This window comes from Herbaspirillum sp. NPDC101396, from assembly GCF_044767365.1.
Lineage (GTDB): Bacteria > Pseudomonadota > Gammaproteobacteria > Burkholderiales > Burkholderiaceae_D > Herbaspirillum.
Map to the genome: position 1 here is coordinate 567229 of NZ_JBIWNT010000004.1, position 56473 is coordinate 623701.

Below are 56473 nucleotides of genomic sequence, written 5' to 3' on the forward strand. Positions count from 1 at the left end.
TCATGACCATGCTGACCAAGAACACCTTTCTTGAAGAAATCCGCAAGCAATACGTGCTGACCGCGCGCGCCAAGGGACTCTCCGAAAACAAGGTGCTGTACAAGCACGTGTTCCGCAATGCGCTGATTCCGCTGGTGACCGGTTTTCCGGCCGCCTTCATCGGCGCCTTCTTCGCCGGCAGCCTGCTGATCGAAACACTGTTCTCACTCGACGGGCTCGGTCTGCTGTCATATGAGTCGGTGATCCGGCGCGACTATCCGGTCGTCATGGGCACGCTGTACTTGTTCACGCTGATTGGCCTGGTGGTGAAGCTGCTCGGCGATCTCTGCTATGTCTGGGCCGATCCGCGCGTCCAGTTTGAAAGCCTGGCCAAATGAGCGTGACCATCGTGACTGCTTCTCCTGCTTCCTCTCCTTCGGTTTCCCCGGGCCGCCGCATCTGGCTGCGCTTCCGCCAGAACCGCAACGGCTACGTGAGCCTGATCCTGTTCCTGATCCTGTTCGTCATCAGCCTCGGCGCGGAACTGGTCTCCAATGACAAGCCGCTGGTGGCGAGCTACCACGGCAAGATCCTGTTCCCGATCGTGCATGATTATTCGGAGAAGGCCTTCGGCGGCGACTTCGAATCGCCGGCCGACTACCTCGATCCCTTCATCCAGGACCAGTTCAGGAAGGACGGCAACTGGTCGATCTATCCGCCCAACCACTATCGCTTCGACACGCTCAACTATTTCGCCAAACAACCCAATCCGGCGCCGCCGTCTGCCGAGAACTGGCTGGGCACCGACGACCGCGGCCGCGACGTGTTTGCGCGCTTGCTGTACGGCTTCCGTATTTCCATCCTGTTCGGCTTGGCGCTGACGATCACCGGCGTGGTGCTCGGGTTGCTGGCGGGCGCGGTGCAAGGTTACTTTGCCGGCCGCATCGATCTGTTCATGCAGCGCATTCTCGAGATATGGGGCTCCATGCCCGAGCTGTATCTGCTGATCATTTTTTCCTCGATCTTCGAGCCCAGCATCGGCTTGTTGCTGGTGCTGCTGTCGCTGTTCGGCTGGATGGGTTTGTCGGACTACGTGCGCGCCGATTTCCTGCGCAACCGCAATCTTGAATACGTGCAGGCGGGGCGCGCGCTCGGCCTGTCGAACCTGCAGATCATCTGGCGCCATGTGCTGCCCAACAGCCTGACGCCGGTCGTCACCTTTTTGCCGTTCCGCATGAGCGCGTCGATCCTGGCGCTGACCAGCCTCGACTTCCTCGGCCTCGGCGTGCCGCCTTCTACGCCTAGCCTCGGTGAGCTGCTGGCGCAGGGCAAGAACAACCTCGACGCCTGGTGGATTGCCTTGTCGACCTTCATCGTGCTGACCGTGACTTTGCTGCTGCTGACCAATATCGGCGACGCCTTGCGCAATGCCCTCGACGTGCGGAGGAAAGCATGAGCCTGCTCGATATTCAGAATCTCTCGGTGCGCTTCGGCGACGCCACCGTGGTCGACGACGTCAGCTTCAGCATCCAACCCGGCGAGAAGTTCGCGCTGGTCGGCGAGTCCGGTTCCGGCAAGACCGTCAGTGCCTTGTCGGTGCTGCGCCTGAACCAGGATGCGCGCTACGATGGCCGGATCTTGTTCAACGGCGCAGACATCCTGCAAAAGAGCGAGGCCGCCATGCGCGGTGTACGAGGCATGGATGCAGCGATGATTTTTCAGGAGCCGATGACGGCCCTGAATCCCTTGTTCACCATCGGCAACCAGATCGCTGAAGTACTGATGCTGCACGAGGGGTTGAACGCCAGGGCCGCTGCACAGCGCACCGTGGCCTTGCTGGAAAAGACCGGTATTCCGGAGCCAGCGCGACGCGCACTGGCCTATCCGCATCAGTTGTCCGGCGGCCAGCGCCAGCGCGCGATGATTGCGATGGCGCTGGCTTGCCATCCCAAGCTGCTGATCGCCGACGAGCCGACCACCGCGCTGGACGTGACCATCCAGGTGCAGATCCTGGAATTGCTCAATCAATTGCAGCGCGACGAGAACATGGCCGTGCTGCTGATCTCTCACGATCTCAACCTGGTGCGCCACTTCGCCGATCGCGTTGGCGTGATGGAAAAAGGAAAGCTGGTCGAGACCGCCGCCACCGCTGACTTGTTCGCAGCGCCGCAGCAAGCCTACACGCGCAAACTGCTGGCCAGTCAGCCGCAGCGCAATGTCGACGACGTCGCGCCGGATGCGCCGGTGCTGCTGACCGGCGTGAACGTGCGCTGCACGTTCACGATCAAACAAGGCTGGCTGCACAAGAAAAAATTCGCAGCCGTCGACGATGTCAGCCTGACGCTACGCAAGGGCGAAACGCTCGGCATCGTGGGCGAGTCGGGTTCCGGCAAGTCGACCCTGGGCATGGCCCTGCTGCGGCTGTCGACGGCCACGGTCGAGGGCGATATCCGCTTCGACGGTCAACAGGTCAGCGCCATGAGTTCGGCTGCGGTGCGGCCTTTGCGCGCGCGCATGCAGGTGGTGTTCCAGGATCCGTTCGCCTCGCTGTCACCGCGCCGCACGGTTGCGCAGATCGTCGGCGAAGGACTGGCCTTGCATCAGCCGCAACTGAGCGCCGCGCAGCAGCGCACCGAGGTAGTCGCGGCGCTGCATGAAGTCGGCCTGTCGGAAGACATGCTGCAACGCTATCCGCATGAATTCTCCGGCGGCCAGCGCCAGCGCATCGCGATTGCGCGTGCGGTGGTGTTGAAGCCCGATCTGCTGTTGCTGGATGAACCGACCTCGGCGCTCGACGTCACCGTGCAGCAGCAGGTCTTGCAACTGCTGGCGCAGTTGCAGCGCAAGTACGGCCTGGCATATTTGTTCATCAGTCACGACCTCGCCGTCATCCGTGCCATGGCGCATCAGGTGCTGGTGATGAAAGACGGCAAGGTGGTGGAAGGCGGCGCGGTTGCCGACGTCCTGCAGCAGCCCTCGCATGCTTACACCCAGCGACTGCTGGCGGCGGCGACTTATGCGGCTGACAACGTAGCAGGGACGTGAGGAGTCTGCCTTTAATTGAGATTGCTTCGCCGGGTCTGACTCAGAACGTCACACCGGCAATCAGGATGATGTTGGCGTAAGGCGTGAATTCACCGGTGCGGATCACCGCACGCGCCTGCTGTGTGCGGTGCTTGAATTCCTCATGCGGCAGGGTCTGCTTGCCGGCCAGTCCGAGCAGCCCGATCTGCTGCGCCAACTGAGGACTGCGCTCGGCCAGCTCATCGGCCAGCACATGATGTTCTACTTGCATTTCGGCCAGTACGGTTTGCAGCGTGTCCATGAAGCCGGGGATGCCGCGCGTCAGCGCCAGGTCGATCACCGGCACGCCGGCCGGCACCGGCAAGCCGGCATCGCCGATCACGATGCTGTCGCCGTGGCCGAGCGAGGCGATCAGCTGCGACAGCGCGATGTTGAGCAGCGGCGTTTTCTTCATGTCGGATCTCCTTTGTTCAGTCCGCAACTTCCCGGCGGGAAGGAATGGAGGTTTGTGCGCCCACGCGCGCCACGCTGATGGCTGCCGCACGCTGGCCCAGCGCGATGGCATCGGCTTCGCTGCGGCCTTCCGCCAGCGCGGCGACGAAGCCGCCGATGAAGGTGTCGCCGGCGGCGGTGGTGTCGACCGCCTTGACGGCTTGGGCGCTGAAATGTTCGGAGCCGGATTCCAACGCCGCGTAGACGCCTTTTTCTCCCAGCGTGACCAGCACGTTGGTCGAACCCGCCGCGCGCAACTTGCCGATCACGGCGGCAATCTGTTCGTCATTGTCAATACCGCTGGCAGGCATGCCGGCCAGCATCGCGGCTTCGATTTCATTGGGCACCAGGTAATCGACTTGTCCCAGCAATTCAGTCGGCAAGGCTTGCGCCGGGGCCGGATTGAGCACCACGGTCTTGCCCAGCGCATGCGCCAATTTGATGGCGTGGATCACGGTCGGCAGCGGCGACTCCAGCTGCAGCACCACGATGCGCGCCTGTTCAATCAGGCCGCGCGCAGCGTCGATGTGGGCCGGGCTGAGTTCGGCATTGGCGCCGGAAGCCAGCACGATGCTGTTCTGGCCGTTGTCATCCACCAGGATGGAGGCGATGCCGGACGCCGTGCCGGCAATCGTCGCCACGTGGCTGTCGTCGATGCCGTCTTTGCGCAGCGCGGCGCGCAGCTCGGTACCGAAGGCGTCGTCGCCCAGGCAGGCCACCATCGCGACTTTGACGTCGTCGGCGCTCAGGCGCGCACAGGCCACGGCCTGGTTGGCGCCTTTGCCGCCGGGGATGGTGCGGAACTGGCCGCCGGTGATGGTTTCGCCGGGTAGCGGCATGCGCGGCACGCGCAAGACCAGATCCATGTTGATGCTGCCGATGATGACTATCATGTGTTTCCGACGATTGATGATTGAATGGAATTGTTGAACGGATGCCATCCCGCGCTCATGTGGGCGAGCGCACGGTAGAACCGCGCACATGCAATTGCGGCGTGATGGTCTTGCGTTGTACCGGGCGCGTCGGATCGGCGATGCGTTCGAGCAGGCATTGCGCTGTCAACTGGCCCAGCGTGCGCGTGTTCTGCGAGACGCTGGTCAGCGGCGGATGCACGAACTGGGCCAGGTCGATATCGTCGAAGCCGATCACGGACAAGTGGTCCGGCACGTCGATGCCGCGCTCGGCGGCGGCGCGCAGCGCGCCGATGGCCATCAGGTCGTTGCAGCAAAAGATGGCGTCCGGCGGCTGTGATGTCGACAACAGTGCTCGCGCCGCGGCATAACCGCCGGCGCTGGTGAAGTCCGCATAGGCCAGCAGGTCGGGTGCAATCACGACACCTGCGGCTTGCAGTTTGCGGCGCAGGCCGGCAATCCGTTCTGCGGAAATGTCCAGGCTTTCCGGGCCGCCGATGCAGGCGATGCGACGGCGTCCCAGCGTAAGCAGATGTTCCGCAGCGAGCGCGCCGCCGGCCGCATTGTCGACCGCTACCAGGTCGATCGCCATGTCTTTCGGCGCGCGGTCGAGCAGCACGGTCGGCACCTTCATCTTGCGCAGCAGCTCGCCGTCGGTCTGCGCCAGCGTTGCCACGATCAGGCCGTCGCAACGCTTGGTCAGCAACACGTTCAGATAGTCGCGCTGCTTGGCAGGATCGTCGTCGGAATTGCACAGGATCACGCTATAACCCGCCTCGTAGCAGCTGTCTTCAATGCCGCGCGCCACTTCCGAAAAGTACGGATTGGTGTTGTTCGGGATGATCAGGCCGATACTTCCGGTTGCGTTGCTGCGCAGCGAGCGGGCAAGTGCGCTGGGCACATAGGCCAGCGCCTCGACCGCCACCAGCACGCGGTCGCGCGCTTCGGAGCTGACCGGGCGGGTCTTGTTCAGCACGTGTGACACGGTGGTGTAGGAGACCCCCGCGTGGCGCGCTACGTCCTTGATGGTTGCCATGTTTTTCTTGTCGCTGAATGAATGTTGTTGGGTGCAGCTTGGTGGTTTTTCAGTGCGTGTTGCGTTCGCCGCGACGGCGATAAGTGTCCAGCACCACGGCGGCGACGATCACCAGGCCGGTAATGATGCGCTTCATCGGCTCGGACACGCCGATCTGCGCCAGCCCGGCTTCCAGCACCGAGATGATCAGCACGCCGATGAAGGTGCTGATGACCGAGCCGCGTCCGCCCATCAGGCTGGTGCCGCCGATCACGACCGCCGCGATCACCTGCAGCTCCATGCCGACGCCGCCGTTGGGGTCGGCCGCCTCCAGGCGCGACACCTGGAACAGCGCACCGACACCGGCCAGCAAGCCCATCAGCGCGAACACCAGGATCTTGCTCGGACGCGGATTGATTCCGGCCAGACGCACCGCCTCTTCATTGGTGCCGATGCCGATCCAGTGGCGTCCCAGCACGGTGCGTGTCAGCACCAGGTGACCGATGACGACGACGGCGATCGATGCGATGAAGGCCGGTGACAGGCCGAGGAAAATCGGCGAGCTGATGCCGTCGACCGCGCTGCCGATGTATTCAGTGCGCGAATTGGTGACCTGGTAGGCCATGCCGCGCGCCATTTCCAGAACGCCCAGCGAGACGATGAAGGAGGGGATGCGCCAGCCCACCGAGATCAGTCCGGTCAGCATCCCGCACAGGCTCGCTACCAGGATGCCGAGCAGGCCCGCGGCAAACAGCGGCCAACCCCAGCGGACCATCGCCATCGACAGGATCGATGCCGCCAGTGCCATCACAGAGCCCACCGACAGATCGATGCCGCCGACGATCAGCACGAAGGTCATGCCGACCGCCATCACTACCAGCGTCGGGATGTCGTTGGAGAGGGTGCTGAAGGTCCCCAGCGTGAGGAAGTTTTCGCTCAGGAAGGAGAACAGCACGCACATCGCGAGCAGGGCGCCGATCAGGCCCAGGTAGTTCTTGACGGCGGACAGGCCGTAGACGGAGAAGGTGCGATTGGGATGGCTCATGATCTTGGCTTGTTGTGTTTGTATATTGGTGACGTCATGGTCAGGCGGTCTGTTCGGCCGCTGCGGCTGCGGTCGTGGACGGCGAATTCATGTAGCCGCTGAACGCCGCGGCGAGGATCGCTTCCTGGCTCCACTGGCCGCGCTCGAAGGTATCGACCAGCTTGCCCGCGCTCATCACGGCGATGCGGTCGCAGATCAGCATCAGTTCGCGCAAGTCGCTGGACACGATCAGCAGGCCCTTGCCCTGGCGTGACAGGTCGGCCATCAGTTTGTAGATGTCGAATTTTGCGCCGATGTCGATGCCGCGGGTCGGTTCGTCAAACAGCATGATCGGGCAGTCGCGGTAGAGCCAGCGCGCAATGACGACTTTTTGCTGGTTGCCGCCGGACAGTTCGCCCGTTGCCTGCGCGCCGTCGCGCGAGCGGATGCGCAGGCGTTTGATGTAGTCGGCGGCGACGTTGGTTTCGGCGTCGCCGTCAAGCAGGCCCATCTTGCTGACGTCGCCGAGCCTGGCCAGCGTGGTGTTGACGGCGATCGACTGCGGCAGCAGCAGGCCCTGACTTTTACGGTCTTCGGTGATCATGGCGATGCCGGCGGCGATCGCATGTTTCGGCGAGCGGATGTCGGCAGCTTGCGTCTGATCGCCGATAAAGACTTCGCCCTGGTCGGCGCGGTCGGCGCCGAAAATCAGGCGCAGCAGTTCGGTGCGGCCGGAACCGATCAGGCCTGCAATGCCGAGGATTTCCCCAGCGCGCAAATCGAATGAGGCCGGCGCCACGACATCGCCACGACCGAGATTGCGCACGCGCAGCAGCGGGGCGCCGATCTCGCGATGGCCGAGATCGAGTTCCGCTTCGGCGGCGCGCCCGACCATCAGTTGCACCAGCGCGTCGCTGCTGTAGCCGCCGATGGCGTCGTCGCAGACCAGTTTGCCGTCGCGCAGCACAGCGATGCGGTCGGCGACCTGTTTCAATTCTTCCAGGCGGTGCGAGATGTAGATGATCGCCACGCCTTCCGATTGCAGCCGCGCGATCTGCGCAAACAACAATTCCACTTCACGGCTGGTCAGCATCGCGGTGGGTTCGTCCAGCACCAGCAGGCGGCAGCTGCCGATCAGATTGCGTGCGATCTCCACCATTTGCTGATGGCCCACGCCAAGTTCGCCAACCGGCGTCCACGGATCGATGTCGGTCAGGCCGACCGCCGCCATTTGTGCTTGCGCCAGCGCGGCCAGTCTGGTCCGGTCGATCCAGCCAAAGCGTTGCGGCAACTGGTTCAGGAACAGGTTTTCGGCGATGCTCAGCGTCGGGATCAGGTTCAGTTCCTGCATCACCATGCGGATGCCGAGCTGTTCGGCCTCGGTGCGCGAGCGCGGCTGATAGGGCTGGCCGTCGAGGAGCATGGCGCCCGTGGTCGACTGTACGAGGCCGCACACGATTTTCGACAGCGTGCTTTTGCCGGCACCGTTTTCGCCGGTCAGCGCCAGGATCTGGCCGGGACGGATTTCCAGCGCGACATCGCTGAGCACAGGCTCGACGTAGGTCTTGCCGATGCCGCTGAGCGAGAGCAAAGCCGGGGATGATGGATTGGACATGCAGTCTCCACCGTGAAGGTGTGGTTCAGAAATTCGGTGTTGCGGGAAGGGCGGAACGCACGCGCGTTCCGCCCGATGCTTCATTTTGTGCGCTACAGCTTAGTTGCTGCTTACTTGCTGCTTACTTGCTGTCCTTGGTCACCAGCTCGACCTTGGTCTCAACCGCGCCGCTCAGGCTGCTTTGCTTCTTCTTGTCGGTCAGCGCCTTCAACACAGTTTCGATGCCGAACACGGCTTGCTGCGAAGCGAACTGGTCGGCGGTCGCCAACACGCGGCCATCCTTGAGCATCGGCTTGATGGCGTTGATGTTGTCATAGCCGACCACCAGCACCTTGCCGGCCTTGCCTGCTGCCTTGACCGCGGCAACCGCGCCCAGCGCCATGTTGTCGTTGCCGGCCAGGATCGCCTTGATGTCAGGATTGGCGTTCAGCATCGAGGCGGCGACCTTGTTGCCAGGATCGATTTCCCATTGGCCCGATTGTACCGATACTACCTTGGCGCCGGCCGCGCCCATGGCGTCCTGGAAGCCCAGCGTGCGTTGCTGCGCATTGAAGGTGGTTGAGACGCCTTCGATGATCGCAACCTTGTCACCGCTCTTGATCTGCTTGGCCAGGAAGTCGCCGACCAGCTTGGCGCCCTTGCGGTTGTCAGGACCGACGAATGGTACGGTGATGCCCTTTTCCTTCAGCGCGGCGTCGTCGAACTTGTTGTCGATGTTGACCACGATGATGCCGGCGTCGATAGCCTTCTTGATGACCGGCACCAGCGCCTTGGAGTCAGCCGGTGCGATCACCAGGCCGCTGACCTTGGAGACGATCATCTGTTCGACAATCTTGATCTGGTTGGCGGTGTCCTGCTCGTCCTTGATGCCGTTGGCGATCAGGTCGTATTGCGCTGCGTGGGCCTTTTGGTGTTCCTTGGCGCCGTTTTCCATGGTCAGGAAGAATTCATTGGCCAGCGACTTCATCACCAGGGCGACCTTGGGCTTGGCGGCAGTTTGCGCCTGGACCAAACCAGGCAGTGCAGGCAGGGCGCAGGCCAGGACGGCAGCGGCAATCAGCTTGAGGCGGATACGTTTATTCATGATGTCTCCAGGTTCCAGATATTCGGGGTGAGCAGCAATTCGTGTGGATCGGCATGCTGTTATTGGTGAGTTCTGCGTGCTGTGTACTGATATGCGCAAACGTTTGCGCGACTGAATCATAGCACCGGATTTCGGGAAAATGAAGGCCATCGGCACGATCATTCATGCGGCGGCGCGGCAGAGGCGGCGGGGTTTTACTTGAATATTTCCGAGGGAGAATATCGAATTGATTGAAGCTTGCAGGATAAACCTGGGGGAAAGCTGTCGTTTTGCAGTGCGGTAGAAAGCGGCGGAAATAAAAAGGCCGGGAACGCATCCCGGCCTTTTGACGATTCCTGAGTGCCTGTATCAGCGGCGGCGGTTGCCGCTTTCCGATGCCAGCGTGATCGGTGCCGCGCCCTTGCGCGCCGGCGCCGGTGCCGCGCGGGTGTTCTTGGCGACGACGGCAGGCGCCTTGCGAATCGGCTTGGCCGGCGAATGGATTACCTGGCGCACGCGCACCGGGGCCGCAGAAGGCGTCTGGTAAGGCACTTGCAGCTGCAGGCTCTGGCCGTTGGCCAGCGTGTCGTGGTGCAGGCTGTTCCACTGCTTGATCTGGACTACGCTGACGCGGTAGCGGCCGGCGATCGAGGCCAGCGTGTCGCGCTTGCCGGCCTTCACGTAGATACGTTTGAAGTCGGGTACGTCCGGCGCCACGGCCAGGCGGGCGCTGTCGGCCATCTCAGGCGTGATGTCGGCTTCCATCGAGGTTTCGGTCTTCGGCACCAGGATCATGGAGCCGGCTTTGAGGACCATCTTCGGCGGAATCTGGTTGACGCTGCGAATCACGTCCGGCGTGGTGCCGAAGCGGCTGGCGATGGTTTCGATGCGTTCACGCGCGCTCGACACGGTGTGTGCGGTCCACGAGCTCAGCGCTTGCGTGAACTTCGACATGTTGGTCTTGAACTTCTCGGCATTGCTTTCCGGCAGCAGGATCTTGGTGTCGTCGCCGCCGATGATGACCGGGCGGTTGAACTGCGGATTGAGCGCCTTGAATTCATCGAGCGACAATTCGGCCAGTTGCGCAGCCACCTTCACGTCGATGTTGCGGGTCTTGCCGATGGTGACGAAGTAGGGCTGGTTGTCGACCTTGGGCAGGTCGATGCCGAATTCTCCCGGCACGGCGATGATGTTCTTGACGGCTTGCAGCTTTGGCACGTAGTTGCGCGTCTCATTGGGCATCTGCGCCGACAGGGTGTTGAAGTCGATCGGCAGGCCGGCGGCCAGGTTACGGTTGACGGCGCGCTGCACCGAGCCTTCACCCCAGTTATAAGCGGCTAGCGCCAGCTGCCAGTCGCCGAACATGCCATACAGTTTCTGCAGGTAAGTCAGCGCCGCATCGGTCGAGGCCAGCACGTCGCGGCGCTCGTCGGTGAACAGGTTCTGTTTCAGGTTGTAGTCGCGTCCGGTCGACGGGATGAACTGCCACATGCCGGCCGCTTTGGCGGTCGACAAGGCTTGCGGGTTGAAGGCGGACTCGATGAACGGCAGCAGCGCCAGTTCGGTCGGCATGCCGCGCTTTTCGAGTTCCTGCACGACGTGGAACAGGTAGCGCGACGCGCGCACGGTGGTGCGCTGGATATAGTCGGGACGCGAGCTGTACCACTGGGTCTGGTTGTCGACCAGCGGGTTTTCGAGATTCGGGATGCCGAAGCCCTTGCGGATGCGGGCCCAGATATCGATGTCTTCCATGCCTGGCAATGCGGAAGCCGGATCATTCGGATTGATGGCGTTGAAAGGTGCGGGGTAGATCGAGATGTCGTTGGCGTGGGCCAGGAGGGGAGTACCGAGAGAGAAAAGCGTTGCGATCGCCAGTTTCCTGAATGTTAGCTGCATGGGTACCTGATCCTGTGCCTGAGGCTGAAGTAGCGATTAAATTCGCATGGGTAAATTCACCGGTCGTCTCGGATGCACGGCACCTCCTGCGAGGAAGTATGTGTCCGAACGAAAGCAATAATGCATCTGGCGGTTCTGTCATTAAAAAACAACAAAAGCGCCTGTTTATCTAAAAACGGCTTGCAAGCCGGTGGATTTGGAGTCTAGACGGAGTGTACGTAAGCCCCTTTTCACTCGTCAAGTAAAAATTCACTTATGTTACAAAGCTTAAGCCCTTGATTCGCTTGGTATTTGTCCGAAAAAAGGCCTATACACCCTCTATTTGTAGGTATTCTTCCATTCGCGCAGCGCGCCGAATGTTTCTGCCGGATCAACTAGTTTCCCTGAGGCAGGCAAACGGCCGGCTTGTTGCAAGCGGGCGATGACGGCGCTTTCCTTGTAACGCAGGAAAGGATTGGTGGCGATTTCGAGCGCGATGGTGGTGGGCACGGTCGGCTCGTTGCGGGCGCGTTTGGCCTGTTCCACATTGATGCGCGCGGCCAGCGCCGCATTGCCCGGTTCGATTTCACGCGCGAAGCGCAGGTTGGACAAGGTATATTCGTGGGCGCAGTAGACTTTGGTGTCGGCCGGCAGGGCGGTCAGCTTGCCGAGCGAGGCCACCATCTGCTGCGGCGTGCCTTCGAACAGGCGGCCGCAGCCGCCGGCAAACAGCGTGTCGCCGCAGAACAGCCAGCCCTGGCGTGCGGCGTAGTAGGCAATGTGGCCCTTGGTGTGGCCGGGTACGTCGATTACCTTGAGGTCAAGGCCGAGCGCGGCCAGGTGCACCAGATCGTCTTCCCACAAGGGCTGGGTAATCGTCGGAATCGCTTCGCCGGCGGGGCCGTAGACCGGAACTTGTCCATGTTGCAACAAGGTTGGAACGCCGCCGACATGGTCAGCATGATGATGAGTCAGTAGAATAGCGGCCAGCGTCAGGCCATGTGCCTCGAGCGCTGCCAGGACCGGAGCGGCATCGCCGGGATCGACGACCGCCGCATTGACGCCGTCATGAATCAACCACAGGTAATTATCGTCAAATGCAGGAACAGTCAGGATACTCAAGGATGTGGATGAATCGGACGATGCTGCTGGCGGGATGGCTGACATGGCTGGATGGGTGCGCGTGATGGCGGAAGTCGATACGGATTCGGGAAAAGCCATTATAGCCCTCGACGACTGGCTGCATACGCCGATGGGCAACTACGTCCGCGCCTGGGAGCAGAAGCACCTGGACGCACTCACGGCCGACATCTTCGGATTCAACGCCGTGCAGATCGGCATGCCGCAGATCAACGCGCTGCAGGCTAATCGCATGCCTTACCGCTGGCTCACCGACAATTGCCTGCCGATCGAAGCGTCGGCCGGCTTGCAAGAGGGCCGCGAAATTCCGCTGGTGGTCGCACATGATTTTTCCGAACTGCCGTTCGCCACGCAAAGCCTCGACCTGGTGGTGCTGCCGCACGTGCTGGAGTTCAGCGCCGAGCCGCACCAGGTGCTGCGCGAAGTCGAGCGCGTGCTGATCCCCGAAGGCCAGGTCATCATCTGCGGTTTCAATCCGACCAGCCTGTGGGGCGCACGCCAGGCCGCAGGCCGGCTGACCGGCGCGCACTTCCTGCCGCAGGACGGCGAATTCATCCGCCTGCCGCGCCTGAAGGACTGGCTCAAGCTGCTCAACATGGAAGTCAATCGCGGCCATTTCGGCTGCTATGCGCCGCCGTGCGCCACCGACAAATGGCTGGACCGTTTCGACTTCATGGAAAAAGCCGGCGACCGCTGGTGGCCGTATTTCGGCGCGGTCTACATCGTGCAGGCGATCAAGCGCGTCAAGGGCATGCGCCTGATCGGCCCGGCCTGGAGCAAGCAAAAGGTCAAGGTGCCCAAGGGCATGCCCGCGACCAATCGCATCCATAAGGAATAGAATGCCGCCTTCCCGCAAAAAAGCGGGGGCATCCTCAACGATCAACATCAACGAACAAAGTAATCAGGAAATGACAGACGCAAGCATGAACAAAGACGAGTTGGAACGTGTAGAGATTTACGCCGACGGCGCCTGCAAGGGCAATCCCGGCACCGGCGGCTGGGGCGCGCTGCTGATCGCGGGCGGCCGCGAGAAGGAATTGTGCGGCGGCGAACGCAACACCACCAACAACCGCATGGAACTCAAGGCCGTGATCGAAGCGCTCGGCGCACTGACCCGCCGCTGCGACGTCACCGTCTACACCGACAGCCAGTACGTGCAAAAAGGCATCAGCGAATGGATCCACGGCTGGAAGGCGCGCGGCTGGAAAACCGCGGCGCGTGAACCGGTCAAGAACGTCGACCTGTGGCAGGCGCTCGACGCCGCCCAGGCGCAGCACAAGATCGAATGGCGCTGGGTCAAGGGCCACGCCGGCCATCCCGGCAACGAGCGCGCCGACCAGCTCGCCAACCGCGGCGTTGAAACCGTCCTCTGAGCGCAGGCTCAGCACCAGCTAACGGAATCCTCATGCGACAAATCGTCCTCGACACAGAAACCACCGGCCTGAATCCCCGCACCGGCGACCGCATCATTGAAATCGGCTGTGTTGAACTGCTCAACCGCCAGTTGACCGGCAACAACCTGCACTTCTACATCAACCCCGAGCGCGACTCCGAAGAAGGCGCGCTGGCGGTGCACGGACTGACCACCGAGTTCCTCAGCGACAAGCCCAAGTTCGCAGCCATCGTCGACGAGTTCCGCGACTACGTGCGCGACGCGGAGATCATCATCCACAATGCGCCCTTCGACGTCGGCTTCCTCGACGCCGAGTTCAAGCTGCTCGGCCTGCCGCCGTTCAAGGAGCACGTCGACAACATCATCGACTCGCTGCAAATGGCCAAGGAGCAGCATCCCGGCCGCCGCAACTCGCTCGACGCGCTGTGCGACCGCTACGGCATCTCCAACGCCCACCGCACCTTGCACGGCGGCCTGCTCGATGCCGCCCTGCTGGCCGAGGTGTACCTGGCCATGACGCGCGGCCAGAACAGCCTGACCATGGACCTGGCCGCCGGCGGCGACGATGAAGACGGCGCCGTCAAGCTCGAACTGGCGCCGCTGGCCGACGTCATCGTGGTCGCCGCCAGCGAAGCCGAACTGGGCCTGCATGAAACCCTCCTGAACACGCTCGACAAGGAAGTGCGCGGCACGTGCGTATGGCGCAAGGAACCCGAGACGGAAGCGCCGCCGGCGTAAATTGTTTGAGGGAAATGGCGGGAAACGGGAAGAAATAACAAGCAGCTTGCCCGTGCCGTCAATTTTGTGTCATAATTCGGGCCGCTTCACACCAACCCTTGCGGTCGGTGGCGATAGCAAAATGGAAGGTTAGCTCAGGGGTAGAGCACTGCATTCACACTGCAGGGGTCCGCAGTTCGAAACTGCGACTTTCCACCAGAATTCAAAAAAAGCCAGCGTTCGCGCTGGCTTTTTTCATTTCCGCATCGATTTCGATCACTGCTGTTATATCGGGTTCGAAACATGATTGCGGTCGTATGAGATTTTCTCCTCTATGGCAAAATACCATGGCGATTCAGGGTGCCTAAAAAGGATGGGGAAAATGACGAAATCAAAGACGAGTGCGAATGCAATTGGTAAGGTTGCGCAGCAGATCAAAATCTGGGCTATTCAAGCGATGTTCTCTGACGATGAATTGTTGGATTTGCTGGTCTTGAAGGGTGGGAATGCAATGGCACTAATCCATCAGATTAGTGCTCGGGCGTCTGTTGATCTCGACTTTTCACTGAAGCAGGACTTTGGCGATGATGTCGGCGCTATAGAGCAGCGTATTCAGAAAACTCTTGCTGAAACTTTTCGTGCCAATGGTCTAGAAGTCTTTGATTTTAAAATGATCGAAAAGCCGAAGGCAATTACCGCAGACATGAGAGATTTCTGGGGCGGGTATGCGTTGGAATTTAAACTGGTTTCGAAAGATATCCACGCTGCATCTGTTGCCGATATTGAAGAGTTGCGAAGACGGGCGATCAATTTGGGGCAGGGGCCGAAGTTTCTTATAGATATAAGTAGATTTGAATATGTAGAGGATAAGCAGCTTTTTGATTTTGATGGAACTGTAATTTACGTATATTCCCCGTTAATGATTGTATGTGAAAAATTGCGCGCTATTTGCCAGCAAATGGTGGAATATGGCCCCATTATCAAGCGCGATCGAATAGGGACGGCTCGACCAAAAGACTTTGTAGATATATTTGTGCTTTTGCATGCCTTGGATTTGGACATTCAAGGAGAGGAAATGCAAAAAATATTGATTGCGATGTTTGAAATTAAAAGGGTGCCGTTAAGTTTTCTGGGGGAGATAAAAAATTCTTACGACTTTCATCTCGCCGGTTTTCCAGCTGTTGGCGCAACGGTTTCTCCTGATTTTGATTTAAAAGAATTCGATTTTTACTTTCAGTATGTATTAACCGTAGTCGAAAAATTAAAAACTATTTGGGACAAATAATTGCCAGTTATTTATATAGCGAGTTTCTCTCATGTTGTGCTCTAAATAGAAATCTACTTCCATTGGAAGGCGACGAACTAAATCGAGTTGACTGGTTTTATAGTTCGCGCGTTCTAAGTAGTATCCAATCGCCTGATGATATGGATATGTAAATTTCAATTTTTGCAGCGTTGCAACTAGCTTGTTGACTGATACGCGATCTTTTGCAAGTTCAAAGGCCTTCGCTACTTCGTGAATGCCTCCAGCGTAAAAAGGTTTGACAGTTATATCTATAAGTGTGCGTTCTATGCTGCTAATTGAAACTTGTACTTCTCGGCCATCATCATCGTTAACTCTTTCAGTAACAATTCCAAGCTGATTCGTGTCGGCTCCGTTTAATAAATAAATCTTCTTCCCGAGGTGTTCGATCCAATTTTGAGAAAGTCTAGAGGGAAGTTGAAAGGCGTGATCTATTTCTGTTTGCGTAACTTTCACAGGCTCGCGCTTATAGCTGGTGCTGCGTTCTTCAGTTATGTAAATGGATGTGGGAAATTGCTCGGTTAGCCCGTGCATTCTCATTGCAGTGTAGTGGCTGAGATGAAGCTTTTTCTTTAATGCGAGTAGGATAGTCAGCAATGAAGTATCTCCCCACACGTAACATTTTTCAATTCGTTGGGGAAATGGAAATTCGATTGATTTTAATTTGGAATGTTTTTCAAGAAAACCAATGAATTGCTCTGCTGTAGTGTTTTGAGCAAGGCGCCAAAAACCGCGTTGTTGAGTCAGAATTGCTCGAATTTCCTTCAATTTTAAAACTTGAATGGGGAGCTCATCAAAATAACTAACAATATCTGTTTTGGCGATTTGAATTCGCGATCGGTTCATTTAAGTGTCCGGTGCAAATTGAAAAAATCTATCTGGTAGCATTCATGCTACCAGATATTGCAAATAAATGAAATAAACCTCTGTTTAGCAGCCTTTGTGATGAGGCTTTTTTATTTTAAATGTTTTCTGCTAAGCAGCGTTTACGCTGCTTAGCATAGCACAATATTTCTTTAAACTCAAGAATCCTGTCTAGTAAGCGACCTTATTAAGTTCTACTGTGGCAAAAAGGGCTCTTGTGAAGTTAAGTCAAATTTGGTATGCTACGAGGCATAAATGCCTCGTAGCAGATTTATCTTTTCTTTAAACGCTTGCGCTGCTTTTTTATTGCGTGCTCTGGTCGGGCGTAATCACCGCGGATAATTCTCCGCAATCTTCGCCACAATCTCCTCATCGCTGATTCCTCGCAGACAGCGAGCCGCCACATGTATCCCTTGCGCGGCCGTGCCGTGATGCTGCTTGCCGACACCCTTGGTGACGATCTGTCTGACGGGAACGCCTCTTTCATTGGCGCGGTCGGCGAATTCCTTTTGCGAGACGAAGCTCACTGCTTCGTCGTCGGGATCCGAGAACATGAAAATGCGACGTCGTGCATCCGGCTTGATCTGGTCCAGATGATCGAGCGGATCGTACAGTTGGCGATAGGGCAGGCCGGTAGTGTCCTGGCCATTGCGCACCCAGGATTTGCTTGGCGTGGTTTTCAGGCTGGTCTTCAATGACACCGTGCCGCTTGAGAGCGATACGCAGTCGAGGTCGGTGCGGCCGCTGGTCAGCAGCACGCCGGCCACGCCGCCACCGCCGCTCTGGCCGACGATGCTGATGCGTTCATAGCCCAGCGCCGCTTTGACGGCATCGACGGCGGCGCTCATGGTGGCCGCCTCCTTGGCGGAATGGCGGTAGATGGCGGTATTGCCCGTGCTGCCATACATGCCTGGACGCGCGACATGGATGTAGGCGACGCAGGCGGCGGCAGCCTGGCGATTGGCGAGCGCGATCTGGGCCTTGTAGCTGTTCGCGCCGTAGCCGGGATTGTTGGTGTTGTCGCCAGCGCCGGCCTGCAGGACGATGTCGCCGGAGAAAAAGAGAATTGCCGTCTTCGCGCCGATGGCGTTGTCGCTCGGAAAATAGCGAATGCATTCCGCCGCCGTGGCATTGCTGTCGCTGAACGCGCCCTTGTCGAGCCAGATCGCTTCGACCCACACCGCGTTCGGCGTGGCGTCGCATTGCTCCTTTGATTTCTGCCGCGCGCCCTGGCTGATGTATTTGGCTGGAAACGCCTCGTCGTAATCCGCCGTCACAATTTGCGGCTGGCCGGCTTCGGCGTGAATCCAGCTTGTCGCCAGCATGAGGGCGCCGAGCAAGGTGATGGCGGTCGATCGTGATTGCATGCAAACCTCTTTGTATTTTTATGAAGAGATCAAGGCTGCGCGCTCGCCGGCAACCTCACCGTCACCGTCAATCCCTTGCCGTTCCGGTCCGTCCCGAGGGTAATCGTCCCCTGCGCCGCCTGCACGATCTCCTTCACGATCGCCATGCCCAGGCCGGCACCGTGCTGGTCCGGCGCGGCGTTCCGGTAGAAGCGTTCGAACACGCGTTCGCGTACTTCGGCGGGAATGCCCGGTCCGTTGTCGGCCACGGTGATCACTACTTCCTTGTTGTCTTCCAGCGCCACACCCACCGTCACCTTGCCGTGTTCCGGGGTGTAGCGCAGCGCGTTGTCGATCAGGTTCATCAGCATGCCGGAGAACAAAGCCTGGCTACCCATGGCCCAGGCTTCGTCGACGGCGGTTTCCATGCCGAGGTCGATGTGCTTGCGCTGCGCCAGACTGACCACTTCTTCCAGCACGGTCGCCGCCAGTCCCACCAGCTCGATCGGTTGACGCGGGAACGCAGTGCTGTTCGATGCTTCCGCCTGCGACAGTTGCAACAGCTTGTTGGTCAGGTCGGTCATGTTGCGGCTGCTGTCCTGCAAGGCCTGCAAGACTTGCGGCAGGCGCTGTGGATCGTTGAGCTGGCGGGCAAACTGGATCTGCGAATCGATCAGCGTCAGCGGCGTGCGCAACTGGTGCGCGGCGTCAGCGATGAAACGCTTCTGCACCGCGACCTGGGTATTGAGGCGCTGGATATACTGGTTGATGGCGACCACAATGGGGCGCAGTTCCACCTGCAGCTCGCCGGCGCGCAAGGGCGTGAGCGAGTTGGGTTCGCGCGTGGCGAGTTCGTCCTTGACGCGCAGGATGGGGCGCAGCTCCATCGTCAGGCCGACCACCACCAGCGCGATCGCCAGCAGCAGCATGATGATCTGGCGGTGCAGGGCGGGGCGCCACAATTCATCGAGCAGTTGTGCATGGCCGCGCATGGTCTGGCCCACCGACACCGCGACCATGCGCAGCGTGCCGTTGTCGTACAGCGCGCGTACGTAGCTGACCACGCGTAGCGGCTGGTTGTTGAAATAGGTGGTGGCATAAGCCGGTGCGATCAGCGAAAAGTCGACGTCGACCGGGAAGTCGGGACGCCCGGCCAGCAGCGTGTTGTCGTCCATCAGCACCTGGTAATAGACTTCGTCGTGATCGGGCGAGGCGAACATTTCCAACGCGGCCGGCGGGATGTTGACCACCGGTGCGCCGTCTTCCCACGTGACCTGGCCGGCCATCATGCGCGCCGAGGCCAGCAGCGCGCGGTCCTGCACCAGGTCGGCGCTCGTGACCGCGCTGTCGTGCGTGAAGCTGGCGCTGACGCCGACATAGACGGTAAGCGGAATCAGCAGCCACAGCAGCAGCCGCAGGCGCAGGCTAACGATCATCGCTAACTATCATCTTTTTGTTTCAGCAGATAGCCCAGGCCGCGCAGCGTCATGATGGCGGCTTGCGACGGTTCCAGTTTCTTGCGCAGGCGCGAGATGTAGATTTCGATGGCGTCGGCGCTGGGCTCGTCGGACAAACTGAAGATGCCGTTCACCAGCGCATTCTTGGACACCGTCTTGCCCTGCTTGAGCATGAGGATTTCGAGCACATCGTGTTCACGTGCGGGCAGCGCCAACGTTTTGCCGGCGATGGCGAACTGGCGCGTGTTGCTGTCATAACTGAGATCGCCGCAATGGATTTCGGCGGCCTTGTCGGGTGTCTGGCGGCGGATCAGCACCTTGATGCGGGCAACCAGTTCGCGCACTTCAAAGGGTTTGACGAGGTAGTCGTCGGCGCCTGCGCCCAGGCATTCGACCTTCTCGTCGATGGAGCCGCTGGCGGTCAGGATCATCACCGGCACCGCATTGTGGCGCTCGCGCAGGCGGCGCAGCACGTTCTTGCCGTGCATCTTGGGCAGCATCAGGTCGAGCAGCACGACGTCGTAGTTTTCCGTATGCAGGACGTGATCGGCCATCTCTCCGTCACTGGCGACGTCGACGCTGAATTTGTTCTCCCTGAGGATCTGCGTGAGCCAATGCGCCAACGGCGGGTTGTCTTCGATCAGCAGCAATTTCATGCAAAAGGCCCATATTTTTGTTGCGGTGCACAGAAGAAACACCGGATTTGGAAAGCTGGATGAAGGTTTCCGGTTCTTAGAATAGCGACCACTATTAGAACTCATTTCACCAATAGGCGTGAGTGCGAGCGTGTCCTGTTTGGGATGGAGTGCAAGGCGCGACTTATGGTCAAGACTGGGCGTCTTGACCATAAGTCGTAACGCAGCAATCCGCCCAAACAGGCCGCTCCCTCCGGGTTCTTCCCAGAAAGGGCGCTGGCTGCGTTGCGCTCCTTGCGCGTGGCACCGCCACGCGACGCGTCGCACGCCTTGCCAGCGCCCTTTCTGGGAAGAACGCATCTCACGCCTATTGGTGAAATGAGTTCACATAAGAACTTGAGCGAACTGCTTGCATCCCTTGCCGGCAGTCTTCCATCTCATTCAGGAGGCATCATAATGCGTCAACGCTTCAAAGTGTGTGCTTATGTCATCGGTACGTTATTTTCCACCGCGCTGATCGGCGCAGCCGTTCTGACAGTCACAGCACCGGCAGCCCAGGCTGCGGACAACAAGATCACCATCATGGTCGGCGGCATCAACAAGCTGATCTACCTGCCGCCCAAGCTGGCGGAAAACCTCGGTTATTTCAAGGATGAAGGCCTCGACGTCGAGCTGCAATCGCAGCAGGCCGGCGTGGATGCCGAAAATGAACTGCTGGCCGGCGCCGTCCAGGCTGTGGTCGGCTATTACGATCATTCCATCGACCTGCAAAGCAAGGGCAAGGAAGTCCTGTCGATTACCCAGCTGCTGATGGTGCCGGGCGGCATGGAGATGGTGCGCAGCGACCTGGCGACGCAAGTGCGCAGCATGGCCGACCTCAAGGGCCGCACGCTGGGCGTGACCGGTCTTGGTTCGTCCTCCAGTTTCCTGGCGCAATACCTGGCCAGCCGCAACGGCCTCAAGACCAGCGACTACTCGATGCTGCCGGTCGGCGCCGGCAATACGCTGATCGCCGCGCTCAAGCAAAAGCGCGTGGACGTGGTGTGGACTACTGAACCGACCACCTCGATGCTGCTGGCCAGCGGCGAAGCCAAGGTGCTGGTCGACATGAACAGCGCCGCCGGCACGCGCGCCGCACTGGGTGGCCTGTATCCGGCTTCGGCCGTGTACGTCCAGGCCGCCTGGCTGAAGACGCACAAGCCTGAAGCAGCCAAGCTGGCGCGCGCGTTTGTCCGTACACTGCAATACATTCAGAGCCACAGCGCGGAAGAAATCGCGGCCAAGATGCCGGCCGATTATTACGGCGGCAACAAGGCGCTGTACGTGCAGGCATTGAAGGCCTCGCTGCCGATGTATTCGCCGGACGGCAAGATGCCGGCCGAAGGTCCGGAAGTGGTGCTCAAGGTGATGGCAGGGTTCAACCCCAACATCAAGGGCAAGAAAATCGACTTGTCCAAGACCTACACCAACGAATTCGTCAATCAGGTGAAATAAGAACTTCACAACTACAACCTTCAGGAGACTCCATGAACAAGAACATCCGTCGCACGCTGATTTCGCTGGCTGTTGCCGGCGCCACCATGATGGCCCTGCCGGGCACGGCATCTGCTGCAGGCAAGATCACCATCATGGTCGGCGGCATCACCAAGATGGTTTACCTGCCGGCCAAGCTGGCCGAGCAACTGGGCTACTTCAAGGAAGAAGGCCTGGACGTCGAGCTGCAATCGCAACCGGCCGGCGTCGATGCGGAGAATGAATTGCTGGCAGGCGCGGTGCAGGCAGTGGTTGGTTTCTACGACCACTCCATCGACCTGCAAAGCAAGGGCAAGGAAATCACCGCGATCGTGATCTTCGGCCAGGTGCCGGGTGAAGTGGAACTGGTCTCGACCAAGGCTTCCGCCACGATCAAGAACATGGGCGACGTGAAGGGCAAGACGCTGGGCGTGACCGGTCTCGGCTCGTCGACCAACTTCCTGACGCAATACCTGGCGTCGCGCTACAACATCAGCTCCAAGGAATACTCGGTGTTGCCGGTCGGGGCCGACAATACCTTCATCGCCGCCATGAAGCAGGGCCGCATCGATGCCGGCATGACCACCGAGCCGACCGTGTCGCAAATGCTCAAGACCGGCGAAGCCAAGATACTGGTCGACATGCGCTCGGTGGAAGGCACAGTGAAGGCGCTGGGCGGCCTGTATCCGGCATCCAGCCTCTACGTGCAGCGCAGCTGGCTGAACGGCCACAAGGATGACGCCGCCAAGCTGGCGCGCGCCTTCGTGAAGACGCTCAGGTTCATCAAGACCCACAGCGCCGCCGAGATTGCCGACAAGATGCCGAAAGACTACTACGGCAACAACAAGCCGCTGTACATCCAGGCGCTGGAAAACTCGTTGCCGATGTATTCGGCCGACGGCAAGATGCCGGTCGGCGGGCCTGAAACCGTGCTGTCGGTGCTGGCCGGTTTCAACCCCAACGTCAAGGGCAAGCACATCGATCTGTCCAAGACGTACACCAACGAGTTCGTGAATCAGGTCAAGTAAGCAAGTACGCAACTAAAACGGCTCGACGGCCTGTCCATTTTCATCAGCCGGGCAGGTCGGTTTTACCCAAGCGCGAATGGCAGACCCCTGACGCGGGCGTTCTCCGGAATGCCCACGGAGGGACGCTTCGCGGTCAGCAATCCAAAAAACAGACGAGAGAGTCTCCATGAATCAAACCGCCACCGCTTCTGCAAAAACGGCCAACAAGCTCGACACGCCGGCCATCGAACTGGACAACGTGTCGTGCCGTTTCATTACCGCCGACGGTAACGTCACCGTCGCCTTGCGTGATTTTTCCATGAGCGTCGCGCGCGGCGAGTTCGTCGCCGTGGTCGGCCCCACCGGCTGCGGCAAGTCGACCACGCTGAGCCTGATCACCGGCCTGCTGAAACCGACCATCGGTGAAGTGCGCGTGATGGGCGAGCCGGTCAACGGCATCGACCCGCGCATCGGTTTCGTGTTCCAGAACGACGCCGTGTTTCCTTGGCGCAGCGTACGCGACAACGTCGCCGCCGGCCCGCTGTTCCGCGGCAAGCCGAAGGACCAGGCCTATGAACTGGCCAATGAATGGATCCGCCGCGTCGGCCTCGACAAGTTCGGCGACCACTATCCGCATCAATTGTCGGGCGGCATGCGCAAGCGCGTGGCGCTGGCGCAGACCTTCATCAACAGCCCGGAAATCCTGCTGATGGACGAGCCGTTCAGCGCGCTCGACATGCAGACCCGCACGCTGATGCAGGACGAGCTGCTGCAATTGTGGTCGGCGCATTCCGGCTCGGTGGTGTTCGTCACCCATGACCTGGAAGAAGCGATCGCGCTGGCCGATAAGGTGTATGTGCTGACCGCGCGTCCGGCGACCTTGAAGAGCACCTACCAGATCGACCTGCCGCGTCCGCGCGTGATGGAAGAAGTGCGCTACGAGCAACGCTTCATCGATATCTCACGCAAGATCTGGTCCGATCTGCGCGAAGAAGTCCAAATCAAATAGACGTTTTCCACAGAAACAGCTTCTGCTCCTTACACCACACCAACGACAAGACAGGTGAGCAACATGACACAAGTAAATACAAGCCGCGCCATGAGCCCGGAAGCGATCGCCGAAGTCGAACGCGAAGCGCAACGCAAGATCAAACAACGCTACTGGCTGGTGATTTCACTGCGCCTGGCGATTCTGGTCATCATCCTCGGCGGCTGGGAATTGTCCGCCACGATGCAATGGATCGATCCTTTCTTCTTCTCGCAGCCGTCGCTGATCGTGATCCAGATCTATGACTGGATCATGGAAGGCACCTCGCAAGGCCCGTTGTGGGTGCAGGTCATGGTCACGCTGGAAGAAACCGTGCTGGGCTTCCTGATCGGTTCCGTCGCGGGCATCATTGCCGGCATCGCGCTCGGCCGCAACAAGCTGATGTCGGACGTGTTCAGCCTGTACATCCAGATCGCCAACTCGATTCCGCGTGTGGTACTGGGTTCCATCTTCGTCATCGCGCTGGGCCTGGGCATGGCGTCCAAGGTGGCGCTGGCGGTGGTGATGGTGTTCTTCGTGGTATTCGGCAACGCCTTCCAGGGCGTGCGTGAAGCCGATCGCTACATGATCGCCAATGCGCAAATCCTCGGCGCCTCGCGTCGTCAGGTGACGATGTCGGTGGTGATTCCATCGGCATTGAGCTGGATCCTGGCGAGCTTGCACGTGAGCTTCGGCTTCGCGCTGGTCGGCGCCGTGGTGGGCGAGTTCCTCGGCTCCAAGCAGGGCATCGGCCTGCTGATCTCGACAGCCCAGGGCGCATTCAACGCCAGCGGCGTGTTTGCGGCGATGATCGTGCTGGCGGTGGTGGCCTTGCTGGCGGATTACCTGCTGACGTCGCTGGAAAAGCGTCTGCTGAAATGGCGTCCGGCGGCATTCTGATCTTGTTGCTGTTATCCGAGGGACGATAGAATCACAGCCTATGTCCCTCACTTCCTCCCGTTCCCAAAAAGCCCTGTTGTGGATCGTCGCATCGGGCTTTTTCATGCAGACGCTGGATACCACTATCGTCAACACCGCCTTGCCTTCCATGGCCGCCAGCCTCGGCGAACCGGTACTGGCGATGCACCCGGTGGTGGTGTCCTATACGCTGGCGATGGCTTCGCTGACGCCGGCATCCGGTTGGCTGGCTGACCGCTTCGGCACACGCCGCGTCTACTTCCTCGCAATTCTGATCTTTGTGCTCGGCTCGCTGCTGTGCGCCAATGCACATTCGCTGTCGCAGTTGCTGCTGGCGCGCGTGGTGCAGGGCGTGGGCGGCTCCATGCTGCTGCCGATCGGCCGCCTCGCGGTGCTGCGCAGCGTGCCGGGAGCGCAATACATTTCAGCACTGGCCTTCATTTCGATTGCCGGGCAGCTCGGGCCGGTGGTCGGGCCGGTGACCGGCGGCTGGCTGTCGCAGACCATCGGCTGGCACTGGATTTTCCTGATCAACGTGCCGGTCGGCGTGGTCGGCATGTTCGCCGTGCATCGTTTCCTGCCCGCCGAAGAAATCGTTTCGCCGCCGCGTTTCGACATGCTCGGCTGCGCCTTGCTGTCGACCTGCATGGTGACGTTTTCGCTGGCGCTGGATGTGCCGATGGACGAGCATCGCGGGTGGTGGAGCGCAGGCTTGTTGGGTATTTCGGTGCTGACGGTGTGGTGGTATGTCGCCCACGCGCGGCGCGACGAGCAGCCGCTGTTCCGACTCGGACTGTTCAATGAACCCAATTTCAGCGTCGGCCTGATCGGTAATCTGATCTGCCGCATCGGCTCGTCGGCGGTGCCGTTCCTGCTGCCGTTGTTGTTGCAGGTCAAGCTCGGATTTTCGCCCTTGCATGCCGGGCTGGTGCTGCTGCCCGCGGCGGTGGCCGGCACCATTGCCAAGCCGTGGATCGCGCCGCTGGTGCGTCGCTACGGCTATGAGAATTTCCTGCTGGTGAATACGATCATGGTCGGCGCCGCGATTGTTTCATTTGCGCTGATCACGCCGGCCTGGCCGATCTGGGTCGGCATCGTGCAACTGGCGGTCTTTGGCGTGTGCAACTCGATGCAGTTCGCGGCGATGAACAGCGTCACGCTCAAGGGACTCAACAGCAAGGATGCCGGCAGCGGCAACAGCCTGTTCTCGATGGTGCAGATGCTGGCGCTGGGTTTGGGCGTGACGATCGCCGGCTCGATGCTGAGCGGGCTCGACGGCGTGGCGTGGGCGAGGGACTGGAGCTTTACGCTGACCTTCGTCTGCGTCGGCATGGTGACCTTGTTGTCGGCGCTGGTTTTTCGCCGGATGGATGCGCGTTACTTCAATTGATTCTGAAGTACCTTATGTATCGCTCCACTGGCGCAAGATATTGTGATAACAGCCGACCAGCGTGCGCCGCGCAACTTCGTCGGCGCCGGTCTGGTTGAGTGTCTGAATGGCATTGTCCATGTCAAACAGCATGCTGCGCTGGCCGTCGTCGCGCACCAGGCTCTGCACCCAGAAAAAACACGCCGTGCGTACGCCGCGCGTCACCGGTGTCACCTGATGCAGGCTGGTGGCGGGGTAGACCAGCACGTCGCCGGCTTCCAGCTTGGCGGAATGCACGCCGTAGGTATCGTGGATCTGCAATTCGCCGCCGTCGTAAGTCGACGGATCGGACAGGAATAGGGTCGCGGAAATATCGGTGCGCAGTTTGCGCCCGGTATGCGGATCGATCCGCACGCTGCCGTCCACATGCGCGCCGAAGGTCATGCCTTCGCTATAACGATTGAACATCGGCGGATAGACCGTATTCGGCAAGGCGGCGCTGATGAAGCGCGGGTTGCGTTCCAAGGCCGACAGGATGATGTGCTGGCATTGCGCAGCGACTTCCGAACGTTCGTCGATCTGCTGGTTGTACTTGACCGGTGCGCCTTGATAGCCGGCGGTCGCACGACCATCCACCCATGCCGGACCGGCCTGTTCCAGCAGCTGACGTACAGCATTGAGTTGTTGCGCGTCGAGCAGCTTGGGAATGGCGATCAGCATGGGTGGATCTCTTTCATTTACTTCAGATTACATACGATAGTTGACGGAGATCATGCCGGTGCGACCAGTGCCTGGCACCGAGCGTCCGCCGTCGGACTGGATCAGCGCATCGTAATACATTTTGTTCGTCAGATTGAAGAGGTTCAGACGAATATCGTATTTCGGTTGCAGATAAGCCAGCGTCGCATCCCAGCGTGTGTAACCGCCGACCTGCACGTTGTTGGTCGGTGTGACGTAGCGTTGCGACATGTAGGTTGCGCCGCCGCCGAGTTGCCAGTGCGGAGCCACGTCATAGGTGCTCCAGGCCGTCAGCGTATGCTTGGGCGTGTTGCTCGGCACCTTGCCGACGGCGGTGTCGCCGGCCGCGCCGCTCATGACCTTGGCGTCCAGGTAGGTGTAGGCGGTGGCGATCTGCCATTGCTTGTTGATGCGGCCGGTGGCGCCGGCGCGGGCGCCCTTGACGCGCACGTTGCCGGACAGTTCGTAGACGCCGGTCGAGACCAGGCTGCGGGCATTCTGCTTGTCGATCTGAAATACCGCCGCATTCAAGGACAGGCTTTCCGCCCAGTCCCACTTGCCGCCCGCTTCGTACGAACGGTTCTTTTCCGGATCGAGATTGGTCTGGCCGACGGTGCCGGTCAACTGTTCCAGCGAAGGATTGAACGAGGTGCCGTAGGACAGGTAATACGACTGCGCTGCGGTCGGTTGCCAGATGGCGCCGGCGCGTACGCTCAGGAAGTTGACGCTCTGATTGGCATAGGCGAGGGCGGTGTTCTTCGCTGCCGCGGGCATGTTGCCGGAGTTGAGCGAGTTGCTGATCTGCGCGACGAACTTGTCATAGCGCAAGCCGCCCACCAGCTTGACTTGCGGGGTCAGTTCCAGTGTGTCGCCGACATAGGTGGCGATGGTGTTGGAGCTGCCGCCCTGATGGTTGCCGATGCTACTGGTGACGCCGGTGCCGGCGGCGCTGTAGGTCGGATTGACCAGCGGAATACAGTCGGCGTAACCCGAAGTCGGCGTCGCTGCGCCGGTCAACGCGACACCGTTACAAGTGCCGTTGCGATAGTAGTTTTGCACGTCGTAACCGTCATGACCCACTTCCAGACCGACCAGCGCATCATGCTTGAAGCCCAGGAACGAGCCTTTGGCAGACAGCTCGGTCTGGTTAAAGATCGAGTAATCGCGAATCGTGCGATCGTGGCTCTGTGCTTGGACGAACAGGCTGGACAGCGGCAATGTGCTGGCGCCGCCGGTCACTGCGGTGTAGCCGCCTGCGCCGACGGTGCCGATGCCTTGCGGTGCAGTTTCCACGGCGTTGGTGCGCACGTAGTTGAATTGAGTCTGGTTGCGCAGCGTCACGTCCGGCGTGATCTTGTGCTTGATGCCGGCGTTCAGCGAGACCACGTCCTGGTCCGTGCGGTCGGAGTTGAGGCCGTAGGCAGTGTCGCGGTCGACATTGACCGGACGGCCGTTCAGCGCCGGCAGACCGTAATCGGGTTGATCGTGGTTGTGCTGGATCAGCGTCGACAGGGTGATTTCCGTCGCGGTGCCGATGCCGGTCACATAGGAGGCGGCCAGGCCGAAGTCCTGCACGTTGGTCTGGTTGCGCGTGGTGGCTGCGCCATCCTGGGCCATCACGGAAACGCGTACGGCGGAAGTATCCGACAGCGGATGATTGTAATCGGCAGTGGTGCGCACCAGGCCGTTGGTGGTCACCGAAGCGGAGACCTCGGTCGATTGCTTCAGGTTGGCCTTCTTGGTGACCTGGTTGATGATGCCGCCGGTTGAACCGCGGCCGAACAGCATGGACGACGGTCCCATCAGGACTTCAATCTCTTCCATCGCGAAGGTATCGCGGAAGTACTGGCCGCGGTCGCGGAAGCCGTCCAGGTAAATATCGGTACGCGCCGAGAAGCCGTTCAGGTTGATGTTGTTGCCGATCTGACCACCTTCTGCACCGCCCAGCGTGATGCCGGCGACATTGCGCAGCGCATCCGACAGCGATGCCGCGCCTTGCGATTGCAGCAGAGCCTTGTTGACCACCACCACCGATTGCGGCACGTCGTGCAGATCGGCCGGCAATTTGGTCAGCGCGGTCGTCCCGGTGTTGAAATCATCACGCTTGCCTTCGACGACGACTTCCTTGAGCGAGGAGGAAGGCGCCGTAGAAGAAGCGGGGGCGGAAGTTTGTTGCGCATGCACGGCAACTGGCGCGGCAAACACGGCGACAAGTGCAGCGGCGATCGGCGTAAGACGGTTCATTTTTGGCGTTTTCTGTCTGGTTGGTTCATATGAAGATTGGCTGGCGATGAAGGCGAAGGCCGTCTGGCTGGCTGAAGGCAGTGTGGAATTGATTTTGATTCTCGTTCCAATTGCGTGTGCGCTAGACTAAAGCGGTGTGCTGTCGACGTGCTGACGATATGCTGACGCAATACTGACTGTGGCTAAAATAAAACGATGATCGCGCTCAAAGTCCCTGTCCGGCGGTGTTGCCGGCGCTACAATACGTTCCTTGCAGCGTGAATTGGTCTGACTTGCGCTGCCCGATGCGTTGTGGATTTCTCCGGCGCAACTCGAATTTCTCATCTGGTCCCGAAATATGAACGTTCTGCTGGTGGAAGACGATCTGGTGCTGGCCGACGGCTTGTCGCGCATGCTCAAGTCGCATGGTCTGAGTGTCAACACGGTCAACAACGGCACCGACGCCGACGCGCTGCTGCAGCGTTATACCGCGACCGTGCTGGTGCTCGACATCGGCTTGCCCGGCCTCGACGGTTTTGAAGTGGTGCGCCGCTTGCGCGCACGCGGCAGCAACATGCCGGTGCTGTTGCTGACGGCGCGCGACACCATTCCCGATCGCGTGCACGGCCTTGAGCTGGGCGCCGACGATTACCTGGTCAAGCCGTTCGCGACGCCGGAGCTGGTGGCGCGCATCAAGGCATTGATTCGCCGCAGCAGCCCGCAGCCGACGCAACTGACCATCGGCGGCCTGTCGCTCGATACCTCCTCCAAGCGCGCGACCATCGACGGCAAGAAAGTCGACTTCTCGGTGCGCGAGTGGACCGTGCTGGAATACCTGATGCAGCAAGCGTCGCGCGTGGTCTCCAAACAGCAGATCATCGACGCCGTGCTGCCGTGGGGCGAAGACGTCACGCTCAACGCGGTGGAAGTCTACGTCTCCCGCATCCGCACCAAGACTGCCGGCTCAGGCGTCGCCATCCGCACCATCCGCGGGTTTGGCTACATGCTGGAAAAGAGCGAAGCCTGAAGCACGTGGGGACAAGCCGGCATGTGTTTTTTCTGCCGCGTCGGCTGAGGGCCTGAGATCGCCATGCGCCCCAGCATCAAAATCAATCTTCTCAAATGGCTGATCGCGCCGCTGCTCGCGGTCAACCTGATCGGCGCCGGCCTGACTTACTGGCTGGCATGGCTGCCGGCGCAGGATGCGTTTGACCAGAGCATCACCGATGCCGCCTGGGCGCTGACCTCGCAGATCAAGCGCGTGCGCGGCAAGACTTCGCTGGAGCTGACCAAGCAGGCCGAGCAGATGCTGCGCTCGGATCATTTCGACACCATGTACTTCGTGGTGCGCGACTCCAATGGCGAGACCCTGGCCGGCGATCACAACTTCCCGCCGGTCAATCAGGTCACCGCGCCCAACGAACCGGTTACCTACGACGGCGTCATGAACGGCGAACAGGTGCGCATCGCCGCGCTGTACGTCAGCATCGAGCGCACGCCGATTTACATCGGCATCGCCGAGACCTTCCGCAAGCGCAACCAGACCCATTACGTGATTCTGATTTCGTTGCTGCTGCTGGACGGTGCGCTGACGTTCTTCTCGATCGCCATCGTGATGATCGCGGTCAACAAGGGCCTGAGTCCGCTGCGAGAATTGCGGCAGAATCTTGACCAGCGCAATCACGACAACCTCACGCCGATCGAATTCAAGGAGACCGCCGAAGAGCTGTCGCCGGTGATCGGCGCGATCAACAGCCTGCTGGAAAACATCCGCAAGGGCGCGAGTGCGCAGCAGAATTTCCTGGCCAATGTCGCGCACCAGATCCGCACGCCGCTGACCGGTCTGCGGCTGCAACTGGAATGGTTGCACCAGCGTCACGCCGACGAGCCCGAGACCGCGCATTCCACCGAACTGATGACCTCGTCGGTCGAGCGCATGGTGCGCCAGAGCAATCAGTTGCTGGCGCTGGCGCGCGCCGAACCGAGCCGCTTCAAGCCGACCCATCTGGAAGACCTGCTGCTCGACAAGCTGGTGGAAGAATCGGTGCAGCACTTCATCGAACAGGCTGACAAGAAACAGATCGACCTCGGCTTCGACTTGCAACCGGCGCGCATGAAGGGCGACCGTTTCATGCTGCGCGACTTGATCGACAATCTGGTCGACAATGCCGTGCGCTATTCGCCGCCGCAGAGCACCGTCACGGTAAGTTGCCGCGAGCAGGAAGACGCCACGCTGCTGACGGTGGAGGATTCCGGCCCCGGCATCGCGCCCGAACATCGCGAACTGATTTTCGACCGCTTCTATCGCGTCAACGACAAGATCGCCGGCAGCGGACTTGGCCTGGCCATCGTGCGCGATATTGCCAAGGATCATGGCGGGGAGATTACGCTGACCTCGGGCGAGGCCAATTGCGGGACCGTATTTACGGTCCGTTTCCCGCGCCAGGCCTGAGTTTCAGCTTAGGGTTCAAAATTGGACCGAACCTGTTCGGCGTGCCTCTGTCCAATCCTCTATCGCCATTGATGGAGGTATCCATGACAGAGCAAGTCCTACAGAGCGGCACCCACATCGCCCGTTTCGACGCGGTCAAAAAAGACGACGACGTGTTCGAAGCGCAAGTCTTCGTACGTCTCACACGTGAACCGGAAATTGCCGAGACCTACATCCCCGCAGGCCTGTTCGGCTCCATGCAGGAAGCGCTGGATAATGCCAAACAGCGCGCCGAGCGGGCGCTCAAGGAACATGAGTTCTGATGCGGGCAACAGCTTCTTTTACCTCGTTCAAACGTACTCTTTCCCTGCTGATCCTGAGCATCGGCCTGGCCGCCTGCGCGGCCGGCCATTCGCAATCAGGGACGCGCTTCGAAATCCACGCCGCCAGCCTGGTCGCCAGTCCGGATTGGCAAAAAGCCAACCTGCTCGATGATCCCGGCACCACGGTCTACGTGGCGCCGGACGTTCTGCTGGACAATTCCGACGTGGAATTGGCCAATGCCAAGAAAGACCTCGGCGGCCAGGTCCTGATCGTGATCCAGATGACGCCGGCCGGCGCGATCCGCATGGGCATGGCTTCACGCGTGCTGCTGCGCCAGCGCATGGCGGTGATGATCAACGGCGAGGTGATGACGGCGCCGGTAGTGTCGGCGCCGCTGTCGGGCAATCGCTTTGCCATCACCGGCTTCAGGTCGCTGGAAGAAGCGCAGGAAATCGCCCAGGGCATTGCGCCGAAGAAGTAATCCAATAGGGCGCATCCGACCGGCGGCATGCGCAGCCGGCCGCGCGCATGATAAGGTTGCAGCAATTCAATTGCTGCGGGTCACGCGACCCGCCCCACACCATGTCAGTCGCTCGTCATATCGTCCAGGTCCATCCCCGTTTGCTCATCGCTGTCGCGGTCGGCGCGGCAGGGTATTTATTGTGTTCCGGAGGCGATCCCATCACGCGCCTGCTGACGGGGTGGAATGCCGGCGTGGCCTGCTACCTGCTGACGATCTGGGTGATGATGTTCCGCTCCAGGGCGGACGACACCAAACGCCTCGCCGAGAAGGAGGATGAAAGTGCAGAGCTGGTGTTGGCCACCGTCTGCGTGGCCGCTATCGCCAGCCTGGCCGCCATCGTCATTGAACTTGCCGATACTTCGCATCTGGAGCGCGGCCAGAAGCTGCTGCATTATGCTTTCACCGGCGGCACCGTGCTGGGTTCCTGGTTCCTGATCGGCACGGTCTTCACCTTGCATTATGCGCGCCTGTTTTACGCCGAGGATGACGACGCCGAGCCGCCGCTGCGTTTTGCCGACGGCGAGAAAAATCCGGACTATTGGGACTTCCTTTATTTCGCGTTCACCATCAGTGTCGCCGTGCAGACCTCGGACGTTGCCGTCGGCACACGCTCCTTGCGCAAGACCGTGCTGGCGCATTCGGTGATCGGCTTCCTGTTCAATGCGGCGATTCTGGGCTTGTCGATCAACATCGCGGCGAGCCTGGTGGGCTGATTCGGCGCGTTCTCAACACGCAATAAAAAACGGGATGCGTCTGCACGCATCCCGTTTTTTTTACGTCACGACACCGGCCTTATTGCCAGCCATAGCGCCGGGTGTACCACTTCTTCATCAGCTGAATCAGCGCGGCGTACGCGATCAGGATCGCCAGCAGCCACGGGAAGTAGCTCAGCGGCAGCGCCTGCAGCTTGAAGTAGCTGGCCAGCGGCGACATCGGCAGGATGATGCCGATGGCCATGATGACCAGCGTCATGCCCATCAGCGGCCACGAAGCGCGGCTCTGGAAGAACGGAATGCGCTTGGTGCGGATCATGTGCACGATCAGCGTCTGCGACAGCAGGCCTTCGATGAACCAGCCCGACTGGAACAGGGTTTGATGGTCCGGCGAGTTGGCGCCGAAGATGTACCACATCAGGGCAAACGTGCTGATGTCGAAGATCGAGCTGATCGGACCGAAGAACACCATGAAGCGGCCGATTTCACCCGGATTCCAACGCTGCGGCTTCTCCAGGAATTCCTTGTCGACGTTGTCGAACGGGATGGAAATCTGCGACACGTCATACAGCAGGTTCTGCACCAGCAGATGCAAAGGCAGCATCGGCAGGAAGGGCAGGAAGGCGCTCGCTACCAGCACCGAGAAGACATTGCCGAAGTTGGAGCTGGCGGTCATCTTGATGTATTTGAGCATGTTGGCGAAGGTCTTGCGGCCTTCCAGCACGCCTTCTTCGAGCACCATCAGGCTCTTTTCCAGCAGGATCAGGTCGGCCGCTTCCTTGGCGATATCTACCGCAGTGTCGACCGAGATGCCGATGTCGGCTGCGCGCAATGCCGGTGCGTCATTGATGCCGTCGCCCATGAAGCCGACCACATGGCCCTTGTCGTGCAGCACGCGCACGATGCGTTCCTTGTGGGTCGGGCTGAGCTTGGCGAAGACCGTGGTCTTTTCCACGGCGATGGACAATTCCGCATCGCTCATTTTCTCTACGTGCGAGCCGAGCAGCATGCCTTCGACTTCGAGGCCGACTTCGCGGCAGATCTTGGCGGTCACCAGTTCGTTGTCGCCAGTCAGGATCTTGACCGTCACGCCATGCGCGCGCAATGCCGCCAGCGCCGGTTCGGTCGATTCCTTCGGCGGATCGAGGAAGGCGATGTAACCGATCAGCACCAGGTCCGATTCATCGGCGACACTGTAGGTTTCCTTGGTCGGCGGCAGGTCCTTGGCGGCCACGGCCACCACGCGCAGGCCTTCGGAGTTCAGGCTGGCGGTGGTTTCGCGGATCTCGGCCAGCAGTTCGGGCGTGAACGGCACGATCTCTCCGTTGTTGCGCGCGTGGGTACAGATCGAGACGATTTCTTCGACCGCGCCTTTGCAGATCAGCTCATGGTGATCTTCACGTTCGCTGACGACCACCGACATGCGGCGGCGCTGGAAGTCGAACGGGATTTCATCGACCTTGCGATAGGCCGAGGCGAGCGCCATTTCGCGTTGCAGTTCGGCGTGTTCCAGCACGGCGACGTCGAGCAGGTTCTTCAGGCCGGTCTGGTAGTAGCTGTTGAGGTAAGCGTATTGCAGCACCTCATCGTTCGGCTCGCCCAGGATGCCGGTGTGGCGCTCGAGAAAAATCTTGTCCTGCGTCAGCGTGCCGGTCTTGTCGGTGCACAGCACGTCCATGGCGCCGAAGTTCTGGATCGCGTCCAGGCGCTTGACGATGACCTTCTTGCGCGACAGTGCCACCGCGCCCTTGGCCAGCGTCGAGGTGACGATCATCGGCAGCATTTCAGGCGTCAGGCCGACCGCGATCGACAGGCCGAACAGGAAGGCTTCGACCCAGTCGCCTTTGGTGAAGCCATTGATGAAAAACACCACCGGCGTCATCACCAGCATGAAGCGGATCAGCAGCCAGCTGACCTTGTTGACGCCCGACTGGAACGCGGTCGGCGTGCGGTCGGTGGCGGTGACGCGTTCAGCCAGCGCGCCGAAGTAGGTGCGCTTGCCGGTGGTCAGCACCACGGCCGTGGCCGAGCCGCTGACGACGTTGGTGCCCATGAAGCACAGGTTGTCGAGCTCGAGCGGATTGCCGGCGTCGACGCCGCGATGCTCGGCGAATTTTTCGACCGGCAGCGATTCGCCGGTCATGGCGGCCTGGCTGACGAACAAGTCCTTGGCTGCGAGCAGACGCAGGTCGGCGGGGATCATGTCGCCGGCCGACAGCTGCACGATGTCGCCGGGCACCAGCTTCTTGATCGGCACCTCGACGCGGCGCGCGCCTTTAGGGTGCAGGGTGACGTCGAAGTAGCGCTGGGCTTCTTCGGCGATGTCCTGCACGATGTCGTGGCGGATCACGGTCGCGGTGTTGCTGACCATTTCCTTGAGTTTGTCGGCGGCGGTGTTGGAACGCGACTCCTGGATGAAGCGCATCAGCGTCGACACCACCACCATGGTGCCGATCACGATCGCGGCCTTCATGTCTTCGGTGTAGTAGGAGACGGCGGCCAGCACGGTCAGCAGCAGGTTGAACGGGTTCTTGTAGCAGTGCCACAGGTGCACCCACCAGCTCAGCGGTTTTTCGTGTTCGACTTCATTGGGGCCGACCTCGAGGCGGATGGCGTCAGCTTCCTGTTCGGTCAGGCCGTCAGTGCGCGAGTGCAGTTTTTCCAGCAGTCCGGACAGCTCGGTGCGGGAGGCGTCCACCAGGCTTTGCGCCACGGTTTGCGGGACTTCCTTGGTGGTCGGCGAACTGCGGAACATGTCCACGCCGATGCGATGGAAGTGGCGATCCATGCCGCGTGCGCGGATGAAGTTCGCGAAGGTTTCTTTCAACAGATCCAGATTCATGATGAAGCTCTTTTTCTTTTTGCAGCGGTTTGCAGTGCGGACGGCATGCCTTGACGGGGCGTGGCGGTCCGGTTCGTGCGGTCATCGGAGAGAAAGATGAGGAAAGCGTCAGACTGTAACGAATCCTCCTGACATCTCGATGACAGCAGGCGATCAGGTGCGAGATATATCGGGCATAAGGCCTCCGCAGGTCAGGTTTGCGAAGACCCTTTCATCGGTAATTGTTCCATCGACGGCGTGCGCACGGCGCCGGCGGCCAGGCCGGGCAATGGCAGGTCCGGCCGGCGCGCAGTCTGGACTGTGGCGACGGCCGCGAGAGGCATCGGCGAATCAATGCATATGTCGTGGACGCGTATGGCCGCAAGCCATGCAGCATCCGGACGTGCGCCGGTGCGGGTCGGTCTGTAGCGTGCTGTGTTGTACGGTGGAAAAGGCCTGCGCCTGAAGCGGTGCATGCCTGATGCCGTCATCTTCTCTTGCAAGATGACGGCAGGGAAGTCCTGCGTTATCTTGCCGAGGCGAACCGGGAAATTTCCCGGCAACAACTGTCACTCGAACAAGTGCCCATGAGAGGGACTCCATAAAATAAGAACGGGCGGAGTCTACTCCCGCGCCGCAGCATGGTCAAGCCTATTCAACAACACTTCCGCAAATAGGAGGCATCGCTGCAAGCGGCGCGGGATGTGCGCTGCGGGGCGGCGGCCTCGAAAACATTCCTTGTTTTATGCGAACGGCGACCTATACTCAAATCATAAAGAAAACAGGTAGGAGACACAGATCATGCCCAATATCGTCACGAACAATCTCATGTTCTTTTTACCGATGGCATTCGCCGGGTTGGTGTTGTTCGGCGAAGTGCCCGTAGCGTCAAAATTTGTGAGGACGGTGTTGCGAACGATTGGCGCCGTAGGTGGGGCGCTGATTGCGCTTTTAGTGCTGGAGGTACTGCCAGTGCTAATCTAAACGAGCTTTCTTGCTCGTTCGCCGCGCAAGCGGCGGTGGCTGGAACGTCGGAGGGAGTCGGCATCTTCAGTATGCGTGTACTCCGAGAACTCGTCGGGCGTTCCACCTTTTTTCCGAAGCCGTTGCGTCATTCCCTAAGATGACGCGGCGGCTTTTTCTTGTTCTCCGCCTTGCCGCCTTTCACCTTCGGCCACCTTCAGTTACCTTCGACCACCAGGCAATCGCGTCCGCTATCCTTTGCGCGATACATCGCGTTGTCGGCGCGTTGCAGCCAGGAGTAATGCGCCTCCATGTCGCTATGGAAGCACACCAGGCCGGCGCTGATGGTGCAGCCCCACAGCAAGTTTTTTTCCGAGCGGTGCCGGCGCACTTGTTCGATCAGCCGCGCCGCCAGGGTTTCGGCTTCGCTGAGGCTGATGTCGCGCAGGATCACCACGAATTCCTCGCCGCCGTAGCGGCCGATCAGATCATCCGCGCGCAGGTTTTCGCGCAGCAGCTGGGCGAAGTTCTTCAGTACTTCGTCGCCGACCAGATGGCCGTGGGTGTCGTTGATGTTCTTGAAATGATCGAGGTCGAGCAACAGCAGCGAGGAGCTCTGTTTGCGTTCGCGGCAGATGTTGAATTCCTCGATCAGCAGGGTTTCCCAATAACGTCGGTTCAGCAGGCCGGTAAGGCCGTCGCGCTGGCTGACGGTTTCGAACTCGCGTGAACGTTCGGCCAGTTTCTTGGACATGTCATAAGTGGACTTGCCCAGCGCCAGCGGATAGAGCGCCAGCATCGGCAGGCAGGCGACGACGGTGTAGATGTCGGATTGCGGCAGGAAGCGGAAGTTGAGTAGCAGCAGACCCAGCAAGACCCCCACGACACTGCCGATCAGCCCGCGCAGGAACAGCCTGGTACCGCCCGCGGCGATGTTGTCCATCGACAGCATCGCCAGGATCACGGCGCCGGGCACCAAGTTGCCTTGCATGGCGATGAGCCAGAAGCCGCCGAAGGTGGTGTCGATCACCAGGTTGAGGCGTTCGGTGCGATACGGGATCTTGCTGCGCAGCGCCAGGTGGTACGCGAGGTGCGGCCACAGGTAGCCGTGGAATATCAGCAGGGCCCACAGCGGCCATCCGACCGGATTTTGCAGGAAGCCGGCGGCCACGCAAAAGAAGCCGATCGACAGGCCGATCACGCGCAGCTTGTAGATGCGTTTGACGAAGCGCACACCCTTGCCGATCAGTTCTTCCGGTGACGGAGAGTCACGCAATGCACGCCGCGCCCGCCTGAACGAAAAGAAGGACGCCGAGCGTCCATGCGAGCTGTCAGTGCCGTGGCTGCCGTGCGTGCGAGATGGGGCGTTGCGATGCGACATGATCTGGGGTGCTTTCCAATGTTGGCATGCCGGCCGCGGCGGCGTTCTTGTTGTCGGGCATGATTTGCATCCAGCCAATATATGTCTAGATTACAACATCTGCCGCCCTATCGCCAGAATGTCGCGCGGAGAGAGGAGCGAAAAGACGACATATAATGCCGGGTCCCTTCTTTCGGGTCATTTTGTTCCCCTGTCCTTGGCCGCTCATGCAGATCCTCAAAGAATTCCGAATCCTGGCGCTCTGCGCCTTCGCTTCCGGCGGTATCGTTTCCGCGCAACACCTTGCAGCGCAAGAATTGCCGCCTGCAATGAGCAGCGCACTTCGCCAGGCGAAGATCCCGGCGCGCAATGTCGGGGTGTTTGTCCAGGCCGTCGACGCCACGCGTCCGACGCTGGCCTTCAATGCGACGGCGCCGTTCAATCCGGCGTCGGTGATGAAGCTGGTGACCACCGACGCCGCGCTCGAATTGCTCGGCCCCGCCTTCAACTGGAAAACCCAGGCCTACACCGACGGCGTGCTCAACGACGGCGTGCTGCTGGGCGATCTGAGCATCAAGGGCAGCGGCGACCCCAAGCTGGTGATGGAGAACTTCTGGATGTTCCTGCGCCAGATCCGCGCCAAGGGCATCCGCGACATTCGCGGCAACGTCGTGCTGGACCGCAGCGTGTTTGAAGAGAACGTCTACGATCCGGCGCAATTCGACGGCGATCCGCAGAAGCCCTACAACGTTGGTCCCGACGCCTTGCTGCTGAACTACAAGACAGTGGCGATCCGCTTCATGCCGGACGAAGCGAGCGGCCAGGTCAGCGTGGTCATGGAACCTCCGCTGTCGGGCTATACCGTGATGGCGCCACGCTTGTCGAAAGAAACCGTCTGCGGCGACTGGCAGGGCAAGTTGCAGGCCGACGTCGGCGTCGGCGCGGCAGTCTTCAACGGCGCTTTTCCTGCGGCCTGCGGAGAAAAAGTCTGGTACATCCATCCCTACCGCATGAGCGCGACGCAGTATTTCGGCGCGGTGCTGCGCCAGATGTGGAGCGAGTTGGGCGGCACCATCTCGGGCAAGGTCATGCCCGGCAATGTCGCACCGGTGGCGCGCTTGCTGGCGGAGTGGCAGTCTCCAGCCGTGCCCGAGGTGATCCGCGACATCAACAAATACAGCAACAATGTGATGGCGCGCCAGTTGCTGCTGACCATCGGTGCGCAGGCATCGCAGGCGCCGGGCAGCACTGTGCGCGGCGCGCAGGCGATTCGCGGCTGGTTGTCGGCCAAAGGCATCGGCGCCGATGAACTGGTGATTGAAAACGGCGCGGGCTTGTCGCGCAACGAGCGCATCGCGCCGACCACGCTGGGCCAGGTGCTGGTGGCGGCATTTCATTCGCCGGTGATGCCGGAGTTCATCGCCTCGATGCCGCTGGTCGGCTACGACGGCACCATGCGCAAGCGCCTGCGCGGCGAAAGCGTGGCCGGGCAGGCGCACATCAAGACCGGTTCGCTCAACGACGTGCGCTCGATTGCCGGTTATGTGCAGGCGGCGTCAGGCAAGATGTATGTGGTGGTATGCCTGATCAATCATCCGAACGCGCCGCTCGGGCAAGCGGCGCAGGACGCCTTGCTGCAATGGGTGTTTGAAAAGGGCTGACCGGGTTGCGTCATGGCGCCGCACTGACGCGGTTGCGCCCGCTTTGCTTGGCGTTGTAGAGGCAGTCGTCGACGTGCTTGATGAGGCTGACGATGTCGCCGCCCTGAACGGGATGCGCGGTAGCGGCGCCGACGCTGACGGTGACGTGATCGACCGCTTTCGAGGTGGCGTGTGCAATGCCGAGAGCGGCTACCGCCCGGCAGATTTTTTCAGCAAGTTCCTTCGCGCCGGCACTGTCCGTGTTGGGCAGGACGACGGCGAACTCTTCGCCGCCGTAACGCGCCGCCAGATCTGCAGGGCGCGCAGCGCCGGCCGCAATCGCCGCGCCGACGCGGCGCAGTACGTCATCGCCGGCGACATGGCCGTAGGTGTCGTTGTACAGCTTGAAGCAATCCACATCCATCAACAGCAGCGACAACGTCGTCTTCTCGCGTTGTGCGCGCAGCCATTCCTGTTTCATGTAGTCGTCGAAATAGCGCCGGTTGGCGATGCCGGTGAGGCCGTCGGTATGCGTCAGGCGCTTGAGTTCGGCGTTGCTGGCTTCCAGCTGTTTCTGGCTTTCATGCAGGGCGGCGTAGGCGGCGTCGCGTTGCAGAAGATTGATGTAGGAGCGCGAATGGTAGCGGATGCGCGCCACCAGTTCGATGGTGTCATAGGACTTGACCACGTAGTCGTTGGCGCCGGCCAGGAAGGCATCTTTCTTGATCAGCGGTTCGTCGGTGCTGGAGAGCACGATCACCGGGACATTCGCCAGCAGGGGGCTGCTGCGGTATTGCCGCACCAACTCGAGGCCGTCGGAGTCGGGCATGATCAGGTCTTGCAGGATGACGGTGGGCCGACAGGCTTCAGCCTTGGCCAGGGCATCGGCGGCCTTGCCGCAAAAGTGGAAGTCGATGTCGGTTTCCGGGCGCGCGGCGCGCCGGACTTTTTCCTGGACCACCAGCTGGTCATCAATGAGCAGCACGCTGAAGCGGTATTCCTGCTCCGCGACGGCGGACTGGCGTGAAGGTGCTGCGGGCTCATGCGATTGTTCGGGACCGGATGTGCTCATCATTTCCCCCATCGTTATTGTTGAGTCGAAGCTTGTGTGCCAGGCATCGGTCGCTCAGGGATGTCAGAGCATCAGCGGCCGGTTGGAAATCTCGTTCTTGTGCTGCGACGTCTGGGGAAAATGCAGGGTCAGCAAACGGTTCAACTGTGCGAGCCCTTCCAGCGCGCCGTCATGGTAAATCCCGCCGGCAAAGCTTCGGGTCATTGTACTGCAAACGGATTCCCAGTCAGCGCGCTTGAGGGCGCGGCCGACAGTGCGGTCGGTGACGATTTCGACGCGATGATCAGCCAGGTTGAGGTAGATCAGCACGCCGCTGTTTTCTTCGGTGTCCCAGATGCGGTAGTGCGAAAACAGCTCATGAGCGCGGGCGCGCGAGGACTCGTTGCGCAGCACTGCGCCCAGAGGCAGGGATGCTTCGATCACCAGACGGACCTCGGCGCGATGCTCCGCTTCACCGGCGCCGATGCAGGCCTGTATCGCCTGCAGCGTGGCCGGTGGAAACTGCGCGCGTGCTGCGGCGCGGGTGTGGCGCAGATGCCTGAGGAGGCGCTTGAATGTATGCATTACCAGTCCCCCGAGGCGCCGCCGCCGTCAAAGCTGCCGCCGCCGCCCGAAAATCCGCCGCCGCCGCTGCCGCCGCTGAAACCACCGCCGCCGAAGCCGCCGCGTCCGCTGCTGCCGGAGCCACGAGCGGCCTCGTTGAGGATGCTGCCGATGATGACGCCGGCGGCATTGCCCCAGCTATTGTTGTTGAGATTGTTGCGGCCGGTGGTGCGGCGTCGCACCAGCAGCAGCGCGGTGAAGAATACCGCCAGCATGATTACCAGGATCGCAACTTCAAGCCAGCCGGCATCGGATTGGCCGCTTGCCTCTTTCTTCTCCGCCGCGGGCAGGTTCTCACGATCAAGCAGGCTGGTCAGCGCCGAGATACCCGCCGCGAGGCCGCCGTAATAGTCGTTCTGGCGAAAGTGCGGCGCGATCACGTCTTCCAGGATGCGTTTCGACTGGGCGTCGGTCAGGCTGCCCTGGACGCCGCGGCCGGCTTCGATGCGCAAGCGCCGCAAGGCCTTGGGGTTGTCCTTGGCGACGATCAGGATGACGCCGTCGTCGATGCCTTTGCGGCCCAGTTTCCAGGCGTCGGCGACGCGAATACCGTATTGCTCGATGGCTTCCGGCGCGGTGCTGGCGATCAGCAGCACCGCGATCTGGCTGCCGGTGCGGGTTTCATAGTCGGTCAGGACCTGGTCCAGTGTGCGTCGCTGCTGCTCGTCCAGCATCCCGGCCTGGTCCATCACGTGCGAGGTCAGCGCAGGGACGGCAACGAAATCCTGCGCGCCGGCAACCTGGACGGAGCCGGCCAGCAGGAAGAAGAGACAGAACGCCAGCAGGCGGGAAAACTGCGACATGGGCAAGATTCAGGTCGAACTTATTTGCCGAAATTGACAGCGGGGGCGGTGGAAATCGCTTTCTCGTTCTCGACCGTGAAGGACGGCTTGACCGGGTAGCTGAAGATCTTGGCGGTGATGTTGGTCGGGAAGCTGCGCGCCAGCACGTTGTATTCCTGCACCGAGGCGATGTAGCGTTGGCGTGCCACGGTGATGCGGTTTTCGGTGCCTTCCAGTTGTGACTGCAGGTCGCGGAAGCTGGTGTCGGCCTTCAGTTGCGGATAGTTTTCCGACACTGCCATCAGGCGCGACAGCGCGGACGACAGTTCGCCCTGGACCTGCTGGAATTTGTTGAAGGCTTCCGGATTGTTCAACACTTCCGGCGTGATCTGGAAGCTGGTGGCGGCGGCGCGGGCGCGAGTGACGGCTTCCAGCGTTTCTCTTTCATGCGAGGCGTAGCCCTTGACGGTATTGACCAGGTTCGGGATCAGGTCGGCGCGGCGCTGGTACTGGTTGACGACTTCGCTCCAGGCGGCCTTGGTGGCCTCATCCTTGGCCTGGAAGTCGTTGTAGCCGCAGCTGCTCAGCGTCAGGACGGAAGCGGCGATCGCCAGCCATGCAAACCATTTTTTCATTGTGTGCCTCGGGAAGATAGGGAGATTCGATACTGTGCGTACTACTGCCGACGCCGTCAAGCGGGTAGGGCGGGCTGCGGGCGCGTTACAATATCGCATCTTTGCATATTAAGGCTTACCGTGACATTTATCGAACAATTATCCGCTGCGTGGAAGACCAATAATTCGCTGCTGTGTGTCGGCCTCGACCCGGATATCGCCAAATTTCCCGCGCAGTGGAAGGACCAGCCCGACGCCATTTTTGCTTTCTGCAAAGGCATCATCGACGCCACCGCCGACGTGGCCTGCTCGTTCAAGCCGCAGATCGCCTACTTCGCCGCCCTGCGCGCGGAAGACCAGCTGGAAGAAATCTGCACCTATATCCGCGCCACCTATCCGCATATTCCCATCGTGCTCGATGCCAAGCGCGGCGACATCGGCGCCACTGCCGAGCAATATGCGCGCGAAGCCTTCGAACGCTACGGCGCGCAGGCGGTCACGGTCAGCCCCTATATGGGTTTCGATTCGGTCGCGCCGTATCTGGAGTGGAAGGATCGCGGCGCCATCGTGCTGTGCCGCACCTCGAATGCGGGCGGTTCCGATCTGCAATTCCTGACGGTCGACGGCGTGCCGCTGTATCAGCACGTGGCGCGTCTGGTGGCCGACAAGTGGAACACCAACGGCCAGTGCGGACTGGTGGTGGGAGCGACTTTCCCGGAGGAACTGGCGCAGGTGCGCAGTATCATCGGCGACATGCCTTTACTGGTGCCGGGCGTGGGTGCGCAGGGTGGCGACGTGGCGGCGACGGTGAAGTCGGGCAAGACGGCGAACGGCGGCGGCATGATGATCAATTCGTCGCGGGCGATCCTGTACGCCAAGCCGCAGGCCGGCGAAGACTACGCCACAGCAGCGCGCCGTGTGGCGCTGGAGACGCGCGACGCGATCAATCAGTATCGCTGAGGAAACGTATCGGCTTGCAGCGTCGCTGCAGCCGCAGCAGCAGAAACCAGGGCCGTCGCGATCACTCGCTGCGGCTCTTTTTCATGCACGTTTGCCGGCAGCTCAGGTCAGCAAGCGCAGCAAGCCTTGCAGCGAATGCACTACGGCTTGCTCACGCACTGCGCGGCGGTCGCCGGTGAACACCAGGCGTTCGGTAAAGGTCTGGTCGCCGACCTTCCAGCCGAAGCAGACGGTGCCGACCGGTTTTCCCGGCACCGCGCCGCCCGGACCGGCGATGCCGGTGGTGGAAACGGCGACGTCGGAGCTGCTGTTGGCAATCGCGCCTTCAGCCATGGCGGCGGCGATTTCTTCGCTGACGGCGCCGTGCTGGGCGATCAATGCTTCGGAAATCTCCAGCAATTCGTTCTTGGAGGTATTGGAATAGGTGATGAAGCCGCAATCGAACCATTCCGAAGAACCTGCGATGTCGGTGATGGCCTGGGCTACGCCGCCGCCGGTGCAGGATTCGGCGGTGGAGAGCAGCAATTTCCTGGCTTTGAGCGCGAGTCCGACGCGCGCGGCGAGGTCAGTCGAGGTATCCATGTTGATGTCATCCTTCAGGGTTGGCGGGTGGTCAACGTGATGGGCGCGATGTACTTCTTGACGAACATCGACATGAAACAGTTCACCAATAGTTCATGGAATAGTCCGTCGCATTCCCATGTGTTCAGCATACTCTTGTTGAAGCGGTTTTACATGGAGCGCCAGAACGCAAATACCAGCAGCGTGTAAAACGCCGCCACGATGTCGTCCCACATCACGCCGAAGCCGCCCTTGAAGCGGCGATCGAAATAAGCGATCGGCGGCGGCTTGACCATGTCGAAGACGCGGAACCAGAAAAAGGCCCAGCACTGCGTCTTGAAGTCGGCCGGCGTCAGCACCACCAGCACCAGCCAGAACGCGATGATTTCATCCCACACCATGCTGCCGTGATCGGGCGCGCCGAGGTCGCGACCGGTGCGATGGCACGCCCATACGCCGATGAAAAAGCCGACGAAGATAATCAGCAGCCACGCCGACGGCGTGAAGACGGCGGGCCAGCGCACGTTCAGCACCGCATACGCCAGCCAGGCGAACAACGTGCCGGAGGTGCCCGGCATGATCGGCGAGAGGCCGCTGCCGAAGCCCTGCGCCAGCAGGCGCGCCGGATGTCCCAGCATGAAGCGCGCAGTCGGGCGCACTGGTTTGGTCGAATACGTCTTGCGGGCAGGGTTTATTGTTGTTGTCATGAACTGAAATGGTCGAAAGAAGAAGGCGTCAGGTCGAGCGGTTCGCCGCCGGCGTCCACCAGGCGCAGGCCGGGAACCGATTCAATGACACCGGCGCGGGTGACCGCGACGCCGGCTTGTTCGGCGGCGGCAAGCACCTGTTCGCGTCGGCTCTGTGGTGCAGTGAAGCAGAGTTCGTAATCGTCGCCGCCCGACAGCGTGAAGGCGCGGCGTAGCGTTTGCGCCTGCGTGCTCAGGACCGGGCCGGCCGGCAGCGCGTCGACGTCGAGGCGAGCCCCCACGTGCGAGCGTGCGAGGATATGGCCGAGGTCGCCGGCCAGGCCGTCAGAGATGTCAATGGCGGCATGTGCGATGCCGCGCAGGGCCATGCCGAGCGCCACGCGCGGCGTCGGTTGGTGCATGCGTGCGCCGGCGGTATGCAGCACTTCGGCGTCGAGCGCGAGTTCCTTGCGATAGCCGGCCAGCGCCAGCCGTGCATCGCCGAGCGTGCCGGAAATCCAGATGTCGTCGCCGTCGCGCGCGGCGTCGCGGCGCAAGGCCTGGGTGAACGGCACTTCGCCGAACACCGTGATGCTGATCGTCAGCGGACCCTTGGTGGTGTCACCGCCGATCAGTTCGCAGCCGTGCTCGTCGGCCAGCTTCAGCAAGCCTTGTGAAAACGGCGCCAGCCAGTCTTCGCGCGCTTCCGGCAGGGCGAAGGCGAGCGTGAAGGCGATCGGCTGTGCACCCATGGCGGCGAGGTCCGACAGATTGACGGCCAGGCATTTGTGGCCGAGCGCATACGGGTCCGCATGCGGGAAGAAATGACGGCCTTCGACCAGCATGTCGGTCGACACCGCCAATTGCATTCCCGGGGCCGGCGTCAGCAGGGCGCAGTCGTCGCCCACGCCGAGCGCGGTGCGACTGTCCTGCGCCATCGGACGCGTGAAATAACGGGAGATAAGTTCGAATTCGCTAAGCATGGGCGTGATTGTAACCAATACATCAGAGATATTACGCGTTGGCCTTCGATGAATTTCGGTGCATCTGCGGGCGCTATTTTGGTGCGGATTGGTAGGACCATTGCGTCCTTTGTTTTATCCACGGAACCCGCACCGGTAAAGGCTCGCCGAATGTCGCGGTGCACCATAAATGGCTTGCATCCGCGCTATGAGAGCGGGCCGAGCTCTGCTAAAATCGCAGGTCTTCGACAAGTCTAAAAGAGAACGCAGAGTATGGATTCGATGATCAGCAAGAAAGAAGAATTGCGTCAGCAACTTCGCCAGGCAGCGCTGGAGTACCATGAATTTCCAACGCCGGGCAAGATCAGCGTCACGCCCACCAAGCTTTTAACCAATCAACGAGACCTGTCTCTGGCGTACTCGCCAGGCGTGGCTGCGGCCTGCGAAGAAATCGTCGCCGATCCGGCCAACGCATTCAAATACACCGCGCGCGGCAACCTGGTTGCCGTCATCAGCAACGGCACTGCCGTGCTGGGCCTGGGCAACATCGGCCCGCTGGCTTCCAAGCCGGTGATGGAAGGCAAGGCCGTGTTGTTCAAGAAGTTCGCCGGCATCGACGTCTTCGATATCGAAATCAACGAGACCGACCCGGACAAGCTGTGCGATATCATCGCCTCGCTGGAACCGACCTTCGGCGGCATCAACCTGGAAGACATCAAGGCGCCGGAGTGCTTCTATATCGAGCGCAAGCTGCGCGACCGCATGAAGATCCCGGTCTTCCATGACGACCAGCACGGCACCGCGATCATCGTCGGCGCAGCGATCCTGAACGGCCTCAAGGTCGTCGGCAAGAGCATCAAGGAAGTCAAGCTGGTGGTCTCCGGCGCGGGCGCTGCGGCGCTGGCCTGCCTGGACCTGATCGTCGATCTCGGCTTCCCGATTGAAAACATTTACGTCACCGACCTGGCCGGCGTGGTCTACAAGGGCCGCGTCGAACTGATGGATCCGGACAAGGAGCGCTTCGCTCGCGAAACCGATGCGCGCACCCTGGCCGACGTTATCCCTGACGCCGACATTTTCCTCGGCGTGTCCGCCGGCGGCGTGCTCAAGCAAGACATGGTCAAGAAGATGGCGCCGCGTCCGCTGGTGCTGGCGCTGGCCAACCCGACCCCGGAAATCTTGCCGGAAGACGTCATGGCAGTGCGCGACGATGCGATCATCGCGACCGGCCGTTCCGACTATCCGAACCAGGTCAACAACGTCTTGTGCTTCCCTTACATCTTCCGCGGCGCGCTGGATTCCGGTGCGACCACCATCACGCGTGAAATGGAAATCGCCGCAGTGCACGCGATTGCCGAACTGGCGCAAGCCGAGCAATCCGACATCGTCGCTGCGACTTACGGCGTGACCAACTTGTCGTTCGGTCCGGAATACATCATTCCGAAGCCGTTCGATCCGCGCCTGATGATCAAGATCGCCACTGCGGTGGCGCGTGCAGCCGAGACTTCCGGCGTCGCCGCCCGTCCGATCCAGGACATGGGCGCCTACGCCGAAAAGCTGGAACAGTTCGTCTACCACAGCGGCACCTTCATGCGTCCGATCTTCCAGGCCGCCAAGAAGGCGCCGGACGCCAAGAAGCGCATCGTCTTTGCCGAAGGCGAAGAAGAGCGCATTCTGCGCGCGGTGCAAGTCATCGTCGACGAATGCCTGGCCAAACCGATCCTGGTCGGTCGTCCGGAAGTTCTGGAACAACGCATCAAGAAATTCGGCCTGCGCCTGCGTCCGAACGTCGACTTCGAAGTCATCAACCCGAACTTCGACGAACGCTATCGCGACTACTGGCAGACCTTCCTGGAGATGACCAAGCGTCGTGGCGTCACCGAGCAATACGCCAAGCTGGAAATGCGTCGCCGCCACACCCTGATCGGTTCCATGGCGATCCACAAGGGCCATGCCGACGGCATGATCTGCGGCACCTATGGCACCACCCAGTTGCACCTGCACTACATCGATCAGGTGCTGGGCAAGCGTGAAGGCGTCAACGTCTACGCCGCCATGAACGGCGTCATCTTGCCGAGCCGCCAACTGGTATTGGTTGATACGCACGTCAATGAAAACCCGACGGCGGAGCAACTGGCGGAAATCACCATCATGGCTGCGGAAGAAATGCGCCGCTTCGGCCTGCACCCGCGCGCAGCGCTGCTGTCGCATTCCAACTTCGGCTCCAGCAACAGCGAGTCGGCCGTCAAGATGCGTACCGCCTTGAAGCTGCTCCAGGAGCAAGCGCCGGAACTGGAAGCCGACGGCGAAATGCACGGCGACACCGCGCTCGATCCGAAGCTGCTGGCGCAAATCATGCCGGATTCGCCATTGAAGGGCGACGCCAACCTGCTGGTGATGCCGAACATCGACGCCGCCAACATCGCCTACAACCTGCTGAAGACAGCATCCGGCAACGGCGTGGCCATCGGCCCGATCCTGCTGGGTTGCGCCAAGCCGGTGCATATCCTGACGGCATCGGCAACGGTGCGCCGCATCGTCAACATGACGGCTTTGTGCGTCATGGATGCAATGTCGGAGCGTTGATCCCAGCCAAGTCAGGCTGATCAGCAAGCAACAAGCAACAAGAAAAACGGCGCATTTCGAAAGGAATGCGCCGTTTTTGCTTGTGTCGGATTCGTCTGAATGCAAGCGCACTCAATCCATGCGCATCACCAGCTTGCCGAAAGGACCGCGCTCCAAGTGATCGAGTGCGTCCGGCAACTCCTCCAGCGCATAGACCTTGTCCACCACCGGTTTGAGGCCGAGATGATCGACTGCGCGGATCATGTCTTCCAGCCCGCGGCGATGACCCACGCCGATGCCCTGGATGGTCGGCCGGCCCAGGAACAAGGGCACGCTCGGGCTGTGGATTTCAGCTTCGCCAAGCGTACCGATCACGGATACGCGCCCAGCCTGTTTCAAGGCTCGCAGCGACAGCAGCAGATTGTCGCCGCCGACCATTTCCAGCACGTGGTCGGCGCCGCGTCCAGCGGTGAGGTCACGCACGGCAACGTCCCAACGCGGCGTCTTGCGGCGGTTGACCGCATGCGTGGCGCCGAGTTCTTTTGCGCGCGCCAGCTTGTCGTCGTCGCCGGAGAGAACGATGACGTGGGCACCGTGCGCCGCGGCGAATTGCAGGCCGAACAGCGACACGCCGCCGGTGCCCTGGATCACCACGGTCTGGCCCGCATGCAGATGACCTTGCTCGACCAGCGCAAACCACGCCGACAGGGCAGCGCAAGGCAGCGTGCTGGCATGGATATCATCCAGCGTGGCTGGTGCGTGCACTGCCCATTCCTGTTTCAGCACGACGTAGTCGGCCAGCGCGCCGGTCAACGGCCCGCCCAGTGTCAAGGCATGCGCCGGCCAGGGGCCGTCAATCCAGTCGGCCCAGAAGGTGCCAAGCACGCGGTCACCCGTACGGAAACGGGTGACGCGCTTGCCGGTCGCCACCACGGCGCCGCTCAGGTCCGACGCAGGCACCAGCGGCGGCGTGATTTGCAGGCCGCCGCTGCCGTCTTCGATATTGAGCTTGTCGCGGTAATTCAACGCTGCCGCCGCGACCTTGACCAGGATTTCATCGTCTGCCGGAGTCGGGATCGCGACCTGTTCCAGTTGCAGGTGTCGCCGGCCGAATTGGGGAAGACGCCATTGCCGCATGGTGTTGCTCATTGCTTGCTCCTTCATGGATGGGAATGAGCATGAGTCTATCGGCGATGTATGCCGTCATGTGGCGGCAGTTTTTCTTTTGAATGTAGAATTTAATTCTTCAATTGATGGAGAAAAATCATGTCGGACCGGCTCAGTGGTATCGCCGTTTTTGTCCAGGCGGTAGAGGCGGGCAGCTTCGCCCGCACCGCGGAACGCATGCACCTGTCACGCTCGGCCGTGGCAAAAAGCATCGCGCGGCTGGAGGAACGTCTGGGCGTGCGGCTGTTTCACCGCACCACGCGCAGCCAAAGTCTGACCGACGAAGGGCAGGCGTATTACGAGCGCTGCCTGCGTGCCTTGGATGAGCTCGAGAGCGGCGAGGCCGCCGTCAATGCGGGCCGAAGTGTACCGAGCGGGCGTGTGCGGCTGAGCATGCCGGTGCTGTTCGGACGCCGTTGCGTGGCGCCGGTGCTGGTGCGCCTGGCGAAACGCTATCCGGCGCTGGAGTTGACCACCTCGTTCACTGACCGTGTCGTCGATTTGGTGGATGAAGGCGTGGATCTGGTGATCCGCAGCGGTCCTTTGCTCGACAGCAGCGGCATCGTTGCGCGTCGTCTGGGGATGCAGGAAACCTGTTTGTGCGCGGCGCCGGCGTATCTCGCCCGTCGCGGCATGCCGCGGAGTATCGTCGATCTGGCGAGCCATAGCGCCATCTTGTATGGTCGCAGCAGCCGCGATGTACAGATGAAGATGCGTGATGAAGAGGGTAAATTGCGCGACGTTGTCATTCCATATCAACTGCGCTTCGATGACTTGGAGGCCATCGCCGAGGCTGCGCTGGACGGCGCCGGACTGGCGCGGCTGCCACGCTGGAGCATTGCCGAGCATCTGGCGCAGGGGCGGTTGGTGCCGGTGCTGGAAGAGTTTTCCCAGGTTTCTTTCGACATGCATCTGATGTGGCTGGCGAGCCGGCACGTGCCACAGCGCCTGCGCGTCGTCATCGACGAATTAATGGCGAGCGTGCCGCCTTTGCTGACGAAAACCTGACGTATAACTACAACATACTCGTGACAATTCGCCGTTTTATGGGATGTTTGGCACCAAATTGTTACAAGAATTTACACACACTTACAATTGAAAGCTAATATTAATGAGAACGATTAACATTAATAATGAGGTAAGGAACAATGGAGTTTCGCATCAAGCCTGGTTACCTGGCAGTCCTGGCGACACTGTCGCTGACATCAATCAACGCTAACGTCGCATGGGCGCAAAGTGCAGGCAGCCTGCCCGAAGTCCAGGTCAGCGGAGCCCGCGAGGGCTACGTCGCGCCGACGTCGGTGAGCGCCACCAAGAGCGAAGCGCCGCTGCGCGACATTCCGCAAACCATCAACGTCATTTCCGCCGAAGTCATCCGCGACCAGCACGCGACTTCGCTGCAGGACATCCTCAAGAACGTGCCGGGCATCGGCCTGTCGACCGGCGACGGTCAGCGCGACCAGGTGTTCATTCGCGGCTTCACCGCCATCGGCGACCAGTTCGTTGACGGCTTCCGCGACGATGCGCTGTATTTTCGCGACCTGTCCAACGTCGAACGCCTGGAAGTCATCAAGGGCCCGGCAGCCGTGCTGTATGGCCGCGGTTCGTCGGGTGGCCTGATCAATCGCGTCACCAAGAAGCCGGGCGTCGACATCAGCGACGTCAGCGTCAGCTTCACCAGCACCGCCGGCCGTCGTGGCGAAATCGATGTCGGCCGCAGCGGCGAAACGGTGTCGTGGCGTCTGACCGGCGCGCGCGAGCAATCCGACAGCTACCGCGCCCAGCAATTCATCGACCGCACGGCGATCTCGCCATCGGTCGAGGTCAAGTTCACTTCCGACACCAAGCTGTTGCTGCAGGCAGACTACATCGAAGATCGCCGCCTGACCGACTTCGGCATCCCTTCGTATCAGGGCCGTCCGGTCAGCGTGGATCCGGGCAAGTACTATGGTGCCGCCAATGCGCGCGATGCTGACTTCAGCCAGTCGCGCGTGGCGTCGACTGCGGCGACATTGACGCACCGCTTCAACGACAGCCTGTCGCTGCGCAATGCGTTCCGCTATTACGACTATCATCTGAATCGTAACAACACCAATATCAACGGTAACGTCAATGAAGTTGCGCGCACGATGAACCTGAATCACGCGACGCTGATCCGCGATGAAAACGGCTGGTTCAACCAGACCGAGCTGACGCAGAAAGTCAACTTCGGCACGGTCAAGAATGAGATTCTGTATGGCATTGAAATCGGCCAGCAAAGCAAGGATGCGGCGAGTTACGCAGGCGTGCCGGTCGCTACCGGCATCTCAATTTTCAATCCGGTGTTGCCGGTCGTGAATCCGGCGATCCGCGGCGCAGCGGCGTATACCTTCGGCACCTACGACACGATGGCGGCGTATGTGCAAGACACGATCGCCTTCAGCGATCAATGGAAAGCACTGGTCGGTCTGCGTTACGACAGCTTCAAGCAACAGTCGCGTCTGACCGGCACAACAGTCGGCAACCTGTCGCGCACCGACAATGCCTTCAGCCCGCGCGCCGGCCTGGTCTGGCAACCGGGCGAGACACAATCGTACTACCTGTCGTGGAGCCGTTCGTTCCAGCCTTCCGGCGAAACACTGCCTCTGGCGACCAACAACGCCGATCTCGCGCCCGAAAATACGCGCAACACCGAAATCGGCGCCAAGTACGATTTCCTGGACGGCCGCGCCAATGCCACCGTATCGATCTTCCGCCTGGAACGCGACAACATGAAGGCGACGATTCCCGGCACCACCACCATCATCCCGGTCGGCAAGCAACGCACCGACGGTGCTGAAGTCACATTGAGCGCGGACCTGAAGCAGGGCTGGAAAGTCCTGGCAGGTTACGCTTACCTCGACGCCAAGGTGATCGAATCGGTTGCCGTCGACGGCAGCGTGAACAGCCCTGCGAACGTTCCGTTCAAGGGCAAGCGCGCTACCCTGACGCCGATGCATAGCGCCAACCTGTGGCTGACCAAGGATATCGGTTACGGCTTTACGGTCGGCGGCGGCGCCAACGCCGTTGGCAGCCGTTTCGCCAATCCCGGCAATACCGTGAGCCTGCCGGGTTACTTCACTGCCGATGCGATGGCGGTGTACAAGGCGGCCAAGTACTCGGTGCAGCTGAACATCAACAACATCTTCAACACCGGCTACATCGTCTCCGGTCACGGCACCAGCCCGAACCTGAGCTTGCCGGGCGCACCGCGCAACGCTGCATTGACGCTGCGCTATTCGATGTAATCAACGTGTAATCAGCGTTGTTCCGGCAAACCAGGGGCAACATGAAAAAAGCCTGCGATGTGAACGACATCGCAGGCTTTTTCTTTGATGAAAGACGTCTCGACGTCGGCCGTATTTACTTCGGCAACACCCGCGCCAGCCATTGCCCGATGTCGTCGATTTCTTCCTGGCAGACCGAATGCTGCATCTGGTACTCATGCCATTCAATGTCGTGGCCCAGCGCCTTGAGCGTATCGCGCGACTGTTCCGCACGCGCGATGACGACCACCGGATCCTGGCGGCCATGCGCCATGAAAATAGGCGAGGCGTGATTGGATGCATGGCGTTCCGCTTCGATCGTGGCGGCCAGCGGCAGGTAGCCGGACAGGCACATCAGGCCGGCCAGCTTTTCCGGATGGCGCAGGCCGGTTTGCAGGGTCATCGCGCAGCCTTGCGAGAAGCCGGCCAGCACGATGCGTTCGGCCGGAATGCCGCGCGCCTTTTCCTTGGCGATCAGCGCTTCGACCAGCGCCTGCGAAGCGCGCAGGCCGGGTTCGTCTTCGCGGCGCACCAGGTCGGGCGTGAAGATGTCGTACCAGGCGCGCATCATGTAGCCGCCGTTGATGGTCACCGGCATCGTCGGTGCGGTCGGGAAGATGAAGCGGATGGCCTGACTGCCGGACAGGTCGAGTTCGCGCACGATGGGCACGAAGTCGTTGCCGTCGGCGCCGAGGCCATGCAGCCAGATCACAGCGGCGGTGGGATTGGGAGCGGATTCGATTTCGATGGTCTGGAGCGGGGCAGGTGCGGACATGTATTTTCTTTGGGTCAGGTTTGCGCAGCTTGGTGCACAATAACGTTTTACGGCGGAGATGCCGGAAGCGCCATGATACGACGATCCCGGCGGAAAATCTCCCGCCTGCCCTGATGGAGACCCACGATGAAAAAAATCGCCGCGCTGCTGGCCTGCGCACTGACCTTGACTGCAACTCTGACCGCGATGCCGGCGGCGCACGCAGCGCTGGAAGGCAGCCTGTTCCAGCCCAATGGTGAAAACCTCATCATCCAGCCGCCTACCGGCTGGCGTCTGGCCTACATGAATGGCGATCCGAACGGTGACTACGTGGTCGAGTTCCTGCCGCAGAATGAAAGCCATGACTCCTGGCGCGAAGGCTACATGTCGGTGCAGCGCGGCGCGGCCTCCGTCAGCCCCGGCGTGCATATGTCGACCCAGATCGTGCAGCGTGTGCTGCAAGGCGCGCAAAACGGTTGCTCCGGGCACTTCACGCCGATGAAGCAGAAGGACTCCATGACCAACGGTGCGTACACCTCAATCAGCGGCGGCTTTTGCGATCGTTATGGGCCGGCAGCACCGTTCGGCGAAGGCAGCCTGGTGGCGGTCATTGAAGGAACCAAGAATCTGTTTCTGGTGCAGTTCGGCTGGCGTCCATCGACCCCCAACGAACTGAATGGATATCCCCTGCGCATCACGCCGCAGCGGTTGCAGGTGCTGCTTGATCAGATCAATCGTGCGATGTTGTGCGGAGGAGCGGATCAGCTGACCTGCCCACGTTGAAGAGGATTGCTTATTTGGCCGGGCGTATTGCCGACTTGGGACGGAAGGCCTTGCAGACCGCTTCGTTGGTCTCGATGTACGGGCCGCCGATGAGGTCGATGCAGTAAGGCACAGCGGCGAAAATGCCGGGTACCTGTTGCTTGCCGTCGGCGTCCTTGACGCCTTCCAGCGTTTCGCGGATGGACTTGGGCTGGCCCGGCAGGTTCATGACCAGGGCGGCGCGATCATTCGTTTCACGAATCACCGCAACCTGGCGCGAGAGAATCGCGGTCGGCACGAATTGCAGGCTGATCTGGCGCATCTGTTCGCCGAAGCCGGGCATTTCCTTGGTGGCTACCGCCAGCGTGGCTTCGGGAGTGACATCGCGGCGCGAAGGACCGGTGCCGCCTGTGGTCAGCACCAGGTCGCAACCAATCACATCCACCAGCTCGATGAGCGTCTGTTCGATTTGTGTGCGGTCGTCGGGGATCAGGCGAGTTTCCATGCGCCACGGGCTGGTCAGCGCAGCGCCAAACCATTCCTGCAACGCCGGAATCCCCTTGTCTTCGTAGACACCACCCGACGCACGATCGGAGATCGACACCAGGCCGATCAGCAGTTCGTCCGGATCAGTCTTCGTGCTCATCGTCCAACGCGTCCGCATCATCTTCCGCGGCATTGGCGCCACGCGACGCAACCTGCAGTTGCTTGAGGATCTGGAAAATTTCGCGATACGCCTTGGGCGGCTTGTTCTCGGCCTGTTCCTTGCGGGCATTGCGAATCAAGGTGCGCAGGTGCTGCGCATCGAGGTCGGGATGCTGGGCGAGCAGTTCGGTGAGGGCGTTGTCGTCTTTCAACAACTTTTCGCGACGACGCTCAAGTGCATGCATGGAGGCGGTGTCCGCTTTGGACAGGCCGCGCCAGCTGTCGAGCGTCTTCTGGATGGCGGCAACTTCGTGCTCCTCCAGCGTGCGCATCTTTTTGCCGACGAATTGCATCTGGCGGCGGCGACCTTCGTGGTCCTTGATTTGCTGGCATTCGAGGATGACGTCACGTACATCTTCCGGCATGGGGACGCGCTTGACGCGGTCGCGCGGCTCGGCAACCAGTTCTTCGCCCAGTTTCTGCAACGCAGTCATATCGCGTTTCAGTTGGGATTTGGAGGGACGGTCGTATTCCTGCTCGAATTCGTTGGATTGAAAGCCGCAGGACCCGCGATTGGGATTTGGCATGATTCAGAAAAATAAGCTAAACGACTGCTATCATACCCGTTTTATACGCATTCCGAAGAAAACAGCCCAATGAGCGATACCGTATTTACCCACAGTCAAGACCAATTGAAGCAGCTTGCACAGGATGTGTTGCGTTACGCCAAGGAAAAGGGCGCTTCGGATGCTGCGGTCGACATCAGCGAAGGCAGCGGATTGTCGGTAGCGGTGCGCAAGGGCCAGATCGAGACCATCGAGCAGAACAAGGACAAGGGCATCGGCGTCACCGTGTACCTTGGTGAAGGCCGCAATGTGCGCCGCGGCAACGCCAGCACCTCGGATTTCTCGCAGCAGGCGCTCAAGGAAACCGTGGAAGCCGCCTACAACATCGCGCGTTTCACCGCGATTGACGACTGCGCCGGCCTGCCTGACGAAGAAAACCTCGAACTCAATCCACGCGATCTCAAGCTGTGCACACCCTGGCTGATCACCGCCGAAGAAGCGGTCGAACTGGCGCAGCGCTGCGAAGCCGCCGCGCTATCGGTCGACAAGCGCATCACCAACAGCGAAGGCGCCAGCGTCTACGCGCAGCAATCGCATTTTGTCGCGGCCAATTCGCGTGGCTTCATCGGCGGCTATCCATTCTCGCGCCACACCATTTCGGTGGCGCCGATTGCCGGCAAGGGCTCCAACATGCAGCGCGACGACTGGTATTCGTCGATGCGCGATCCAAAGAAACTGGCCAAGCCGGAAGCCATCGGCCGCTACGCCGCCGAACGCGCGCTGGCCCGCCTGAACGCCTGCAAGCTGTCCACGCGCAAGTGCCCGGTGCTGTTCGAAGCGCCGCTGGCGGCGGGTTTGCTGGGTGCTTTCGTGCAAGCGGTGTCGGGCGGCGCGCTGTACCGCAAATCGACCTTCCTGCTCGACTCGCTGGGCAAGCAAGTGTTGCCCGACCATATCCAGATCCTCGAAGATCCGCATGTCATCGGCGGCGTCGGCTCCGCCCCCTTCGATGACGAAGGCGTCAAGACGCATCGCCGCGAAGTGGTCAAGGACGGCGTCGTGCAAGGC

General features: G+C 60.7%; 53 protein-coding genes and 1 tRNA gene (2 of these 54 running past the window's edge). 26 read left to right on the forward strand and 28 right to left on the reverse strand.

Annotated elements, in window-relative coordinates:
* The 3 genes in view from ACIROY_RS16375 to ACIROY_RS16385 are tightly spaced (each overlapping or abutting the next) and all read left to right on the forward strand, a layout consistent with a single transcriptional unit that may run on beyond the window.
* Positions 1-377: the end of a microcin C ABC transporter permease YejB gene (locus ACIROY_RS16375; protein ID WP_402342453.1), read on the forward strand. It extends 682 nt beyond the left edge of the window; only the last 377 of its 1059 coding nucleotides appear in the window; the start codon falls outside the window, past its left edge; it ends in the stop codon at positions 375-377.
* The gene (locus ACIROY_RS16380) at positions 374-1435 is read left to right on the forward strand and encodes an ABC transporter permease (protein WP_402342455.1); all 1062 of its coding nucleotides are present in this window, start codon (positions 374-376) and stop codon (positions 1433-1435) included. Before ACIROY_RS16375 ends, ACIROY_RS16380 begins: the two co-directional genes overlap by 4 nt.
* Complete coding sequence (locus tag ACIROY_RS16385; protein WP_402342457.1) at positions 1432-3024, forward strand: ABC transporter ATP-binding protein; 1593 nt, start codon at positions 1432-1434, stop codon at positions 3022-3024. Before ACIROY_RS16380 ends, ACIROY_RS16385 begins: the two co-directional genes overlap by 4 nt.
* A gap of 40 nt (positions 3025-3064) precedes the next feature.
* Here ACIROY_RS16385 and rbsD read toward each other — a convergent pair whose 3' ends face one another.
* From rbsD to gloB, 8 genes are all read right to left on the reverse strand, one after another.
* Complete coding sequence (gene rbsD, locus ACIROY_RS16390) at positions 3065-3457, reverse strand: D-ribose pyranase (protein WP_402276329.1); 393 nt, start codon at positions 3455-3457, stop codon at positions 3065-3067.
* Between the two features lie 16 nt (positions 3458-3473).
* Positions 3474-4388 carry a ribokinase gene (rbsK, locus tag ACIROY_RS16395; protein WP_402342459.1) on the reverse strand — a complete coding sequence of 305 codons (915 nt, stop codon included), beginning with the start codon at positions 4386-4388 and terminating at the stop codon, positions 3474-3476.
* Positions 4389-4443: 55 nt separating this feature from the next.
* Entirely contained in the window at positions 4444-5442 is a 999-nt protein-coding gene (locus ACIROY_RS16400) for a LacI family DNA-binding transcriptional regulator (RefSeq protein ID WP_402342461.1), read from the reverse strand.
* 49 nt (positions 5443-5491) lie between these two features.
* On the reverse strand, positions 5492-6466 hold the full coding sequence (locus tag ACIROY_RS16405; protein WP_402276336.1) for an ABC transporter permease: 975 nt from the start codon (positions 6464-6466) through the stop codon (positions 5492-5494).
* A gap of 40 nt (positions 6467-6506) precedes the next feature.
* Positions 6507-8060: a sugar ABC transporter ATP-binding protein gene (locus tag ACIROY_RS16410; protein WP_402342463.1), complete on the reverse strand. Its 1554-nt coding sequence runs from the start codon at positions 8058-8060 to the stop codon at positions 6507-6509.
* A gap of 121 nt (positions 8061-8181) precedes the next feature.
* A complete protein-coding gene (locus ACIROY_RS16415; protein WP_402276340.1) occupies positions 8182-9144 on the reverse strand; it encodes a sugar ABC transporter substrate-binding protein in 963 nt (320 codons plus the stop codon).
* Between the two features lie 348 nt (positions 9145-9492).
* A complete protein-coding gene (locus ACIROY_RS16420; RefSeq protein WP_402276343.1) occupies positions 9493-11019 on the reverse strand; it encodes a transglycosylase SLT domain-containing protein in 1527 nt (508 codons plus the stop codon).
* Positions 11020-11337: 318 nt separating this feature from the next.
* Positions 11338-12120: a hydroxyacylglutathione hydrolase gene (gene gloB, locus ACIROY_RS16425; protein ID WP_402342465.1), complete on the reverse strand. Its 783-nt coding sequence runs from the start codon at positions 12118-12120 to the stop codon at positions 11338-11340.
* A gap of 64 nt (positions 12121-12184) precedes the next feature.
* On the opposite strand from gloB, the gene ACIROY_RS16430 reads away from it, so the two are divergent.
* From ACIROY_RS16430 to ACIROY_RS16450, 5 genes are all read left to right on the forward strand, one after another.
* The gene (locus ACIROY_RS16430; protein ID WP_402276993.1) at positions 12185-12976 is read left to right on the forward strand and encodes a class I SAM-dependent methyltransferase; all 792 of its coding nucleotides are present in this window, start codon (positions 12185-12187) and stop codon (positions 12974-12976) included.
* A gap of 85 nt (positions 12977-13061) precedes the next feature.
* Complete coding sequence (gene rnhA / locus ACIROY_RS16435) at positions 13062-13511, forward strand: ribonuclease HI (protein ID WP_402276348.1); 450 nt, start codon at positions 13062-13064, stop codon at positions 13509-13511.
* Between the two features lie 32 nt (positions 13512-13543).
* Complete coding sequence (gene dnaQ / locus ACIROY_RS16440; RefSeq protein ID WP_402342467.1) at positions 13544-14269, forward strand: DNA polymerase III subunit epsilon; 726 nt, start codon at positions 13544-13546, stop codon at positions 14267-14269.
* Positions 14270-14392: 123 nt separating this feature from the next.
* Positions 14393-14467 (forward strand) — tRNA-Val (locus ACIROY_RS16445).
* A 163-nt stretch (positions 14468-14630) separates the two neighbouring features.
* Positions 14631-15533 carry a nucleotidyl transferase AbiEii/AbiGii toxin family protein gene (locus ACIROY_RS16450; RefSeq protein ID WP_402342469.1) on the forward strand — a complete coding sequence of 301 codons (903 nt, stop codon included), beginning with the start codon at positions 14631-14633 and terminating at the stop codon, positions 15531-15533.
* Here ACIROY_RS16450 and ACIROY_RS16455 read toward each other — a convergent pair.
* The 4 genes from ACIROY_RS16455 to ACIROY_RS16470 form a co-directional block, all read right to left on the reverse strand.
* Positions 15510-16397, reverse strand: coding sequence for a hypothetical protein (locus ACIROY_RS16455; protein ID WP_402342471.1), 888 nt, complete (start codon positions 16395-16397; stop codon positions 15510-15512). The genes ACIROY_RS16450 and ACIROY_RS16455 overlap by 24 nt on opposite strands.
* Before the next feature lie 347 nt (positions 16398-16744).
* Positions 16745-17782 carry a prolyl oligopeptidase family serine peptidase gene (locus tag ACIROY_RS16460; protein WP_402342473.1) on the reverse strand — a complete coding sequence of 346 codons (1038 nt, stop codon included), beginning with the start codon at positions 17780-17782 and terminating at the stop codon, positions 16745-16747.
* Between the two features lie 29 nt (positions 17783-17811).
* Positions 17812-19197, reverse strand: a complete 1386-nt coding sequence (locus tag ACIROY_RS16465) for a sensor histidine kinase N-terminal domain-containing protein (protein ID WP_402342475.1) — start codon at positions 19195-19197, stop codon at positions 17812-17814.
* Positions 19198-19199: 2 nt separating this feature from the next.
* Positions 19200-19874, reverse strand: coding sequence for a response regulator (locus ACIROY_RS16470; RefSeq protein WP_116435133.1), 675 nt, complete (start codon positions 19872-19874; stop codon positions 19200-19202).
* A gap of 435 nt (positions 19875-20309) precedes the next feature.
* On the opposite strand from ACIROY_RS16470, the gene ACIROY_RS16475 reads away from it, so the two are divergent.
* From ACIROY_RS16475 to mdtD, 5 genes are all read left to right on the forward strand, one after another.
* A complete protein-coding gene (locus tag ACIROY_RS16475) occupies positions 20310-21347 on the forward strand; it encodes an ABC transporter substrate-binding protein (RefSeq protein ID WP_402342477.1) in 1038 nt (345 codons plus the stop codon).
* A 32-nt stretch (positions 21348-21379) separates the two neighbouring features.
* Entirely contained in the window at positions 21380-22393 is a 1014-nt protein-coding gene (locus tag ACIROY_RS16480; protein ID WP_402342479.1) for an ABC transporter substrate-binding protein, read from the forward strand.
* A 166-nt stretch (positions 22394-22559) separates the two neighbouring features.
* Positions 22560-23381: an ABC transporter ATP-binding protein gene (locus ACIROY_RS16485; RefSeq protein WP_016833282.1), complete on the forward strand. Its 822-nt coding sequence runs from the start codon at positions 22560-22562 to the stop codon at positions 23379-23381.
* A gap of 63 nt (positions 23382-23444) precedes the next feature.
* Positions 23445-24299: an ABC transporter permease gene (locus tag ACIROY_RS16490; protein ID WP_402276361.1), complete on the forward strand. Its 855-nt coding sequence runs from the start codon at positions 23445-23447 to the stop codon at positions 24297-24299.
* Positions 24300-24339: 40 nt separating this feature from the next.
* Positions 24340-25707 (forward strand): multidrug transporter subunit MdtD, encoded by a 1368-nt coding sequence (mdtD, locus tag ACIROY_RS16495; RefSeq protein WP_402276363.1) that lies wholly within the window; start codon positions 24340-24342, stop codon positions 25705-25707.
* A 12-nt stretch (positions 25708-25719) separates the two neighbouring features.
* On the opposite strand, the gene ACIROY_RS16500 is transcribed toward mdtD, so the two are convergent.
* A complete protein-coding gene (locus ACIROY_RS16500; protein ID WP_402342481.1) occupies positions 25720-26406 on the reverse strand; it encodes a Fe2+-dependent dioxygenase in 687 nt (228 codons plus the stop codon).
* 27 nt (positions 26407-26433) lie between these two features.
* Positions 26434-28668 carry a TonB-dependent receptor gene (locus ACIROY_RS16505; RefSeq protein ID WP_402342483.1) on the reverse strand — a complete coding sequence of 745 codons (2235 nt, stop codon included), beginning with the start codon at positions 28666-28668 and terminating at the stop codon, positions 26434-26436.
* Positions 28669-29005: 337 nt separating this feature from the next.
* Between ACIROY_RS16505 and ACIROY_RS16510 the strand changes: the two genes are divergently transcribed.
* From ACIROY_RS16510 to ACIROY_RS16530, 5 genes are all read left to right on the forward strand, one after another.
* Positions 29006-29674 (forward strand): response regulator transcription factor, encoded by a 669-nt coding sequence (locus ACIROY_RS16510; protein ID WP_016833287.1) that lies wholly within the window; start codon positions 29006-29008, stop codon positions 29672-29674.
* Between the two features lie 63 nt (positions 29675-29737).
* Positions 29738-31099, forward strand: a complete 1362-nt coding sequence (locus ACIROY_RS16515; protein WP_402276370.1) for a sensor histidine kinase — start codon at positions 29738-29740, stop codon at positions 31097-31099.
* Positions 31100-31182: 83 nt separating this feature from the next.
* Complete coding sequence (locus ACIROY_RS16520; RefSeq protein WP_402276373.1) at positions 31183-31401, forward strand: hypothetical protein; 219 nt, start codon at positions 31183-31185, stop codon at positions 31399-31401.
* Entirely contained in the window at positions 31401-31883 is a 483-nt protein-coding gene (locus ACIROY_RS16525; protein ID WP_402342485.1) for a SecDF P1 head subdomain-containing protein, read from the forward strand. The genes ACIROY_RS16520 and ACIROY_RS16525 overlap by 1 nt, the downstream gene beginning before the upstream one ends.
* 101 nt (positions 31884-31984) lie before the next feature.
* Positions 31985-32638 (forward strand): DUF1345 domain-containing protein, encoded by a 654-nt coding sequence (locus ACIROY_RS16530; protein ID WP_402342487.1) that lies wholly within the window; start codon positions 31985-31987, stop codon positions 32636-32638.
* Between the two features lie 79 nt (positions 32639-32717).
* Here the strand turns inward: ACIROY_RS16530 and mgtA are convergent, their stop codons facing one another.
* Both mgtA and ACIROY_RS16540 read right to left on the reverse strand, forming a co-directional pair.
* Positions 32718-35480 carry a magnesium-translocating P-type ATPase gene (mgtA, locus tag ACIROY_RS16535; protein ID WP_402276379.1) on the reverse strand — a complete coding sequence of 921 codons (2763 nt, stop codon included), beginning with the start codon at positions 35478-35480 and terminating at the stop codon, positions 32718-32720.
* Between the two features lie 191 nt (positions 35481-35671).
* Positions 35672-35803 carry a hypothetical protein gene (locus ACIROY_RS16540; RefSeq protein ID WP_402276381.1) on the reverse strand — a complete coding sequence of 44 codons (132 nt, stop codon included), beginning with the start codon at positions 35801-35803 and terminating at the stop codon, positions 35672-35674.
* A gap of 457 nt (positions 35804-36260) precedes the next feature.
* On the opposite strand from ACIROY_RS16540, the gene ACIROY_RS16545 reads away from it, so the two are divergent.
* The gene (locus ACIROY_RS16545; protein WP_053199787.1) at positions 36261-36443 is read left to right on the forward strand and encodes a hypothetical protein; all 183 of its coding nucleotides are present in this window, start codon (positions 36261-36263) and stop codon (positions 36441-36443) included.
* 196 nt (positions 36444-36639) lie between these two features.
* On the opposite strand, the gene ACIROY_RS16550 is transcribed toward ACIROY_RS16545, so the two are convergent.
* Positions 36640-37803, reverse strand: a complete 1164-nt coding sequence (locus ACIROY_RS16550; RefSeq protein WP_402276384.1) for a diguanylate cyclase — start codon at positions 37801-37803, stop codon at positions 36640-36642.
* Positions 37804-38009: 206 nt separating this feature from the next.
* On the opposite strand from ACIROY_RS16550, the gene dacB reads away from it, so the two are divergent.
* Positions 38010-39443, forward strand: a complete 1434-nt coding sequence (gene dacB / locus ACIROY_RS16555) for a D-alanyl-D-alanine carboxypeptidase/D-alanyl-D-alanine-endopeptidase (protein ID WP_402276387.1) — start codon at positions 38010-38012, stop codon at positions 39441-39443.
* Between the two features lie 10 nt (positions 39444-39453).
* Here the strand turns inward: dacB and ACIROY_RS16560 are convergent, their stop codons facing one another.
* The 4 genes from ACIROY_RS16560 to ACIROY_RS16575 are packed head-to-tail and all read right to left on the reverse strand — an operon-like array spanning position 39454 to position 42514.
* Complete coding sequence (locus ACIROY_RS16560) at positions 39454-40497, reverse strand: diguanylate cyclase domain-containing protein (RefSeq protein ID WP_402342489.1); 1044 nt, start codon at positions 40495-40497, stop codon at positions 39454-39456.
* A gap of 60 nt (positions 40498-40557) precedes the next feature.
* Complete coding sequence (locus tag ACIROY_RS16565) at positions 40558-41058, reverse strand: TPM domain-containing protein (RefSeq protein WP_402276391.1); 501 nt, start codon at positions 41056-41058, stop codon at positions 40558-40560.
* The gene (locus ACIROY_RS16570) at positions 41058-41900 is read right to left on the reverse strand and encodes a TPM domain-containing protein (RefSeq protein WP_402342491.1); all 843 of its coding nucleotides are present in this window, start codon (positions 41898-41900) and stop codon (positions 41058-41060) included. Before ACIROY_RS16570 ends, ACIROY_RS16565 begins: the two co-directional genes overlap by 1 nt.
* 20 nt (positions 41901-41920) lie before the next feature.
* Positions 41921-42514, reverse strand: a complete 594-nt coding sequence (locus ACIROY_RS16575) for a LemA family protein (RefSeq protein ID WP_016833298.1) — start codon at positions 42512-42514, stop codon at positions 41921-41923.
* 120 nt (positions 42515-42634) lie between these two features.
* Between ACIROY_RS16575 and pyrF the strand changes: the two genes are divergently transcribed.
* The gene (gene pyrF / locus ACIROY_RS16580; protein ID WP_402342493.1) at positions 42635-43453 is read left to right on the forward strand and encodes an orotidine-5'-phosphate decarboxylase; all 819 of its coding nucleotides are present in this window, start codon (positions 42635-42637) and stop codon (positions 43451-43453) included.
* A gap of 102 nt (positions 43454-43555) precedes the next feature.
* Here pyrF and ACIROY_RS16585 read toward each other — a convergent pair whose 3' ends face one another.
* The 3 genes from ACIROY_RS16585 to thiL form a co-directional block, all read right to left on the reverse strand.
* Positions 43556-44035 carry a CinA family protein gene (locus ACIROY_RS16585; protein ID WP_402276399.1) on the reverse strand — a complete coding sequence of 160 codons (480 nt, stop codon included), beginning with the start codon at positions 44033-44035 and terminating at the stop codon, positions 43556-43558.
* 149 nt (positions 44036-44184) lie between these two features.
* A complete protein-coding gene (locus ACIROY_RS16590; RefSeq protein ID WP_402276401.1) occupies positions 44185-44721 on the reverse strand; it encodes a phosphatidylglycerophosphatase A in 537 nt (178 codons plus the stop codon).
* Positions 44718-45683: a thiamine-phosphate kinase gene (thiL, locus tag ACIROY_RS16595; RefSeq protein WP_402342495.1), complete on the reverse strand. Its 966-nt coding sequence runs from the start codon at positions 45681-45683 to the stop codon at positions 44718-44720. Before thiL ends, ACIROY_RS16590 begins: the two co-directional genes overlap by 4 nt.
* Positions 45684-45935: 252 nt before the next feature.
* Here thiL and ACIROY_RS16600 point away from each other — a divergent pair, with 252 nt between their 5' ends.
* Positions 45936-48248 carry an NADP-dependent malic enzyme gene (locus ACIROY_RS16600; protein ID WP_116435155.1) on the forward strand — a complete coding sequence of 771 codons (2313 nt, stop codon included), beginning with the start codon at positions 45936-45938 and terminating at the stop codon, positions 48246-48248.
* Positions 48249-48359: 111 nt separating this feature from the next.
* On the opposite strand, the gene ACIROY_RS16605 is transcribed toward ACIROY_RS16600, so the two are convergent.
* Positions 48360-49376, reverse strand: a complete 1017-nt coding sequence (locus ACIROY_RS16605) for an NAD(P)-dependent alcohol dehydrogenase (RefSeq protein WP_402342498.1) — start codon at positions 49374-49376, stop codon at positions 48360-48362.
* A gap of 117 nt (positions 49377-49493) precedes the next feature.
* Between ACIROY_RS16605 and ACIROY_RS16610 the strand changes: the two genes are divergently transcribed.
* Positions 49494-50402 (forward strand): LysR family transcriptional regulator, encoded by a 909-nt coding sequence (locus ACIROY_RS16610; protein ID WP_402342501.1) that lies wholly within the window; start codon positions 49494-49496, stop codon positions 50400-50402.
* Between the two features lie 140 nt (positions 50403-50542).
* Positions 50543-52660, forward strand: a complete 2118-nt coding sequence (locus ACIROY_RS16615; protein WP_402342504.1) for a TonB-dependent receptor — start codon at positions 50543-50545, stop codon at positions 52658-52660.
* Positions 52661-52775: 115 nt separating this feature from the next.
* Here the strand turns inward: ACIROY_RS16615 and ACIROY_RS16620 are convergent, their stop codons facing one another.
* The gene (locus ACIROY_RS16620) at positions 52776-53453 is read right to left on the reverse strand and encodes an alpha/beta hydrolase (protein WP_402276413.1); all 678 of its coding nucleotides are present in this window, start codon (positions 53451-53453) and stop codon (positions 52776-52778) included.
* A gap of 126 nt (positions 53454-53579) precedes the next feature.
* On the opposite strand from ACIROY_RS16620, the gene ACIROY_RS16625 reads away from it, so the two are divergent.
* Positions 53580-54215 (forward strand): hypothetical protein, encoded by a 636-nt coding sequence (locus tag ACIROY_RS16625; RefSeq protein ID WP_116435159.1) that lies wholly within the window; start codon positions 53580-53582, stop codon positions 54213-54215.
* A gap of 10 nt (positions 54216-54225) precedes the next feature.
* Here the strand turns inward: ACIROY_RS16625 and mog are convergent, their stop codons facing one another.
* Both mog and yjgA read right to left on the reverse strand, forming a co-directional pair.
* Positions 54226-54840: a molybdopterin adenylyltransferase gene (mog, locus tag ACIROY_RS16630; protein WP_402276419.1), complete on the reverse strand. Its 615-nt coding sequence runs from the start codon at positions 54838-54840 to the stop codon at positions 54226-54228.
* Positions 54824-55426 (reverse strand): ribosome biogenesis factor YjgA, encoded by a 603-nt coding sequence (gene yjgA, locus ACIROY_RS16635; RefSeq protein ID WP_402276421.1) that lies wholly within the window; start codon positions 55424-55426, stop codon positions 54824-54826. The genes mog and yjgA overlap by 17 nt, the downstream gene beginning before the upstream one ends.
* A gap of 69 nt (positions 55427-55495) precedes the next feature.
* Here yjgA and pmbA point away from each other — a divergent pair, with 69 nt between their 5' ends.
* Positions 55496-56473, forward strand: the 5' portion of a protein-coding gene (pmbA, locus tag ACIROY_RS16640) for a metalloprotease PmbA (RefSeq protein WP_402276424.1). Its footprint extends 387 nt past the window's final position; only the first 978 of its 1365 coding nucleotides appear in the window; its start codon is at positions 55496-55498; its stop codon lies off the right edge, out of view.

Coding starts and splice junctions, on each gene's coding strand:
- ACIROY_RS16380 (WP_402342455.1), top strand. CDS start 374: ATGAGCGTGACCATCGTGACTGCTTCTCCTGCTTCCTCTCCTTCGGTT.
- ACIROY_RS16385 (WP_402342457.1), top strand. CDS start 1,432: ATGAGCCTGCTCGATATTCAGAATCTCTCGGTGCGCTTCGGCGACGCC.
- rbsD (WP_402276329.1), bottom strand. CDS start 3,457: ATGAAGAAAACGCCGCTGCTCAACATCGCGCTGTCGCAGCTGATCGCC.
- rbsK (WP_402342459.1), bottom strand. CDS start 4,388: ATGATAGTCATCATCGGCAGCATCAACATGGATCTGGTCTTGCGCGTG.
- ACIROY_RS16400 (WP_402342461.1), bottom strand. CDS start 5,442: ATGGCAACCATCAAGGACGTAGCGCGCCACGCGGGGGTCTCCTACACC.
- ACIROY_RS16405 (WP_402276336.1), bottom strand. CDS start 6,466: ATGAGCCATCCCAATCGCACCTTCTCCGTCTACGGCCTGTCCGCCGTC.
- ACIROY_RS16410 (WP_402342463.1), bottom strand. CDS start 8,060: ATGTCCAATCCATCATCCCCGGCTTTGCTCTCGCTCAGCGGCATCGGC.
- ACIROY_RS16415 (WP_402276340.1), bottom strand. CDS start 9,144: ATGAATAAACGTATCCGCCTCAAGCTGATTGCCGCTGCCGTCCTGGCC.
- ACIROY_RS16420 (WP_402276343.1), bottom strand. CDS start 11,019: ATGCAGCTAACATTCAGGAAACTGGCGATCGCAACGCTTTTCTCTCTC.
- ACIROY_RS16430 (WP_402276993.1), top strand. CDS start 12,185: ATGGCGGAAGTCGATACGGATTCGGGAAAAGCCATTATAGCCCTCGAC.
- rnhA (WP_402276348.1), top strand. CDS start 13,062: ATGAACAAAGACGAGTTGGAACGTGTAGAGATTTACGCCGACGGCGCC.
- dnaQ (WP_402342467.1), top strand. CDS start 13,544: ATGCGACAAATCGTCCTCGACACAGAAACCACCGGCCTGAATCCCCGC.
- ACIROY_RS16450 (WP_402342469.1), top strand. CDS start 14,631: ATGACGAAATCAAAGACGAGTGCGAATGCAATTGGTAAGGTTGCGCAG.
- ACIROY_RS16455 (WP_402342471.1), bottom strand. CDS start 16,397: ATGAACCGATCGCGAATTCAAATCGCCAAAACAGATATTGTTAGTTAT.
- ACIROY_RS16460 (WP_402342473.1), bottom strand. CDS start 17,782: ATGCAATCACGATCGACCGCCATCACCTTGCTCGGCGCCCTCATGCTG.
- ACIROY_RS16465 (WP_402342475.1), bottom strand. CDS start 19,197: ATGATCGTTAGCCTGCGCCTGCGGCTGCTGCTGTGGCTGCTGATTCCG.
- ACIROY_RS16470 (WP_116435133.1), bottom strand. CDS start 19,874: ATGAAATTGCTGCTGATCGAAGACAACCCGCCGTTGGCGCATTGGCTC.
- ACIROY_RS16475 (WP_402342477.1), top strand. CDS start 20,310: ATGCGTCAACGCTTCAAAGTGTGTGCTTATGTCATCGGTACGTTATTT.
- ACIROY_RS16480 (WP_402342479.1), top strand. CDS start 21,380: ATGAACAAGAACATCCGTCGCACGCTGATTTCGCTGGCTGTTGCCGGC.
- ACIROY_RS16485 (WP_016833282.1), top strand. CDS start 22,560: ATGAATCAAACCGCCACCGCTTCTGCAAAAACGGCCAACAAGCTCGAC.
- ACIROY_RS16490 (WP_402276361.1), top strand. CDS start 23,445: ATGACACAAGTAAATACAAGCCGCGCCATGAGCCCGGAAGCGATCGCC.
- mdtD (WP_402276363.1), top strand. CDS start 24,340: ATGTCCCTCACTTCCTCCCGTTCCCAAAAAGCCCTGTTGTGGATCGTC.
- ACIROY_RS16500 (WP_402342481.1), bottom strand. CDS start 26,406: ATGCTGATCGCCATTCCCAAGCTGCTCGACGCGCAACAACTCAATGCT.
- ACIROY_RS16505 (WP_402342483.1), bottom strand. CDS start 28,668: ATGAACCGTCTTACGCCGATCGCCGCTGCACTTGTCGCCGTGTTTGCC.
- ACIROY_RS16510 (WP_016833287.1), top strand. CDS start 29,006: ATGAACGTTCTGCTGGTGGAAGACGATCTGGTGCTGGCCGACGGCTTG.
- ACIROY_RS16515 (WP_402276370.1), top strand. CDS start 29,738: ATGCGCCCCAGCATCAAAATCAATCTTCTCAAATGGCTGATCGCGCCG.
- ACIROY_RS16520 (WP_402276373.1), top strand. CDS start 31,183: ATGACAGAGCAAGTCCTACAGAGCGGCACCCACATCGCCCGTTTCGAC.
- ACIROY_RS16525 (WP_402342485.1), top strand. CDS start 31,401: ATGCGGGCAACAGCTTCTTTTACCTCGTTCAAACGTACTCTTTCCCTG.
- ACIROY_RS16530 (WP_402342487.1), top strand. CDS start 31,985: ATGTCAGTCGCTCGTCATATCGTCCAGGTCCATCCCCGTTTGCTCATC.
- mgtA (WP_402276379.1), bottom strand. CDS start 35,480: ATGAATCTGGATCTGTTGAAAGAAACCTTCGCGAACTTCATCCGCGCA.
- ACIROY_RS16540 (WP_402276381.1), bottom strand. CDS start 35,803: ATGCCTCTCGCGGCCGTCGCCACAGTCCAGACTGCGCGCCGGCCGGAC.
- ACIROY_RS16545 (WP_053199787.1), top strand. CDS start 36,261: ATGCCCAATATCGTCACGAACAATCTCATGTTCTTTTTACCGATGGCA.
- ACIROY_RS16550 (WP_402276384.1), bottom strand. CDS start 37,803: ATGTCGCATCGCAACGCCCCATCTCGCACGCACGGCAGCCACGGCACT.
- dacB (WP_402276387.1), top strand. CDS start 38,010: ATGCAGATCCTCAAAGAATTCCGAATCCTGGCGCTCTGCGCCTTCGCT.
- ACIROY_RS16560 (WP_402342489.1), bottom strand. CDS start 40,497: ATGATGAGCACATCCGGTCCCGAACAATCGCATGAGCCCGCAGCACCT.
- ACIROY_RS16565 (WP_402276391.1), bottom strand. CDS start 41,058: ATGCATACATTCAAGCGCCTCCTCAGGCATCTGCGCCACACCCGCGCC.
- ACIROY_RS16570 (WP_402342491.1), bottom strand. CDS start 41,900: ATGTCGCAGTTTTCCCGCCTGCTGGCGTTCTGTCTCTTCTTCCTGCTG.
- ACIROY_RS16575 (WP_016833298.1), bottom strand. CDS start 42,514: ATGAAAAAATGGTTTGCATGGCTGGCGATCGCCGCTTCCGTCCTGACG.
- ACIROY_RS16585 (WP_402276399.1), bottom strand. CDS start 44,035: ATGGATACCTCGACTGACCTCGCCGCGCGCGTCGGACTCGCGCTCAAA.
- ACIROY_RS16590 (WP_402276401.1), bottom strand. CDS start 44,721: ATGACAACAACAATAAACCCTGCCCGCAAGACGTATTCGACCAAACCA.
- thiL (WP_402342495.1), bottom strand. CDS start 45,683: ATGCTTAGCGAATTCGAACTTATCTCCCGTTATTTCACGCGTCCGATG.
- ACIROY_RS16600 (WP_116435155.1), top strand. CDS start 45,936: ATGGATTCGATGATCAGCAAGAAAGAAGAATTGCGTCAGCAACTTCGC.
- ACIROY_RS16605 (WP_402342498.1), bottom strand. CDS start 49,376: ATGAGCAACACCATGCGGCAATGGCGTCTTCCCCAATTCGGCCGGCGA.
- ACIROY_RS16610 (WP_402342501.1), top strand. CDS start 49,494: ATGTCGGACCGGCTCAGTGGTATCGCCGTTTTTGTCCAGGCGGTAGAG.
- ACIROY_RS16615 (WP_402342504.1), top strand. CDS start 50,543: ATGGAGTTTCGCATCAAGCCTGGTTACCTGGCAGTCCTGGCGACACTG.
- ACIROY_RS16620 (WP_402276413.1), bottom strand. CDS start 53,453: ATGTCCGCACCTGCCCCGCTCCAGACCATCGAAATCGAATCCGCTCCC.
- ACIROY_RS16625 (WP_116435159.1), top strand. CDS start 53,580: ATGAAAAAAATCGCCGCGCTGCTGGCCTGCGCACTGACCTTGACTGCA.
- mog (WP_402276419.1), bottom strand. CDS start 54,840: ATGAGCACGAAGACTGATCCGGACGAACTGCTGATCGGCCTGGTGTCG.
- yjgA (WP_402276421.1), bottom strand. CDS start 55,426: ATGCCAAATCCCAATCGCGGGTCCTGCGGCTTTCAATCCAACGAATTC.